Genomic DNA, 55,194 nt, shown 5'->3' with positions numbered 1-55,194 from the left:
GCGCCGACAAGCCGGATCCCGGCTTCCGGCTGAACGGCAAATTCTCGCTCGACCACCAGAAGCTCGGTGTCGACGAATTTCGTTTCGAAACGGGTCCGCTCGACAACCCTTACACCGCCGACGGCAAGGCTTCGGTGGATCTCGGCCAGAGGCCGAGCTTCGCCATCGAGGCCAACGGCGCGCAGGTGCAGTTCGACGAGGCGGTGGGCGCCCAGGCCGGCGCCGGCCTGACGCTGGACCAGCGCATTGCCGGGCTGGAGCAGGCGCTGCTCGAACTGCCGAAGCCGACCATACCCGGCACCGTCGAGGTCAGGCTGCCCGCGGTGGTGGCCGGCGACACGACCGTGCGTGACGTCCATCTCTCCGCCGAACCCGTCGAAGGCGGCTGGTCGGTCAAATCGCTTGCCGCGACCTTGCCCGGCCGCACCACGCTGGAAGCCGACGGCATGCTCAGCGTCGAGGACCATTTCGGCTTCACCGGTTCGCTCCTGCTGGCCGTCGCCCAACCTTCCGGCTTTGCCGCCTGGCTGTCGAAGGACGTCGACGAGGCGATCCGCCGTCTACCGGCCGCCGGCTTCAAGGCCAAGGTCGATCTCTCGGAGAAGCGCCAGGCCTTCAGCGATCTCGAGCTGATCCTGGGCAAGGCGAAGTTTTCCGGACGCATCGATTCCAGCCAGCCCGACGACGCCAGGCCTTCGGTGCTGATGCGGCTCGAGGGCGGAGAGCTCGATGTCGATGGGCTGGCGGCCTTCGCCTCGATCTTCGTCAGCGACAAGGGCGCCAACCGCTTTGCCGATCGCGATCTCGATTTTCAGATCAAGGCCGGGCCGGTCAGCGCCGGCGGGTTGACCGCCGACACGGTCGACACGGCGCTCAGGCTGCGCGACGGGTTGCTTGAAGTCGACCGGCTCTCGGTTGGCGGGCTGGCCGGCGCCTCGATCAGCGCCACCGGCCGGATCAAGGATTTTGCGGCAAGCCCGACCGGCAAGCTCGATGCCTCGGTTGTCGCCGTCGACCTGAAGCCGCTGATCGACGTTGCCGCGCAGCATTATCCGGGCAATGCGGTGCTGAAGGGACTGGCGAGCCGCGCCGCTGCCTATCCCGAACTTTTCCAGGACGCCCGCGTCGACCTTGTGGCGAGTGCCGCCGACAATGGCGACGGCACAACGGGGCTGGCGGTAAGCGGGCAAGGCAAGGCCGGTGGTTCGGCTTTTTCCGCATCGCTGTCGGGGAAGGGGGCGCCCGACAAACTGCTCGAAGCGCCGGTGACGCTGACCTTCAACGCCAAAAATCCCGATGCCACAACGCTGTTGGCGCTCTACGGCCTGCCGGCGCTGCCGCTCGGCATGTTGGGCGAGGCAAGCACGGATATCCAGGCCAAGGGCACATTTGGCGGCGGCCTGGCGACGAGTTTCAATCTCGCCGGCAATGACTTCAGGGCCGGCTTCGAAGGAACTGTCGCGGCGACCCCGCAGGGACCCACGGCAAAGGGCAAGATCAGCCTTGATGCCGCCGACATCGAACCCTGGCTGATGACCACAGGCATCGGTCTGCCGGGCATGGGGGCTGGCATGTCGACGTCGCTTGCGGCGCAGGGCGATTATGGCAACGGCCTGTTGGTGCTCGACAATGTCAATGGTGCCATCAACGAAGCGGCGGTCTCCGGCGACGTCAATATCGATATCAAGGACGGCGCGCCGCATCTGGCCGGCGCGCTGGTGCTCGATGAACTCGACCTCGATCCGTTGGCGGTGGCGCTGTTCGGTGATTCCGCTTTCCTTGCCGACAAGAATGGGGCCGACAAGAGCGTGAACGACAAGGGCGGCGTGTGGCCGGCCGCGCCGTTCAGCCAGAAATCCAGCCTCCCTTTCAGCGCCGACCTCGACCTGACGACGGCGGCATTGGCAGCCGGCCCGTTAGCCACCGCCTATGGCGCCGCCTTTTCACTAAAGCTCGACAAGGAAGGCATCCGTGTCTCCGACCTCAAGGCGAAATACCTGGGCGGCGCGCTGACCGGCCTGTTCGAGTTGAAGAACAATGACGGCACCGGGCTTTTCACCGGCCAGATGAAGCTGACGGGCGCCGATCTGGCAAACGTGTTGCCGGACGCCGGCATCAGCGGCAATGGCGATTTCTCGACGACGCTGTCGACCAGCGGCAAGTCGGTGGATGCGATGGTCGCCGCCCTGTCGGGTTCCGGCACGGCGACACTGAGGAGGCTGCAGGTCGCCGGCGTCAATCCCGATGCGTTCAGCGCGTTCCTTGCCAAGGCGGATGCCATTGGGCGCGATATCGACGCGGCCAAGACCGCCGCCTTTGCGCCAGACATTGCCGCCGATGGCAGCTTTGCCGCCAAGGATGCCGACATCGCCTTCACAATTGCCGGTGGCATGCTGAGGGCGCCGCCGATCAGTCTCAAGAATCCGGCGGCGACCCTGTCGGCCGACGTCACCGCCGATTTCAACGCCAGCACGGTTTCCGCCAAGGGCGCGATCGCCTATCGGCCCGGCGACGAGGCGCTGGTCGGCTCCGAGCCGGTCATGAATTTTACCGCCGAGGGTCCGTTCGGCGCCGTGAAGCGGCAGTTCGACAGCGAGCCGCTGGCACAGTTCCTGACCCAGCGCGCGCTGGAAAAGGAGCAGCAGCGCGTCGAAGCGATGCAGGCGGCGCTGCTGGAAGAGCAGCGCCTGCGGCGCGAGGTGCGTTATTACGCGGCGCTGCAGGACGCGCGCGACAAGGCCGCCGAGGAACTGCGCCAGCAGGAGGAAGCGGCCCGCCTGAAAGCCGAGGCGGACGCCAAGGCGAAAGCGGAGGCTGACGCGCAGGCCCAGGCTGAAGCGGATGCGAAGGCGAAAGCCGACGCGGAAGCGAAGGCCAAGGCTGATGCCGACGCCAAGGCAAAGGCCGACGCAGAAGCGCAAGCCGCCGCGGAACAGCAGGCAGCGGACGAGGCCGCCAAGGCGCAGGCTGAGCAGGAACGCCAGAAGGCGGAAGAGGCGATGCGTATCGCCTCGCAGGAAAAGGCCAGGCAAGAAGCCGAGCGCAAGGCCGCGGAACAGGCGTCCAAGGTCCAGCGTGCGCCGTTGCCCGAGGCCAACGACAACCCTCCGGCCAAGCCAAAGGCCAACCCGTTCACGATCGACAATCTGCTGAAGTCGCTGCAGTAGGGCAGTAGGGCAGTAGGGCAGTAGGGCAGTAGGGCAGTAGGGCTGCCGCCTCCCCCGCTCCCGCCGAAAGATCAGCGCCGCCGACAACCGGGATTCAACGATGCGACGCGTCTGCGCGCACCGTTGGAGATCAGTCCTTCAGGGTGTTCTGGAAGGACTTGAAGGCGGTCGCCGCGGGCTTGGCGGTGAGCTGTTCCTGGAACTTGGCGAAATCGGCGACTTCCCAGTGCTCCGCGAGTTTGCCATCGGCGATCCGGTAGAACTGGAAGGCGGCGAAATCGACGCGGTTCCCGGTGGCCTTGATGTCTCCGAAATCATTCACCTGGGTGCCGCTGACGCGGTTCATCACCGCCACCCGATCGCCTTCGCCGATAATCTGCTCAATGGTCCAGGTGAAGTCCGGGAAGCTGGCCTTCAGCCCCTTGAGGTAGCTCCGGACGACTTCGATTCCCGAGGTCTGCCCCTCGAGCTTGTCGCCATAGTCCTCCGAGACAATGTCGGCGAGCTGGCTGAGGTCGCCGGAATTGAACATCTCGAAATAGCGATGCACGATGGCTTTGTTGGCTTCGGAGTCGGACATCAGCGGATCCTTCTTGCAACGGTCTAGGCGTCTTGCGGATGCAGGATATGTTTTGCCGAGGCATCGCCGGCGGCGACTGTCTCATAGGCCTTCACGGCATCATCGAGCGGCCAGGTCTTGAGCGGCGACGGTCGCAACGCGCCGCTCTCGAAACCCGGGCGAAGCGCGTTCAGGATCGCCGCGATTTCGACGCCTGTGAGCTTGGCGGTATCAACGCCGATCAAACGTTGACGGTTGTTGATAGAAATCCATCAGATCGAATTCGACGCGGCGCGAACCGACGCTTGTGATCGCCACCTGGCGGCCGTCCAGACCCATCGACTTCATCGCCAGCTCGAAGACCGGCCCGCCGACAGCGTCCAGCACAAGATTCACGCCTTTGTTCTCGGTCAGCGCCGCCACCATGGTGGGCAGGTCCTTGGTTTTCGTGTTGATGAAGATATCCGCTTCGGAATCCCGGTTCATGTTGATGTCGGCGCCGATCACGCGAGCCTTCTTCCAGTGCGCAATCTGGATCGCGGCGCGGCCGACGGCGCCGGACGCGCCGGTGATGAGCACCGTTTCGCCGGCCCGGATATCTCCCGCCACCACAAGCGCGGACCATGCCGTGACAAAGGGGACGCCGACGGTGGCGGCCTGTTCCATCGACAGGTTCGCCGGCATCTCCGAAAGCCAATCTTCCGGTATGGCAACGAATTGGGCATGGGAGCCGTCGCGGTTGATGCCGAAACCGGCGCCGTTGCCCCATACGGACTTGCCCGCCCAACGGCTCGAAGCTGCGACGACCGTCCCGGCATAGTCGCGGCCAGGTGTGCGCGGCAACGTTGGGTTAAACACGCCGGAGACAAACTTCACGTCGCTGGGATTGATCGCCGAAGCAGCCACCTTCACCAACGCCTCGCCAGCTTGCGGGACGGGCTTTGCGATGGTCTGAACGCCCAGGACCGAGGGCGGACCAAAGGCCGAAAAGCGAACGGCGCGCATCGTCGTCATCGCCAGTCTCCAGACATGAGAACCTTCACCGAGCTACGCCCCGACGCGGATTGAAGAGCGATCGAAAGCCGAACTTCTAACCCGCCGATCGCTACAAGCCGAAGGGAGGTTGTGCGGCAGTAACCATGAGGTCCAGAAGGCGAAACCCGCGGCAGCCTGGCAGCGGGCTTTGCCATGCGTCAGGCTCCGCCGTGCGAGCCGAGGAGTTGCCACTCCCATGCCAGACTGGTGCCGGTCGCTCCACCATGGTCCAGGAGGACCTGCGCCAGCGCCGGAACGGTGGATTCCCGCGCCCAATCGCGCTGGAGTTCCGATGCGAACACTATCCAGGTCAGCGGCACGCCGCCGGCCTGGATCATCCGTTGAACGCCGCGATCATGGGCTTCCGTGCTGACGCCGCCGGAAGCGTCGGTCACAAAATAGACTTCCCAGCCTTCGCCAAGCGCCTGGATGACCGGGAAAGCGAGGCATATTTCGGTCCAGAGGCCAGCGATGACAACCTTCTTTCGACCGGTCTTCTTCACCCAGTCGACGCAGGCCTTGTCCTCCCAGGTGTTGATAGTGGTCCGGTCGATCGGAACCTGATCGGGAAACACGTCCTGGATCGCCTTGAGAAGCTCTCCACCGCGATCCTTGATCACCGTCGTCAGAAGTGTCGGCACATTGAACGCTTTGGCCACCTTTGCGAGAGCAACCGTGTTGTTGATCATGATTTGCGGGTCGATGTTTCGAACACCCGCAACCTGGAAGGCCTGATGGTCGATAAGCACAAGGACGCAATTCTCGGGCGTCAACATCGCCTCGAGACCAACCTTGGGGAATACTGCAGCGGCCATGTAATTTCCTTTTGTCGTTTTCGCAGACGGGCCTGCGCCCATCCGCATGGTGGTTCAATCTTCAATTCAAGTGATCGAATAGCTGGTTCGTACGGGATCAGATTTGACCGCAGTTGCATCAGGCGAACAGTCAGATACGGTCGAGCGTGACGTTCGATGCCATCGACAAGCCGTTACGAGGCGTGTGGATCATCGAACCAAATTGACTGTCTTGCGGCGAGGCCGACGCTACGCGCCGACTGGAGTCACCGGCGCTCCAAGCGCGTCGCGTCTCAACGGATTCAGGCGACCCGTCTCTGGTCTTTGTCTATGCCTGTCGTGTTGCCAAAACCGAAGTCACTTTTGGGTGACATGCATTCGCTCGCTATTCCCATTTGCTCAATTCGACGTCTGCTGCTCGGGCGACATTGCGCGCTTCCGAAAGCAGCGCTTTCCCGTCGTCAGTGAGCCGGGCCGGCTGGTGGAATCTCGTTCGAAAGCGTGACGCCAAGCTACGCTTCCAGATTGGTGATCGTGTAGCTGATAACCGAAGTGGCTCGGTTGAGCTGGCGCGCCGCGCGCGCGAAACTTCCAACGTCGATCACGGTCAGAAACACTCGCAATTGATCAGACGTTGGCGTGCCGGGATCAGACATGACGATTTTCTCGAATAGAAGACTCGAAATTTTACAAGTTTCGTACCCTTGGTCAGGGGCGCTACCATTCGCGACAGACGAATCCACCGACTTCAGAGGACCTAGCAAATGACCTATGCGATAATCGGATCTGGTGCCATCGGCCATGCCATCGCCACGCAATTCGCGCGCCAAGGCATCGATGTGATGGTGGCCAACAGCCGGGGACCGTCGTCGCTCACCGACATGGCACGCGCACTCGGTCCCAACATCAAGCCTGCCACCACCGGTGACGTGGTCCACGCCGATGTGGTGATCCTGGCGATTCCGTTTGGTGCCATTCAGGCGTTCGCCGGGAGCGCGGGTGCCGATTGGAACAACCGTCTGGTGATCGACGCGAGCAACGCGGTCGATTTTCCAGCGTTCAAGCCCGCCGATCTGGGCGGCCGCCTCTCAACCGAAATCGTCGCGGAGGCTTTTCCCGGCGCCCGTGTCGTGAAGGCCTTCAATACGGTCCCGGCGGCAAAACTGGAAGCGCCGCCAGCGCAGGCGGGCGGGCGGCGCGTTGTGGTGTTGTCCGGTGATGATGGCAGCGCGAGGTCCCAGGTTGCCGCTCTCATCGAGCGACTCGGCTATGCGGCGCTTGACCTCGGCACGCTGCGGCAGGCCAGCCATCTGCAGCAGTTTGGCGGCACGCTGGTGGCTCAGGACCTGATCAAGCTGGCCTGATCTTGCCATGCACCGAGACAGCGCCGTTGGCAGCAACGGGGACAGCCATTGATTTCACGGCATCGCTGCTTTGGCTGTCCTGCGTCCAAGACCCTGCGGCGAAGCCAAGGGATTCGGGTGCCGGGAAATAATCAGTATCGTTCCACCCAAGACCCGAGACGTCACTCGCGGTCCCGATCGAGCAGGCGCCTCAGCACGGGTTCGATGCGCGAGAGCTCGTCGAGATGCGCCGCCGACAGCTCGGCCAGGCAATCGTCGGCGCGCTCCGTCAGCCGCAGCAGCACACGGCGATGGTCGTCCGTGTCCTGATCCCGCACGACCAGTCCCGCCTCGCTAAGGCGGTTGACCAGTTCGACGGCGCTGTGGTGGCGGATGCGCAGGCGCTCCGCCAGATCGCCGACCGTCACCGGTCCGCCGCCCGGATATCCCTTGATCGCCAGCAGCGCCTGATGCTGGCGTGGTGTCAGGCCGGCGTCTTCCGCCTGCAGCTGGCTGAATTCGAGAAAGCGGCGGATCAGATAGCGAAACTCGGACAGCCGCTGGTAGTCGGTCTGTTTGATGGCGGGGCGAGGTTTTGCGGGCTGCGTCATGCCAGACATTTGTTCGTTTTCCGGCGAAAGCTCAAACGGATTTCAGGCGAAACCGGCTTGAATAATTATATCGTGTTACGATACATAGCCAGCCGACAATCCGGCTGGCCGTTTCGACCGTGCCGCATATCCCAGACACGGCCCGCCGCCAGGAAGCAAACCACGATGAAGACCCATCAACCCAACCCCGGTCATCTCAGGGATTTCACCACCGATGCACGAGTGCTGTTCATCGCGGCAATAGCCGTTGTGGTCGCCACGGCGGGGCTGTTTGCCGGCATCGCGCTGCTGAAGCTGATCCGGCTCGCCACCAATATCGCCTATTTCGGCCAGTTCTCACTCGCCGAGCTAAAGCTGCAGGACACGCCGCTTGGGCTTGCCGCCGTCATCGTCCCGGTCATCGGTGCGCTGATCATCGGCCTGATGGCGCGCTATGGCAGCGAGAAGATCCGAGGCCATGGCATTCCCGAGGCCATCGAGGCGATCCTGCTCGGACGTTCAAAGCTCGATGCCAAGGTGGCGATCTTGAAGCCGCTGTCGTCGGCGATCTCGATTGGCTCCGGCGGGCCGTTCGGCGCCGAGGGGCCGATCATCATGACCGGCGGCGCCATCGGCTCATTGATCGCGCAGATGCTGCCGGTCAGCGACAATGAGCGCAAGACATTGCTGGTGGCGGGGGCGGCGGCGGGCATGACCACCGTGTTCGGCACGCCGATCGCCGCGATCATGCTCGCGGTGGAGCTGCTTCTGTTCGAATGGACGCCGCGCAGCTTCATTCCGGTGGCGGTTGCCGCGATCATCGCCGAGGTCGAGCGCACTCTGCTGCATCTGCCTGGGCCGATTTTCCCGTTCCAGGGCGGCATGGCGGTCTCCTTCCTTGGGCTTGGCGGCTGGGTTCTGGTCGGTATCTGCGCCGGCCTGCTGTCAGGGCTTTTGACGCGGATGGTCTATGCCTGCGAGGACGGCTTCCAGAAGCTGCCCATCCACTGGATGTGGTGGCCGATGCTCGGCGGCTTGGTGGTCGGCATCGGCGGGCTGATCGAACCGCAGGCGCTTGGTGTCGGCTACGACAATATCGCCGACATGCTCGATGGCCGCACGCTCGCCACCGCGGCACTGCTCCTGCTCGTGGTCAAGGCCATCATCTGGTCGGTGGCGCTCGGTTCGGGAACATCCGGAGGCGTGCTCGCGCCGCTTCTGATCATGGGCGGGGCGATGGGGGCGGTGCTTGCCGGAATTCTGCCTCCGGCGGACCCGGGTTTCTGGACGCTGTTGGCCATGGCCGCCACAATGGGCGGCACGATGCGCGCGCCGCTGACGGCGACTTTCTTCGCCGTGGAGTTGACCGGCAACACGCATGTGCTGGTGCCGCTGATCACGGCTTGTGCGGCGGCGCACGCCGTGACGGTGCTGCTGATGAAACGTTCGATCCTGACCGAGAAGATCGCCAGAAGAGGACATCATCTGGTTCGTGAATATCGTGTCGATCCCTTCGCGCTGACCAGGGTACGCGAGGTGATGACCTCGCAGGTCGAGAGCGTGCCGGCCACCATGACGCTGCATGGCGCGGCGGCTTTCCTGACCGCACCGGAAACGCGGCATCCGAGCTTTCCTGTGGTCGACGAGAACAGGCAGGTGCTCGGCCTCATCGATCCGCCGGCAATTCTGCGCTGGCGCCGTGCCGGCAAGCACAGGACGACGACGCTCGGCGACTTGCTCGCCGGAAGCAAGGTGACGCTCGCCTATCCCGACGAATATCTGGAAGGCCTTTCCGACAAGCTGCTGATGGCCAACGTGTCCCATCTGCCCGTGGTCAATCCCGAAAGCCTGCAACTGGTCGGCTATGTCGGCTGGAAGGATCTGATGCGCGTGCGGTCTCGGAAACAGGCCGAAGAACGCGACCGCTCGACTTTGCTCGGCTTCAGCACCCGCCGCGGGAAACAACAAGGCGTGGCTTGACGAAGCCCGATTGCCGATCCGATGCCGGTCGCCAGCAGTCGGCTGCTGACGGCCGGCCATGGCGGTTGGAACGTCTAACGTTTTGTGAGGATATCGGACTTAACATGCGTGCCCGAAGGGGTGCTGCCTTGGATACGACCGGTGACGATTTTTCCGAATATCACGTGCCGCCGCGGCGCATCCTCATGCATCATCCGCGCCACGGCTTGTCGCTGGAGCGTTTGAGCAGGGAACGGCTGGTGGAGCTCAATTTCCTTGAATTGCCACATACTCCCGAGCTCTACACCGAATACGACGCCTTTGTCGCTTTGCTGGGAACGCATGTCGAGACGCTTTATCTCGATGATGTGATTGGCGACCACGAGCCGTTTCATGCCGAGGCGGCAAGCAATCCCAACCTCATTTTCATGCGCGACAGTTCGGTGACGTTACCCTGGGCGCCCGACAAATTCATCCCGACCCGCCCGGCCTTGCCAAGCCGCGCCCGCGAAGCGGTCGTGGTCAGCGCCGCGCTGCAAAGACTTGGCATGAGCCCGCTCACGCAGTTCGATCACGACGAATACCTGGAAGGCGGTGACGTGCTTCCGGTGACCTTCAACGACAAGCGCGTCCTGCTCGTCGGGTTCGGGGTACGCACGACCAAGGCGGCCGCGATAAAACTGGCGCTCGATCTGATCCCGCAGCATGTCGACTATATCATCGGCCTCTCGCACGATCCTGAGCTGCTTCATCTGGATACCGGGTTCACCGTCCTACCTGAAAAGGTGATCCTGGCCGCGGCCGGAATGTTCGGCGCCGGGTTCCTTATCGATGAGGAACGCAGGCTGAGCGCCGTCAATCCGCTGGCCTATGCCGAGGCGTTGGGCTGCTCGATCATTCGCTGCAACAAGGCCGATGCGATCGCCCACGAGCGGTGCAATCTGCTGCCGCTTGGCAACCGTCGCTACCTCGCCTTCGATCTTCCCGGCGAGTTGAAGGCTGTTCTCGAAAAGGCAGCCGGCATCCGCATCGATGTCGTCAAGGGCACCGAGATCGCCAAGGCGACCGGCGGGGTTCACTGCCTTACCCGGCCGCTCTATATCTAGGAATATCCAGAACTTGCCGAGACTGCTTGAACGGGCGCCTCAGAGTTTGTCGTAGGTTATTTTGGAAGCGACGTATTCATTCTTGAGCCGCCGCTGGCCACCTTCGAATGGTCCGGTGTTGAAGGCATATATTTTGAGCTCCGGCATGTTTTCAGCGGTCGCCGTGCGTTTCCAGGCATTCAGGAAATCGCCGTTCATTGCTGCCAGTTTGGTGAAGACCGTATCTTGCAGCGTCTCAACAGGATGGGCGAAGACAGCGGCGTCGACGAGCTCGATGGCGACCTCCATGCGCTTGTTGTGCGCTGCATCCTCATAAGAGATCAGCCGGAAGGTGCTCAGCACCGGTGCCAGAATATCGAGGCCGAACAGGATTTCTCGAAGGCTGTCGGGGGTAACCTTGGCGCCGTAGTATTCGATGGACATGTCCGAGCGGCCATAGATGAACAGCAGCGGCAGGTCGAGATTGCGGTTGCTTGCCTTCAGGATATCCTCGCGGCCAAGTCTTTTGAGAATGCGCCTGAGGTCCCCGAAGCGAAGCACATGCCCCCGATCGTGGATATTGTAACGGATCTTGGGTGAGATGTTGTAGGGCCGCGAGATCGTCGCCACCAATTCGCCCTTGGCGTTTTCCTCCAGATGATAGGCAAGCGGATTGTACTGGAAGATCATCGGTGTGACGCCGTAGCCAACCCGGATAATGGCTTCGCGCAACCGCTCATCCGTCAGAAGCGCGCGCCGCAGATTGATGGTGAGTTCGCTCTCGAGCGCCATGTTGACCTCAAGGTCGGAGGCGCCGTAGCTGCCAACCACGCGCTGGAATTTCTTGAGCAGATAGCCGCGCAGGCTCTCCGACACGCCTTCGCCGCCGAAGGCCGCATCGATGGTAAATTTGGACCAGTCAAGTCGCGGATCGTCGGCGAGCGTCTTGAGGAAAGGCGGATAGCCCATGACCACGTAACGAAAACGAGGGCCGAATTCGTGGATCGTGTTGATGATCTTATCGAGATTGGGACCCGTCGATTTGAGGATCGTGGTGTCGCTGAGCGAAATCGCGACGTTCATCCCGGTTGCCCATGCGCCGAGCGCGAAGGCGTTGAGGATGAAGATGGTTTCGCCCTCGCCGGTGATGCGATGGAACGTCATCTGCATCATACGCGTGGTGATCCGTCGCTCGGTCCTGCCGCGAACCCAGCTTGTCGGCGTGCCGCTGCTGCCGGAGGATTCATCGACGGTGACACCCGTAGACGGCAAGATGCCCCCCAGGACCCGCTCTTCCTGGCTGTACTTGCGGACGTAGGATTCCTTGTCCATCTCGGGGATCGACGTGAGGTCGGGCTTGGTGACGTGATCGAGCAGAATCTCAGGCTTGCCGCCGAGAGAATCGATATAGGCGCGGTAGGCCGGCACCCGATCGTAGGCGTGGTAGAAATTGGCCCAGGCGCGCCAGGCGCCCAAACCCCAGCGCACGCGCTCGAAGCCCGGAACGAGCAGGAGCCTGTAGGCGTGGCGCGATGACGCAAAGGCGCCTTCAACCAGATTGACCACTGCAACCAGGAACAGGAAGAACGGCCGTGCCATATGTTTCATCAACCGCATAGCGCGATGTCCTCGAAGGGTAGCCTGTTGCTGATCGGCGGGGCCTCGCTCTTGCCCAGTCGCAGCAGCAACCAGACCATGTCGGTTCCGCCTTTTTCATCGGGCATGCCGAAATAGCGGATCATGTTGAGGCGCGCCTCGTCCGATGTGATCACCGAGCCATATGGCTGCCAGTAGTAGCCGTGGCGGGCCACAATCAACCACAGACGGATCATAGTGATGCCGGCGCGATACCAGTCGTCGATGCCGACATAGGGACCCCGCAGCCAGCCGATGGTGCCGACGCCCTTCATGCTGCGTGCGTAGAGAAAACTGACCAGGCTGCGTATGCCCGGCATGGTCCAGAACCGCGGCCTGCTGAAGAAGCTGTGCAACAGCGGACCCGAGAAGCCGAGACAGCGTGCCGACAGTCCGTCGCCGGTGATGTCTTCCTCGCGGCTACTGAAGCGCAGCCAGCGCACCAACTCCAGGCGGATCGGGTCGTTCAGCATGTCGTGGAACAGGGCCTGACGGTTGAGCTCGATGACCCAGTCGATGGCTTCATGGTCGCTGCGCGATTCGAAACTGTGGCCGGTACGTCGCGCTTCCGTTCGCAGGTCGGCCAGCAATTGCTCGGAGATCGGGTGCCCATCGTAAGGCAATCGTGAAGTGTGCCGGTCGAGGATCAGCGCAGGATCAAAATCCGCGATGGGCCCGGAAGCTCGCCGAAGGGTCAAGCGGGCGATCGTCTGAGGTGTTTCGGTGTCGTTGTCGGGATACATCGGCGAGAAGTGAGTTTCCCGATTGAGCTCAAATCCCAAGCCGTGCGCCGCGATCGAACAGATTTCGACGAAGATGCCGGCCGTGAGCCAGGTAAAGCGGCCATGTGGATCGGCGACCCAGAGCCCGCGGCGCGGGAGAAAGATGACGTCTGCCTCGCTGTCGCTGCGGATGCGAAGCCGGAATGGCTGGGTGTTGTGGGGGCTTGGGCAACTGACTGCATAGCGGGCGATGTCCAGCCATGCCGCGCCCGTAGGCGCTTTGATCGGTTTCAAGACTACCCCCAGTTACCAAGTAAACTCGGGGTACCGTAGCGAAGAATTGATACCGAAATGTGAGCGGCGGTGGCTAACAAATCCTATCCGCGATCGGAAACTTAAGGCGGGCGACATCATTGTGTTGCCACGCCCGGCATTCAACGCGGTTCCATTGATGTATTTCTTGTTGGCGTGCTGGCTGTGCCGTGCTTCGCCCACGCCAGTACATGGAGCCTGAGCGCCGAGGACAGGTTGGTGTCGCGAGGCCGGGCCTCGTCGACTTCAGCGACAAGCGCGGCGAGTGTCAGCTTTCTCTCCGCGGCAATGGCGACGAGATCGTCATAGAAGGGTTTTTCGAGGGAATAGCTGGTGCGGTGGCCGCGAATGGTCACCGAGCGCTTTTCGACGACGCTCACGGCCAAAGGCTCATTGTTCGTCCTTGCCGGAGGGGTCGAGGCGATGGCCGGCGACAAATTTCTCGGCCTTGTCGGCAATCAGCCGGTCGCGCTGCCTGTCCGCCTTGGACCGGCCGTGCAGCGCCCGGTTCTGTTCAGCAACGCGCGCCTTATCGTCCCGCGCCTTCTGCTTGCGAGCCTGGCGGAGATTGACGATGTCGGCCATGGCCCGCGAGACTATTTCTTGCGGAAGGCGTCGAGCGAAACCACTTCGGCGCCCTTGGTGCCGGCGTCAGCGGCGGCGGGTTTCTTCTCCGGTTCGGCCGCGGCCTTCTTCTCGGCTTTCGGCTTCTTCTCCGTGACGATGGTCAGCGGTTCGGGGGAAGGTTGGACCGGCTCCTCGTCGGCCTGCGCGTCGGTTTTGACGTCGAATTCCAGCTCGAAATTGACCGAGGGATCATAGAAGCCGCGCACGGCCGAGAACGGGATCTCGAGCTTCTCCGGCACGTCGGAGAACGACAGGCCGACCTCGAAGCCGGTGTCGGTCACCTTCAGGTCCCAGTACTGGAACTGGATGACGATGGTCATCTGCTCGGGGTAGCGCTCGCGCAGGCGCGACGACACGCGCACGCCAGGCGCGCCAGTCAGGAAGGTGATGAAGAAGTGGTGATTGCCGGGGAGGCCGGTGCGCGCGACTTCGGCCAGGACCTTGCGCATGACGCCGCGCAACGCCTCCTGGGCCAGAATGTCGTAGCGGATGTGGTCGTCGGCCATGTGGTGGTCGGGTTCCGTTGAATCGTCCGTATAGCTGTAATCAAGCTTGAGCGCGGCGTAAACCGCATATAGACCGCAGCCGCGTCGAAGCGAGGACTATTGGCGACGATTTGATCGGCGAAGCCGGCTTCATCAATCGCAAATGTTATGCGTTAGCCAGCGCGCTTTGCTTTTTGACGCTGCTCGGGGAAGGGCGCTTGCCGAAAGCACGCAGGAAAGTGCGCACGCCATTGGTCGCCGATTGCACCACCTCGTCCTCGCGCGGCGTGCCGCCGAGCATGAAGGTGGTCTGCAGTTCGGCATTGACCAGGCCGAGGAACTGGCGCGCCGCGACATCGGGGTCCTCGATCGCGAGATAGCCGCCATGAGCGAGGCGGGCGAAGCGGGCGGCGATGGCCGGCCATGTCCTGCCCGGACCCTGTTCGCGCCACTCGGCAAACAATTCGGGATAGCGCTCGCCTTCGGTCTGGATCAGCTTGCGCAGGAATTTTCCGTCGCGGTTGCAGATGCAGTTCTGGTTCAAACGGACGGCAAAGCCGATCAGGTCGGCTTCGAGATCTCCGGGCTGATCGGGGAAGGTGGCAATGGTGGCGAAGATGCCGGCGTTGCAGCGCTCGGTAAGGTCGCGCACCACGGCCATGAAGAGCTTCTCCTTGTCGCCATGGTGATTGTAGACAGTCTGGCGCGACACGCCTGCCTCGGCGGCGATCAGGTCGATATTGGCGCCGGCGAAGCCCTCGCGGCAGAATACGCCGGCCGCGGCTCCAACGATCGACAGCCTCTTGGCCTCGTGGCCGCGTGGCGGGAAAGTGTCAGGAGAAACGCCCAATCTCATCAAAATCTATATAGAGGTGATTGACGATTTGGACAAGCCCGTCTAAATTTCTGGGCATAAGATAAAAGGGATTTCATCCCGAAGCGGATATTTTCGTGCTTGGGGAGTCGGAATCCTACGGGATGGAACGTCCTAGGGTTACGCGCTGCTTCGGCGCGGCAACCAGATTCGAAAGAAGCCAATATCATGAGTCCCAAATTCCTCCGCATCGCGGTCGTGCTCGGCCTGTTGTCCGCCATCGGCCCGTTCGCGATCGACATGTATCTTCCCGCTTTGCCGTCGATCGGCGAGGATCTGCATGCCAGCACCGCCGCCGTGCAGATGAGCCTGCTGATCTTCTTCCTGTCGATGGGGTTTGGCCAGATCGTCGTCGGGCCGATCTCCGACATGGTCGGCCGCAAGCTGCCGCTCTATGGCGGTTTGGCGTTGTTCATGGTCGGTGGCATCGGCTCGGCAATGAGCCCGACCATCGAGTGGTTGATCGCCTTCCGCTTCCTGCAAGGGCTTGGCGCCAGTGCCGGCATGGCCGTGCCGCGCGCCATCGTGCGCGATCTGCACACCGGCAACGAGGCCGCCAAGCTGATGTCCTTGCTGATGCTGGTGTTTTCGGTGTCGCCGATCCTGGCGCCGCTGACCGGCAGCCAGATCATCGAGAATTTCGGCTGGCGCGCCGTCTTCTGGACGGTGACCGGCGCGGCGGCCCTTGCCACTATTTTGCTCGCGACCTCGCTCAAGGAGACGCGGCCGGCGGAAGAACGCCTTGGCTCCTCCTTTGGCACCGCCCTTGCCGGCTACCGCTTCCTGATGGGCGACCGCAACTTCCTTGGCCTGGTGGCGATCGCCGGCTTCGGCATTGCGAGCTTCTTCGTCTATCTGTCGAGCTCATCCTTCATCCTGATCGACCATTACGGGCTGTCGCCTTCGGTCTACAGCGTGTTCTTCTCGATCAACGCCGTCGCCTTCATCGGCATGTCGCAGCTGACGGGACTGCTGGCCGAGCGCTTCGGGCTGCGGCGCGTGGTGCGCGTCGCGGTGACGGGCTATGCGACCACGATGGTGGTGCTGCTGGCGGTGATGGCGACGGGTGTCGACCGGCTCGACGTGATGGCAGCCCTGCTGTTCGTCGGTTACGGCTTTCTCGGCCTGGTCATCCCGACCACTTCGGTGCTGGCCATGGAAGAGCATGGAGAGATCGCCGGCACGGCTTCGGCGCTGATGGGCACGCTGCACTTCGCCATCGGCGCGCTGGCGATGGGCGTTGCCGGGGTGTTCTTCGACGGCACGCCGCTGCCGATGGTCGCCGGCATCACGCTCTGCGCGGTGATTTCCTTCACGCTGGCCAAAGTCACGCTCGGCCGCTCGCGCGAAGCGGTCGAAGCGCCTGCGGAATAAGCAGCCGCAAACGCATGTCCGCTTTCATGTCTGGAGCCCCGCCTCTTCAAGGATGAAGCGAACACGCTCGTCGACCGGCACAAGCGGCAGGGGCACCAGTTCGTAGCCGAGTTCGGCGTAGACGCCAGCCACCGAGTCATGGGTGCGTCTGGCCTCGTCCAGCGTCTGCTTGCGTTCTTCATCCTGCGCGAAGATTTCCGGCCAGGGCGGCGCGACGAAGACACGGCGCGCATAACGGAATTTCTCTGCCGCATTGACGAGGTGATCCGGCACCGGCAGGCCGCAAAGCCTGAGGTAGCCGATCGTGTCCGGCACGCCGCGATCGAAGAAGACCGGACCGGACCCGGTGTGCGCGGCATGCCAGGAACGCAGTTCCCACGACAGCATCAGCTCGGCAAAGAGGGCGCGGTCGTGCCAGGGCAGGGCGGGACCGCCGATCGTCATCTGGTCGCGAATGATGCCGCGCCCGGCTTCCGGCGCCGTCGCAAACCCACCCTGTCTCAGCGCCTCGATCAAAGTGGTCTTGCCGGAGCCCGGGCCGCCGGTCAGCACGAGGAATCGATCGGAATCGTTCTGCATCTTTTTGTCCATGAGAAGGCACGCGACGCGGCGGCTTCGCGGCCAGCAGGTCGAGCGAAGTCCGGACAGCAAGAGCCTTGCCGTCGTGCGTGACGCATATTGAAGGAGGGGAGAAGTGGAGGTTTCTGTTGCCAGGTACCTCCGAACCCCGCCTAGAAGTGCGAACCCCTAGGGCTTGATTTGAAGCTATCGCACTGCATTAAGCAGCGAGACGTGCTTCCGCATAGTTGTCGTTGGCAACTATAAGTTTAGCCCGATAACGGTGGTACAATGCCGGGCAAAAGTACGATCTTTACACCTTCGTCGATCCTATTTCGCCCCCAGCAAAAACCGCTCTGTCGTCAACAGCGGCTTTTGGTGGAGGCGCCGGGTACCGCCCCCGGGTCCGAACGGCTTATTTCATCGCCTGTTTATCGCCATAGTCGGTCAAGCCGACAAAACGAATATAGGGGGCGTTTCGCGGAAATGAAAGGCCGCAATGGGGCTTTGTCCCTGTGTCAAATTGCGACGGCAAGGGTTGACTTGGGCACGGTCTCAACCGAAGCTTTGCGGGCGGTGAGGAGTTACCGACCTAGCGCACAAGTTGCGAAGCGCCACAGCCCTCATCGATCGGATCCGTGGCGCCGACGAGGGGAATTTTGATGGCCGACTATCTTGCGGATGTGAAGAAATACGACGCGGGCGCCAGCGCCGACGCCGTCGAAAAGATCGTCAAGCATCTGGGCATTGCGCTGAGGAACCGCGACTCCTCGCTGGTGTCCTGCACCGACCCGAAAGAGCTCGAGCGCGTCAAGGAGAGCTGGGTAGCCAAGAAGCTAGGGGTTAGCGACGGGGCGAAAGCCGACGCCGCGATCGAGAAAACCTGCAAGGCAATGCATGCGGACCACAGCAAGGGCCGGGTGACCTTCTATTATCTGGTGGCCAAAGAACTGGGCAAGCTCGGCTCGCTTTGACTGTCGCGTCGGTTCGCCAAACCGGTGCGGCAGGACAGGTTTGTTTTTCACTTCACCACGCGCCAGCGCTGCCCCTCATCTGGCTGCCGCCATCTTCTCCCCGTATAGTGACGGGGAGAAGGACGCTGCGATTGCCGGTTTTGCCAATTGCCAGCATTGCGAAGAGCGCGGTGTTGCAACTAGCCTCTTTCTCCCCGTCACTTTACGGGGAGAAATGCCCGGCAGGGCAATGAGGGGCGGCGCCGACGCTGGGAGGAGTGGTGGTGCCAGCAACGCTGACATCGTTTTGAGTGTTCGGCCGCCTGTCTGGCAGCTATAATGCCTGAACTTTCGAATCGAGCCGGAACCGATGCGCCAGTATCTCGACCTCCTGCAGCATGTGCTGGAAAACGGCGCCGATCGCGGCGACCGCACCGGCACCGGCACGCGCTCCGTCTTCGGCCACCAGATGCGGTTCGACCTCTCGCGCGGCTTTCCCGTCACCACCACCAAGAAGCTGCATTTGAAGTCGATCATCCATGAACTCCTGTGGTTCCTGGCCGGCGACACCAACATCAAATACCTGACCGACCACGGCGTTACGATCTGGGACGAATGGGCGGATGAGAATGGCGATCTCGGCCCGGTCTACGGCAAGCAGTGGCGCTCCTGGCCGGATGGCCATGGTGGTTCGATCGACCAGATCGCGGGCCTTCTGAAGGAGATACGCCGCAATCCTCAATCGCGGCGACTGATCGTTTCGGCCTGGAATCCGGCCGAGGTGGAGGCGATGGCGCTGCCGCCCTGCCACTGCCTGTTCCAGTTCTACGTGTCCGAAGGCCGGCTTTCCTGCCAGCTTTACCAGCGTTCGGCCGATATCTTCCTCGGGGTGCCGTTCAACATCGCGTCCTATGCGCTGCTGACCATGATGGTGGCGCAGGTGACCGGGCTGAAGCCGGGCGATTTCGTCCACACGCTGGGCGACGCGCATCTCTACTCCAATCATTTCGAGCAGGCGCGCGAACAATTACGGCGTACTCCGAGAGCGCTGCCGACGATGTGGATCAACCCGGAGGTGAAGGACCTGTTCGCCTTCCGCTTCGAGGATTTCCGCCTGGAAAACTACATCGCCGATGCGTCGATCAAGGCGCCGATCGCGGTGTGAGCCACCAGGCTCAATCGATCCCCACCATGACGTCCGAAGCCTTGATGACAGCGTAAGCCGGCTTGCCCGCCTGGAGCTTGAGGTCGGCCGCGGCTTCGTTGGTGATCGAGGCCGTCACGATGGCGTCGCCGCCAATGTCGACATGCGAGGTGGTGGCTCCCTTGACGATCTCGATGATCGTTCCCTTGGGAATGTTGCGCGCGCTGGTCTTCATGCGGTCAACTCTTTTGCTTTTCGCTGTATCCAAACCAGCCCTATCGTAGGTCGGCCCGAGGCCCGCGTGCAATGCCGCCGTCGGGTGAAACGTCTTCCCTTGTTATGTTCAAACGGATATATCGATCGGCAGGCCAAGAGCCGATCGGATTTCAAACCAGGGAGAGTTTTCGATGACGCGCGAAGGTTTCGGATCGAGGGCGATCGCCATTGGCGGTTTTGCGGCGGCACTGATGGCCGCGGTGCCGGCGGCACACGCGCAAGACAAGGTCGTGGTGTTCGCAGCGGCCAGCCTCAAGGATGCGCTCGACGCGGTGAACAAGGCCTGCGAGGCCGATGTCGGCGAGGTCGCGACGGTGTCCTACGCCGCGAGTTCGGCGCTGGCCAAGCAGATCGAGGGCGGGGCGCCGGCTGATGTGTTCATCTCGGCCGACCTCGACTGGATGAAGTATCTCTCCGACAAGAAGCTGACCAGGCCCGACACCGAAGTGAAGCTGCTCGGCAATGAGATCGTGCTGGTGGCACCAAGCGATTCGACGGTGGAGGCCAAGATCGAGAAGGGTTTCGACCTGGCCAGGCTGATTGGCGATGGCAAGCTCGCCATGGGTGATTTCAAGGCGGTGCCTGCCGGCAAATACGGCAAGGCCGCGCTGGAATCGCTCGGCGTCTGGTCCTCTGTCGAGGGCAAGGTGGCGCAGGCCGAGAATGTCCGCGCAGCCCTGAAGCTGGTTTCGACCGGCGAAGCGGCGCTGGGCATCGTCTACGCCACCGACGCGCATGCCGAAAAAGGCGTCAGGGTGATCGGCACCTTCCCGGAGAATTCGCATGCGCCGATCATCTATCCGGTTGCCCAGACCGCCGATTCGAAGGACAAGGACACGCCGGCCTTCCTGAAGTGCCTGCAGTCGGCCAAGGCCGGCGCGCTCTTCAAGGAGCAGGGCTTCACGGTGCTCACCCCGAGCAACTGAGTTTCGAAAAGGACCTGATGCCTCGACATGACCTGGCTGCTGGACCTCACTCCCGACGAATGGAATGCGGTCCGGCTGTCCATCAAGGTGGCGACTGTCGCGATGCTCGCCAGCCTGCCGCCCGGTATAGCGATCGCGCTGCTGCTTGCCCGGAGCCAGTTCTGGGGCAAGACGCTGCTCAATGGCGTGGTTCACCTGCCGCTGATCCTGCCGCCTGTCGTGACCGGCTATCTCTTGCTTTTGACTTTCGGCAAGCGCGGCCCGGCCGGAGCCTTCCTGGCCGACCATTTCGGCCTCGTCTTTTCGTTCCGCTGGACAGGTGCGGCACTCGCCTGCGGTGTCATGGGCTTTCCGCTGATGGTGCGGGCGATCCGGCTGTCGATCGAGGCGGTGGACCGCAAGATGGAAGCGGCGGCGGGAACACTCGGCGCCAATCCTTTGTGGGTGTTCGGCACCATCACGCTGCCGCTGATCTTGCCCGGGCTGATCGCCGGCGCCATCCTGGCCTTCGCCAAGGCGATGGGCGAGTTCGGTGCGACCATCACCTTCGTCTCCAACATCCCCGGCGAGACGCAGACGCTGCCGTCGGCGATCTACACTTTCACGCAGGTGCCGGGCGGCGATGAGGGCGCGCTGCGGCTGACGCTGATTTCGATTGTCATTTCGATGGCGGCACTGGTCGCCTCGGAAGTGCTGGCGCGGCGGGTCGGCCGGCGGATGGATATCGAATGAGCGTCCTCGTCGATATCCGCCATCGGCTCGGCGATTTCGCCATCGACGTCCGCTTCGAAAGCGCCGGGCGGCTGACGGCGCTGTTCGGGCCGTCCGGTTCGGGCAAGACGACGCTGATCAACATGATCGCCGGGTTGATCCGGGCCGACAAGGGGCGCATCGAGGTCGAGCACCGGGTGCTGGTCGACACGGATGCCGGCATTTTCGTGCCGAAGCACAAACGCCGTATCGGCATGGTGTTTCAGGACGCACGCCTGTTTCCGCATATGAGCGTGATGAGCAATCTGTGCTACGGTCGCTGGTTCACGCCGGCAAAGGAGCGCTACGCCGACCTGGAGGCCATTGTCGATCTGCTCGGCATCGGCCCGCTGCTGGACAGGCGCCCGGCAAAGCTCTCAGGTGGCGAGAAGCAGCGGGTGGCGATCGGGCGGGCGCTGCTGGCCAGCCCCAGATTGCTGCTCATGGACGAGCCGCTGGCTTCGCTCGACGAGGCGCGCAAGGCCGAGATCCTGCCCTATATCGAGCGGCTGCGCGACGAGACGAAGATCCCGATCGTCTATGTCAGCCATTCGGTCGCCGAAGTGGCGCGGTTGGCCAGCGATGTTGTGATGCTGGCGCAGGGCAAGGTCGTTGCCTCGGGTCCGATCGAGGCTGTCATGCAAAGGCTCGACCTGTTACCGGCCGAAGAGCGCGGCGAGGGCGGTGCGGTTCTGGATACTAAAGTGCTGCGTCACGACGAGGCTTTCGGCATGACCGTGCTCGGCTCGGCCGCCGGGGAGATCCGCGTGCCGCGCCTTGCAATGAAGCCCGGAGCGTCTGTGCGTATCCGCATTCGTGCTCGCGATGTGATGATCGCGACGGAGGAACCAACGGGCCTCAGCGCGCTCAACATTCTGCCCGGCATGATCGTGGCGATCAATCCGGGCGAGGGGCCGACAGTCGAGATCGGCATCGATTGCCATGGCGCGACCGTGCTGGCCCGGATCACCGAACAGTCGCGGCAGGCGCTGAGGCTGCGGCTTGGCGGCAAGGTTTTCGCGGTGGTCAAGACAGTGAGTTTCGATCGCGCCAACACCAGCGCCGGCTTGCCGCTCGAGGCGCATGGCTGACAGGGGCGGCGAGCGCCGCTATATTGTTTTGGAATAACGATATCACCCAAGCAGTTCCGACAGGCTGGCGTGATCGCGGAGAAGCAAAAATGCCGTCGCTGAGCTTGCGGATAAATCTCGATCCCGACGGGCGAATCGGTCCGGGCAAGATCGAACTCCTGGAGCAGATTGCCGCTTTCGGCTCGATTTCGGCCGCCGCGCGCGGCATGGAGATGTCCTACAAGCATGCCTGGGATCTGGTCGAGGACATGAACCGGGTGTTCGGTAAGCCGCTGGTTTCGGCGCAGACCGGTGGCCGCAAGGGCGGCGGTGCGCAACTGACGTCCGTTGGCCTTGCGGTGGTCAGCCGTTTTCGAGCCATCGAACGCGCGGCGACCGCCGCGGCGGTCACGCATATGGAGGCATTGCAGGCGGAGATTGATGCGGGGTAGCAATAAGAGAGTAGGCATTAGGCAGTAGGCAGTAGGCAGTAGGCAGTAGGGTGGCAGCACCGTTCTCGACGGTCGGAGCTTTTTGTTCGAACAGATGACTTACTTCACTTCGGGAATATCATTCCCTACTGCCTACTGCCTACTGCCTACTGCCTACTGCCTACTGCCTCATTCCGGCTTGCGCAGAAGATAGGTGTCCATGATCCAGCCCTTTTCCTTGCGGACCTCTTCGCGACGCTTTTCGATCTCGGCGCCGACATCGCGGAGACGGCCGGAGATGATGATCTCGTCCGGCGTGCCGAGATAGGCGCCCCACTGGATGACGACATCCTGGTCGGCCAGCGTGTTGAAGGCGCATTTGCCATCAAGCATGACGACGGTGCTGCCGGCATTTTCGGGCAGCCCCTCCTCGGTAAGCCTGCGGCCGGTGGTGATCAGGATGGAATCGCCGATCCGGTTCAGCGCCGTCTTGTGGCTGGCGGCAAGCGCCTGGATGGCTGTGATGCCGGGGATGACGTCCTGTTCGAAGGCGACATTGCCTCGCAGGCGCACCCGCTCGAGGATGCGCAGCGCGCTGTCGTAGAGCGAGGGATCGCCCCAGATCAGGAATGCGCCGCAGCCGTCGTCGCCGAGCTCGTCGCCGATCAAGCCTTCATAGATGGCGGCGATGGCTTCGTGCCAGTCGTCGACTGTCGAGCGGTAGGAGGACGTCGGCTCGGCGCGCACCGGCACGTCGAACTCGACCCGGCGTGACTTGGGGTTGGTGACGAAGCGGTCGCATATCTCGCGCCGCAGCTCGGCCAGGTCGTTCTTGTCAGCCCCTTTGTCGGGGATGAACAGCACGTCGGCTCGGTTCAGACCTGATATGGCCTGCACGGTCAGGTGGTCGGGATTGCCGGCGCCGATGCCGATGACGAGAAGTTTGCGCATGGAGCGAACTCCTGCCCGATCGGAACCTGATAGTCCAGACCGGCGTGCCTCGGATGCGGAAGGGCTTTGAAACGCCACGTCGAAACGGCTAGGGTCATCCCAGGCATTCCAGCCGAGGGGGCTTCGATCTTGCGATATGTTCTGGCCGTAGCGTTGGCGTTTTCAATCGCGCCTGCCTTTGCCAACGACTCGATCGCCGAACTCGGCACTGGCGGCCTGATCCTGTCGCGCAGCGACGCCGTGGCGATGCAAAGCGAGGACCTCTTCATCTCGCCGGAAAAGGTGGCAGTCGACTACGTCTTCCACAACAACACCGACAAGGACGTTGACGCGATCGTCGCCTTCCCGATGCCCGACATCTCGGGCGATCCGGAGGAGATGCCGGCGATCCCCGAAAACCAGAGCGACAATTTCCTCGGCTTCGAGGTGACGATCGACGGTGCCGCGGCAAAACCGCAGCTCGAGCAGAAGGTATTTGCGCTCGGCATCGACATCAGTGCCGACCTCAAGGCGCAGAATGTGCCGTTCAATCCGTTCGGCGACGCGGCCAAAGCGGCACTGGCGAAGCTGCCGCAGGCGGTTGCTCGGGACTGGGAGAGCCGCGGCATCATCATCGAGGATCCAGAGGCGGACAGCGGCCCGGGCGCCACCCCAGCCTATACACCCTTCTGGCAGTTGCGATCGACCTATTGGTGGCGCTCGACCTTTCCGGCGAACAAGGACCTTCACGTCTCGCACCGCTACAAGCCCAGCGTCGGCGGTACGTCTTCGGTCAGTTTCTTCTACGACGGCAAGTTCCAGGGGCAGTACGGGGCCTACAAGACCCGCTACTGCATGGACGACACCTTCGAAAATGCGCTGCGAAAGGCCGCCAAGGACAATGCGGACGGTTATCCCCGGTATTACGAGCGCCGTATCGCCTATATCCTGACCACCGGCGGCAACTGGGCGGCGGACAGTATCGGCAAGTTCAAGCTGACCGTCGACAAGGGCAATCCGAAAGCGCTGGTTTCGTTCTGTGGCGACAACGTCAAAAAGATCGGGCTGACGACCTTCGAGATGGCGGCGGACGATTTTTATCCCGAGCACGATATCAATATCCTGCTGCTCGAACCGTCGGACAGCAATGGCGGGGATGCGAACTGATGCACGTCGCGATCTACGTTGCCATCGCAGAGAACGGCGTGATCGGCCGGGACGGTGGATTGCCCTGGCGGCTCTCCACCGATCTCAAGCGTTTCAAGGCAGACACGATGGGCAAGCCCATCATCATGGGCCGCAAGACCTATGAAGGTATAGGCAGGCCATTGCCGGGCCGGCTGAACATCGTCGTCACGCGCGACAAGGCCTGGCGCGCCGAAGGCGCCGAGGTGGCGCATACGCTGGAAGCCGCGATTCAGCTGGCAACGGTGCGCGGACGCTGCATGGCTGGCGTGGACGAGGTCTGCGTTGTCGGCGGCGGCGAGATCTATGCCCAGGCGCTGCCGCTGGCGGACCGGCTGCACGTCACCCATGTGCTGGCCGCCGTCGACGGCGATGCGCATTTCCCGCCGATCGATCCGAAATCCTGGCGCGTGGTGAGCACGCAGGATGTTCCGGCCGGCGAAAAGGACAGCCATGCAACACGCTATACGGTTTACGAGCGCGGCAGCGAGATACTTTGAAAGACAAAAACGGTATTGAGGACGACAAAGGGTCGCTATCGGCGCAAAACGGATGAAGTCGGCGGCGCATCGCGTTGAAAGCGTGCGGTGGCGTCCCTATAGAAGAACAACTGGATTTGCGCCGCAACGCCGGCGCTTGAGGGAATTCCAAGCGAAAGGACATTCATGCCCTGGAACGACAAGAGTGGCGGAGGCGGCGGTCCGTGGGGGGGCGGCGGCAACAATCAGGGACCCTGGGGGCAGGGGCCAAAGGGACCGAGCGGCCCGCAGGGCTCGCCTCCCGATCTTGAAGACATCATCCGCCGCGGCCAGGACCGGCTACGGCGCGCGCTGCCCGGCGGCGGTGGCGCGAGTCCGGCCGTGTTCGGGCTGATCGCCGCGGTGCTGGTCGTTCTGTGGGCGTTCCAAGCGGTCTATACCGTGCAGCCCGACGAGGTCGCGGTCGAACTGCGTTTTGGCAAGCCGAAGGCCCAACTGTCGCAGCCCGGCCTGCATTTCCATTGGTGGCCGCTTGAAACCGTCGAGACGGCCAAGATTTCCGAGCAGCTCGTCGATATCGGCGGCGGCAACACCAGCGGCAACGGCCTGATGTTGTCGGGCGACCAGAACATCGTCAACGTGCAGTTTTCGGTGGCCTATCAGGTCTCCGATCCCCGGGCCTATCTGTTCGACGTCTCCGATCCGGACGGCATGCTGCGGCAGGTCGCCGAAAGCGCCATGCGCGAAGCCGTCGGCCGCAGGCCGGCGCAGGATATCTTCCGCGACGACCGCCAGGGCATTGCGGCCTCGGTGCGCGAGATCATCCAGACGACGCTGGACGGCTACAAGGCCGGTCTGCAGGTCAACGCCATCTCGATCGAGGACGCGGCACCGCCGCGCGAAGTGGCTGACGCCTTCGACGAGGTGCAGCGCGCCGAACAAGACGAGGACAAGTTCGTCGAGCAGGCCAACCAGTATTCCAACCAGAAGCTGGGTCAGGCGCGCGGCGAGGCCGCACAGATCCGCGAAGACGCGGCCGCCTACAAGAACAGGGTGGTGCAGGAAGCCGAAGGTGAGGCGCAGCGCTTTATCTCCGTCTACGACGAATACGCCAAGGCGCCCGACGTGACGCGCAAGCGCCTCTATCTCGAAACCATGGAGAGGGTTCTGAAGGACTCCGGCAAGGTCATCGTCGAGCAGGGCAACGGGCAAGGGGTCGTTCCCTATCTGCCGCTGCCGGCATTGCAGCAGAAAGCGCCTGCATCAGCCGCGCCTGGCGCGAACACGGGAGGTAACCGGTGATGGGCAACCGTCTTCCCGTCTTCGTCGTTATCGCGGCGGTTATCCTGTTCCTGATCTATTCGTCGGTTTTCGTGGTCAATGCGCGCCAGCAGGCGCTGGTGCTGCGCTTCGGCGAAATCGTCGACGTCAAGACCGAACCCGGCATCTACTTCAAGGCGCCGTTCTCGTTCTTTGACGCCGACACGGTGCAACTGATCGAGAACCGGGTGCTGCGTTTCGACCTCGACAACATCCGCGTCCAGGTTTCGGGCGGCAAGTTCTACGAGGTCGATGCCTTCATCGCCTACCGCATTTCGGATCCGCGTGTGTTCCGTGCTGCCGTGTCCGGCCAGATCGAACTGGCCGAAGCCCGGCTGAGGACCCGTCTCGACGCCGCCTTGCGCCGCGTCTACGGTCTGCGCGACTTCGAGGCCGCCCTCTCCGAAGAGCGCGCGGTAATGATGCGCGAAGTGCGCGATCAGCTCCGGCCCGACGCCACCTCGCTCGGTCTGCAGATCGAGGATGTCCGCATCCGCCGCACCGACCTCACGGCCGAGGTCTCGCAACAGACCTACGATCGCATGAAGGCCGAACGTCTGGCCGAGGCCGAAAGACTCAGGGCACGCGGCAACGAGGCGGCGCAGCGCATCCGCGCTCGCGCCGACCGCGAGGTCGTCGAGATTATCGCCGAAGCGCAGAAGGAGTCCGAGATCCTGCGCGGTGAGGGCGAGGCCCAACGCAGCGCCACCTTCGCCGACGCTTACAAGCGCGATCCGGCCTTCTTCGATTTCTATCGGTCGATGAACGCCTACGGCACGGCGCTGGACAATACCGGGACGACCATGGTGCTGTCGCCGAGTTCGGAGTTCTTCCGCTACTTCCGCGACCCCGATGGCGAGGAAGGGCCGGCGAAACCAGCGCCGGCACCTGCCGCGCCTGCCGCGCCGACGACACAACCCAGCACGGGCCAGTAACGGCCGGTGCAGGATTTCTTCGCGGCGATAGGCCTGGTCCTCGTCATAGAGGGCCTGGTCTATGGCGGCTTTCCCGCCTTCGCGAGGAAGCTCGCGGGCGAGGTGCTGTCGATGCCGGAGAATGCGTTGCGGATCGCCGGGCTGGCCGCGGTCGCCATCGGTGTCGGCATCGTCTGGCTGGTGCGAGGCGGGTGAGGCGGCCGGTTTTCGTCTTGGCGCTAACGGAGGATTTATCCTCCGCGGATAGTCCTAGCCGCAAACGTGCCGTATTTTTTGCCAACATGGCGCAGCACGGTGTTTTCGCCGTTGCGCTTTCTTTCTCAGAATACCGGGAGGCCTCTCGATGACATCCACACTGCTTTTGCGCACGGTACGGCGGACGTTCATCGCTGGCACGGCAGCGCTTCTTGTCGGCACCGTCGCCATCCCGTCCTTCGTGACGCCGACATTCGCCAATGACGGGCCTGCTTCGGTGGCCGACCTCGCGGCAGGCCTGCTCGGCGCGGTGGTCAACATCTCGACCTCGCAGACGGTGAAGGGCACGGAGGGTCCGGGTGCCGTGCCGATGCCGCAGCTTCCCGAAGGCTCGCCGTTCCAGGACTTCTTCGACGATTTCTTCAAGAATCGCGGCGGCGGCAAGGACAATAGCGCGCAGAAGGTGCAGTCGCTGGGCTCGGGGTTCGTCATCGACGCCGAACAAGGCATCGTCGTCACCAACAACCACGTGATCGCCGATGCCGACGACATCGAGGTCAATTTCTCGGATGGGGTGACGCTGAAGGCGACGCTGGTCGGCACCGACACCAAGACCGACGTCGCGGTGCTGAAGGTCGATCCGAAAGGCCACAAGCTCACCGCAGTGAAATTCGGCGATTCCACCAAGATGCGCGTCGGCGACTGGGTGATGGCGGTCGGCAATCCGTTCGGCCTTGGCGGCACGGTCACGGTCGGCATCGTCTCGGCGCGCAACCGCGACATCAACTCCGGTCCTTATGACGACTTCATCCAGACCGACGCCGCGATCAATCGCGGCAATTCGGGCGGACCGCTGTTCAACAGCGCCGGTGAGGTTATCGGCATCAACACGGCGATCATTTCGCCGTCCGGCGGCTCGATCGGCATCGGTTTTTCCATCCCCTCGCAGCTCGCCTCGGGTGTTGTCGACCAGTTGCGCCAGTATGGCGAGACGCGGCGCGGCTGGCTCGGCGTGCGCATCCAGCCGGTGACGGACGACATCGCCGAAAGCCTCGGCATGACCACGGCCAAGGGCGCGTTGGTCGCCGGCGTCATCAAGGGCGGTCCCGTCGACAACGGCACCATCCAGGCCGGTGACGTCATCATCAAGTTCGACGGCAAGGACATCCATGAAATGCGCGACCTGCCGCGCGTGGTCGCCGAAAGCCCCGTCGGCAAGGCCGTCGACGTGCTGATCGTGCGCAAGGGTGTCGAGCAGACCGTGAAGGTGACGCTCGGCCGGCTTGAGGATGGCGAGAAGCTCGCAAGCGGCGAGCCGGGCAATACCAATCAGGACAAGGGCGGCGACAAGGCTCCGGCCGTCTCGACCGCCTCGGTGCTTGGCATGACCGTTGGCGAGCTCAACGACGAGACGCGCAAGAAGTTCAGCATCGCCGCCGATGTCTCCGGCGTCGTCATCACCGACGTGGCAAAGGACTCGGCCGCCGCCGAGCGCGGCATCCAGCCGGGCGAGGTGATCACCGAGATCGCGCAGGAATCGGTCGCCACGCCCAAGGATGTCATGGACCGGATCGGTGCGCTGAAGGAGCAGGGCCGAAAGAACGCGCTGCTGATGCTGGCATCGAAGACCGGTGAGTTGCGCTTCGTGACGATCCGGATGGATTGAGCTTTCAATCGAGCGACTTCTAAAAGGCGGCTAACCGGCCGCCTTTTTTCGCGCCTGCCACTCGGCGCGCGAGAGCCGATAGAGCACATGCCGCTTGAGCGCGGAGTGGCTGTCGGGGATGCCGGGATGATCGAAATCGGCCGACGGGTCGGTCGTCATGCCGAGGCGTTTCATGACGGCGGTCGAGCGGTGGTTTTCCGCAACGGCGAAGGACACTATCTCGTCGAGGCCAAGCGTCTCGAACCCATAGGCGAGCCATGCCTCGGCGGCCTCGGTGACATAGCCCTTGCCCCAGAATTCGGGCGCCAGCCGCCAGCCGATCTCGATCGTGCCAGCCGGCAGGACGTCCATATCCTCGGTTCCTGAGAGCCCGACAAAGCCGATGCACTGACCGGTGGCGGCAATCTCGGCAGCGGCGAAGCCATAGCCGTCCGCATCGACCCAGGCACGGACCTGGTCCATCTTGGCGTCGGCGGCGGCGCGGTCGCGGCGGAACGGGAAGAACTCCATGACGCGGTCATCGGAGTTGATGCGATGGAAGAGCTCACGATCGCGCTCTTCCCAGTTGCGCAGGACGAGGCGCTCGGTGCGCATGGGTTTCATTGCACAAACTCTTCCTGACGATAGCCTTGGACATAGAGCAACGCGGTGAGGTCGCCATGGTCGATGCGAACCCTGGCCTGCGCCGCCACGGCTGGCTTGGCATGAAGCGCCACACCGGTGCCGGCGAGGCGGATCATGTCGAGATCGTTGGCGCCGTCGCCAACGGCAATGGCGTCGGCCGGTGTCAATTCCAGGCGCGCCGCGATTTCGAGCAGCGCCTCGGCCTTGGCGGCGCGGCCGAGGATCGGCTCGCCAACCAGCCCGGTGAAGCGTCCGTCCTGTTCGAGCAGGCGGTTGGCGCGGTTTTCCTGAAAGCCGAGCATATCGGCGATGCGCGTGGTGAAGACCTCGAAGCCACCCGAGATGAGCGCTGTCCAGGCGCCGTTGGCGCGCATGGTCCGGACCAGCGCCCGGCCGCCCGAGGCCAATGTCAGGCGGTTGGCGACGATGCGGTCGACGACGGCGGCATCGAGGCCCCTGAGCAGCGCCACGCGTTCGCGCAGCGCCGGCTCGAAGGCGATCTCACCGTTCATCGATCGCGCGGTGATCGAGGCGACGTGCTCCTTGACGCCGATCTCGTCGGCCAGTTCGTCGATGCATTCCTGATCGATCATGGTCGAATCCATGTCGGCGAGGAGGATTTTCTTGCGACGCGTTTCGGCCTGCTGGACGATCACATCGACCGGTTCGGCGGCCAGTGCGGTGCGCAGCGTAGCGGTGATATCGGCGGTGTCGACCGCCTGCGGCAAAGCGAGATCGCAGGCAATTCCTTCTGCCAGCCAGACGACAGTGCTTGCGCCCACCGAGCGCGAGGCCATATTCGCAAGCGACGGCGACAGGGCGCGGTCGGCGGGACGGGAAACAAGCGTGGCAATGAGCGGCATCGAAAATTCCGGCACGGATGCGGGCGAAGGCCGCGTGAAGAACGCGATCCTGATAGCCGGGCCGACCGCCAGCGGCAAGTCAGCACTGGCGCTCGATCTGGCCGAGCGCGCAGGCGGCGTCATCGTCAATACCGATTCCATGCAAGGCTATTCTGTTCTCGACGTGTTGACCGCGAGGCCGGAGGCGGCCGAGCTTGCACGCGTGCCGCATTTTCTCTACGGGCACGTCCATCCCGGCAGCGCCTATTCGACCGGCGCCTGGCTGCGCGACGTGATGAAACTCATCGACGACGGAACGCTCTCGCGGCGGCCGATCTTCGTCGGCGGCACCGGCCTTTATTTTCGCGCGCTTGCCGAAGGCATTTCGGAAATGCCCGATATTCCGCAGCCGATCCGCGACCGTTGGCGCTATGAGCTGAAGGAGCAAGGCGCGGTCAAGCTGCACGCCCTGCTGCTGCGCGAGGATTCGAGAGCCGCCATGCAGCTGAAGCCAACCGACAGCCAGCGCATCGTACGGGCGCTGGAGGTTCTCGACGCCTCCGGCCGATCGATCCTGGACTGGCAGGCCGCGCGCGGTCGCCCTCTCATCGACAGGCAGACGGCCGGTTTCCTGGTCATCGAGCCGGACCGGGCGGCGCTGGTTGATCGCATCGAAAGGCGCTTCGACCAGATGCTGGACAAGGGTGCGCTGGAGGAGGTCAGGCAATTAGTGGCCCTTCGCCTCGATCCGGATCTGCCGGCGATGAAGGCGATCGGCGTTCGCGAACTGCAGGCCGCGATGGCCGGACAATCCAGTTTTCCCGAGGCGATCGAACGCGCCAAGATCGCAACACGGCAATATGCCAAGCGGCAGGCGACCTGGTTTCGACATCAGCTGGGGCCTGAATGGCAAAGACTGTGCCCGGGTGACGATCTCGAAACCAAGATTTCAACGCTGGTTGCTAATGCAACTTAAAAAGTCGACATCGAGGGAAGGGTTCCCGCCGAAGTTGTTGGAATTAACGCTCCGTAAGTCGGTCCGTGCCATAAGGTCGATGGGTACTTTTCCATCGGGGAGCAGATGCGTTTCCATAAGGCGGAATCCGCTTTCTTCGTCTTTATCTTCGTGATCCTGGCCGCCGGCCTGGTGACGCTGCACGCTTATGGGCTCTTGCAATCCTTCGCCACCGAACTCCATACGGCCTCGGGCCTGGACAAGGTCATCTACCTCAACAAGCTGTTGTTCGCGACGGGCGTGCTGCTTGCGACCGCGCTGTTTTTCGGCATCTTCTTCATCTATCCGCTGATCCGCAAACAGGCGACGGAAGAAGGCAAGCTGCGCGCCATGACTGTTTCACTCAGCGCCCGCTCCGAAACGCTCGAGCACGCCGCCCTGACAGACGGCCTGACCGGCATGCAGAACCGGCGCTATTTCGATGATGCGCTGAAGGAATATCTCGAGGAGTTCCGGCGCATCGAAAAGCCGGTCGGGCTGATGATCCTCGATCTCGACCATTTCAAGCAGGTCAACGACACCCATGGCCACGATGTCGGCGACGAGGTGCTCAGGGCTGTCGCCAACTGCCTCAAGGACATGACACGCTACCACGATGTGGTGGCACGGCTGGGCGGCGAGGAGTTCGCCGTGGTCACGCCCAATATGGAGGCGGAACTGCTGGCCAAATTCGCCGAGCGCATCCGCAGGGCGGTCGCCAACATGTCGATCCTTTCGGGCAATGTCCGGCTCAAGATCACGACAAGCGTGGGCCTTGCCGTCTGGGACCGCAAGGAGACCGCCGAGGAATTCTATCGCCGGGCTGACCGCCAGCTCTATGAAGCGAAGAGGCAAGGCCGCAACCGCGTCTGCGCCTAAAATCCCATCATTGAATTCGTGAGGCTGGCCGTCTGCCGCTGTTTTCTGCGCTTCCGGTGCTCACGGACTGAATGTCCGCTCCGCTCCGGTTCTCGAAAACAGCACCACCCGGACTCAGCCTGACGAATTCCCTGACGGGATTTAACCAAGGTGGCCTACGAAGTCCGCAAGCTGCAGGTTCAATCGTTCTGGGGACGCAGGCCGAAGGTGGCGGGCTTGAGGCCATAGCGCGTGTCGAAATCGTCGTCCGACTGGACGCGAGCGGTTGCCGGCTTGCGATAATCAGGATCACCGGCCTGCCGGCCGGAATCGACCACCTCGGCGAAGGCCATCGCCTGCTGCTGTGGTTTTGGCACGTTGCGCAGTCGCTCGACGATCGCCACCAGGTCGACATCGTCGCCGCTCTTCGGCGACGCGGTTTCTTCGCGCCTGGACGTGCCGGGGATCAAATGCGCCGGCAGTCTTTCGAATTTCAGCCGCATCGTCGTCGCCACGCCTTCGCCGAAGGCGATGGCTTCGCGCTGGCCCATGGACGACAGGAAGGCAAGCGTGGAGGCGGACGAGTCGGCGATGGCCGAGCGGATGATCGCCTGGTCCTGCTCGTTGGCGAGCCGCATGGCGAAGAAGGTCGAGCACTGTGACAGGATGGTCGGGTCGAGCTCGCCCGGACGCTGGGTGACGACGCCGAGATAGCAGCCATATTTGCGGCCTTCCTTGGCGATGCGCGACAGCGCGTGGCGTGTCGGCGCAAAGCCGAGGCGCGCATCGGCCGGCATGTAGCGGTGGGCTTCCTCGCACAGCAACAGGAGTTGCAGCTTGCCCTCGCTCCACAGAGCGAGGTCGAAGGCCAGGCGCGCCAGCACCGAACAGACGGAGTTGACCACTTCGGAGGGCATGCCGGCCATCTCGAAGCAGGTTACCGGGCGGCCGTGATGCGGCACGCGGAAAATGTTGCCGATTGTCTCGTGGATGGTGTCCTCGATCAGGCGCGAGCTGAACATGAAGCGGTAGCGCGGATCGGCGGCCGCCGATTCGATCCGCGTCTTCAGCGATTTGAGCGTCGGGCGGTCGTTCTTGCTTTCGAGCATGCCCATGCGCTCGTCGATCTGCTTGAGCAGGTCGGCGATGCGGTAAGGCACAGGCGTATCGGCGGTCAGCGCATCGTTGCCGCGCCTGAGATAGGTGCCCGAGCTCGGGTTGCGGTAGAGATTCTTGGCGAGCGGAATGAGATCGCGCAAAGCGTCGATTTCTTCCGGGACCGTTTCACGGCCCCGAAACAGCACTTCGGCGAATTCCTCCAGCCGGAACATCCAGAACGGCAGGTCGAGCGTCTTGGAATCGACCTTGACGCAATATTCGGGCAGCGAGGCCGCGAACTCGTTATGCGGGTCGAGGATCAGGATGCGCAGGTCGGGTCGCGCCGTGATCGATTTGCGCAGCAGCAGCGAGACGGCGGTGGACTTGCCGACGCCGGTGGTGCCGACGATGGCGAAATGGCGCGCCAGCGTGTCGTCGATGGCGATGTTGGCGGCGATCGCGTCGTCCTGCGACAGCGAGCCGATGGTGATGGAATGCCGCCCGGCCAGGTCGTAGACGGCCTGGAGATCGCGGCTGCGGATGCGGTGCGCGATGGCGCCAATGTGCGGATAGGTGGTGATGCCGCGGTCGAAGATCGGCTTGGCGCCGGGTTCGGCCGCGTCGCGGACTTCGCCGATCAGCTCGATGCTGACCTCGATAGCGTTCTGGCCCTCATTGCTCCAGGCGCGGTCCGATTTGCCGATGGCATAGACCAGGCCGACGGTTCGCGTCGTGCCCAGATTGATGGAGATCATCTTGCCGACCGTCCACAGGCCGGTGACGGCGCCATCAATGTCGTCGGCATAGGCGCTGATGGTGGCGCGCGCGCCGTCGCATTGCACGACATTGCCCAGGATGCGCCGGTCGTTCTGCTCTGCGTTGCGGCGCTCCTGCGATGTCGGTTCTCCGACGGAAGCTTCGCGTTCGACATACATGGACAGGCCAATCCCTATTTTCCTTGGAGCATGGACCCTAGCGGGATGGGGTTAAGGTCGGATGAGGCTGGATGGTGTAAGGAGGATTAAGCGCCTGTTGAAAATTGTCGCAAATGGCTCTTCTGCATCGTCTGAGTTTCGCTATAATGTACGAATGAATAATATAGCGAACGATATTTCCTTGGGCATCGGCAGCCGAATCCACACCGAACGGACCATGCGGGACTGGTCATTGGCCGAGCTCGCCGAGCGGTCCGGCGTTTCCAAGGCGATGCTGAGCACGATCGAGCGCGGCATGACCAGCCCGACGGCGACCCTTCTGGTGCGCATCGCGGCGGCCTTCGGGATGACGCTGTCGACCCTCATCGCACGGGCGGAATTGCAAGGGGGCGGGGTGCTGCGCGAGGCCGACCAGCCGGTGTGGCGCGATCCTGCCACGGGCTATGTCAGGCGGCATTTGTCGCCGGCCAGCGACATGCCGCTCGAACTGATCAAGGTGCATTTGCCGGCGGGCGCCAAGGTGAGCTTGCCCGCGGCCTCCTATGCCTTCATCAAGCAGCAGATCTGGCTGGTTTCCGGGCGGCTCGAATTCACCGAGGGCGATGTGGTGCACCGGCTCGAATCTGGTGACTGCCTGGCACTCGGCGCGCCGTCGGACTGCACCTTTCATGCCCTGGAGGCGGACGCCGACTATCTCGTGGCGCTGGTCAGGGGCTGACCTCATGGCAAGACGGCCAAAGCGCTCCCACAATGGGGGGCCGCCGCTTGACGACTACAAGGGGCCGCCATGGGGCAGGGGCGACCCCTACATCTTCCTGGCCTGGCAGGCCGCGCACGCAAAGGCATGGAAGGCGCCGAGCCACGAGGTCATGCTGATGCGCACGGACAAGGCCGAACGGCTGGGCCTGACCTATGAGGAATACACGCTCGAGATCCTGGAGCGCGGACAGCATCTCAGGGAAGACGACACCGAGCGCATCAGTGCCATCAAAGCCGCTCGCAAGCGACGGCGCGTGCGCCATCTCGGCTGACGGCCTCGAGCCCACGTCGCGTCATCTCCAGAGGACCAGGCATGAATTCCATCGAAATCGGAACGCTGAGCGCCAATGCTGAAACGCTGGCGATGCTGACTGACCTGCTTGTCGAAACGGTTGCCGCCGGCGGTTCGGTCAGCTTCATGCATCCGCTCGCGCCGGAGGCGGCAAACGCATTCTGGGAGAGGTCGCTGGCCGCGGCGGCACGAGGCGAGAGGGTGGTGCTTGGCGCGTGGGATGGCAGGGCACTGGTCGGCACCGTCACCTTGCTGCTCGATTGCCCGCCCAACCAGCCGCACCGGGCCGAGATCGCCAAGCTGATGACATCGGCCGAACACCGGGGCAGGGGCATCGGAACGCGCCTTATGAAGGCGGCCGAGCGTCTCGCCGCCGAGAGGGGGCGCACGCTGCTGGTCCTGGACACGGCGACCGAGGAAGGTGCTTCGGGCCTCTACGAAAAACTCGGCTTCACCCTGACCGGCGAAATACCGGACTATGCGCTGAAGCCGCATGGTGGGCTGACAGGCACGCTGATCTACTGGAAGCGTATCGCCTCATCGTCCCGGTAGTTCCGCGCCGTCAGGCCGAAGCCGCACTGGAGAGGCGGCTCAGCAACCAGCGGCGGAAATCCTGCTCGGCACTGGTCAGGCGCACGGTCGGTGCCCTGGTCAGAAAATGGCCCGAGGTGCTGGAGAGCTCGAAGTCGGAAAGCGGCACCATGGTCCTGTTTTCGAGTGCCGCGTCGACGAGCGGCCGCGACCCCAGAAGCACGCCGGCGCCGGCACTCGCCGCTTCCATCGCGGCGACGAAACTGTCGAAGCGGTGGGATCGCTGGGGGTGGCCGGCCAATCCGGCCCCCGCGAACCATTCCGCCCACATCTCGCGCGCGCCGGCGACCAGAAGCAGCGGCAGGGATGCCCAGTCGGCGGCGCCGGCCAGGGCCGGGCTGGCCACCGGCACAAGCCGCTCGGCCGTCAGCCTGTCGGCTTCGCGTCCTGGAAAGGATCCGTTGCCGAAACGGATGTCGAGCGCGGAGCCCGGCAGGTCGTAGTCGGTCGGGCGATGGATCGTCACAAGATCGAGTTGGATGCGCGGCAGCGCCTCGGCAAGATCGGGCAACGCCGGGACCAGCACCAGCAGGGCGAAGGAGATCGGCACCCGGATCTGGACGGCGCGGGGTTCGAACAGTTCCGTTGTGCTGCTGGAGATGGTGGCGAAGGCCGACTGGATGTGCGGCAGATAGGCGGCGCCCTCCGGCGACAGCGCGACACCACGCGCCAGTCGTGAGAACAGGCGCGTCTTCAATCGTTCCTCGAGCAGCCGGATATGCTGGCTGACGGCTGCCTGTGTCAGGCCGAGTTCGGCCGCGGCCGCCGTGAAGTTCGACAGCCGTGCCGAGGCCTCGAAACTGCGCAGCCAGTCGAGTGGGGGCAGGGAGGGAATGGATTTTCGAGCCATTAGCTATTTGCGGTCATTGGCCAAAAAACGATAATTTGAGTTATGCCGTTCGCGCGGTCAACATGCATTCGAAACCCACGGATCGGCCCGTGGGCCGTAACGGACAGGAACAGTATTTCCATGTTGACCCACGCGCTGGTTGGCGACGACGGCAGAACAATCGAACTTGGCTGGCAGGACGGGAGGCACACCCGCTTTCATGCCATGTGGCTGCGCGACAATGCGCTGGACGACAAGACGCGCAGCGCCGGCAACGGCCAGCGCCTGATCACCATCCTGGACATTCCGGCCGACACGAAGATCGGTGCGGCCGCGATCATGGGCGATGCCCTCGAGATCAGCTTCGTGCCGGAGCAGAAGACCGTCAGCTTTCCGGCTGCCTGGTTGAGCGCCAATGCCTACGATCGCGATACGGCGCGCGGGGCTGGCTGGACCGGAGAGGATATTGTGCGCTGGACCAAGGCCAGCGTGCAGAACTCGGTTCCACGCGCCGGCTACGCTGCTGCCAGCCATGACCGTACCGTCCTGCGCGAGTGGCTTTCGGCGGTGAGGACCTATGGCTTTGCCGTGATGGACGGCCTGCCAGCGGAATCCGGGGCATTGTGCAAGGTCTCCGATCTGTTCGGCTATATCAGGGAGACCAATTACGGCCGCTGGTTCGAAGTGCGCGCCGAGGTCAATCCCAACAATCTCGCCTACACCAATCTCGGCCTCCAGGCGCATACGGATAACCCCTATCGCGATCCCGTGCCGACCCTGCAGATCCTTTCCTGCATCGAGAATACAGTGGAGGGTGGGGAATCCAGCGTTGTCGACGGTTTTGCCGTCGCGGCGGCGCTGCAGACCGAGAACCCTGAAGGCTTCCGGCTGTTGAGTTCCTGTCCGGCGCGCTTCGAATATGCCGGCTCATCCGGCGTGCGGCTGCAATCCAAGCGTCCGATGATCGAGCTTGGACCGGATGGCGAGTTGATCTGCATCCGCTTCAACAACCGTTCGCTGGCGCCTGTCGTCGACGTGCCGTTCGCCGACATGGACGCCTACTATGGCGCCTATCGCCGGTTCGCCGAGCTGATCGAGGATCCGTCCTTCGAAGTGACCTTCAAGCTGGAAGCGGGCCAGGCGTTCATCGTCGACAACACACGGGTCATGCATGCGCGCAAGGCGTTTTCCGGCACAGGCAAGCGCTGGCTGCAGGGATGCTACGCCGACAAGGACGGCCTGTTGTCGACGCTGGCGGCGATCGAGCACGGCTTCAAGGAGGCCGCGGAATGAGCGGCCAGGATCTGAACGCGGGCAATATCGTCGAATTCATCGCCGACATTTTCGAGCGCCGGGGTGCGGAATCCTATCTCGGCGAGCCGGTGACAATGTCCGAACACATGCTGCAGGGCGCCTGGCTGGCGGAGCAGGATGGAGCGCCCGAGGTGCTGGTGGCCGCCGCCCTGCTGCACGACATCGGCCACTACACCAGCGAGTTCGGCGCCTATTCACCCGACGATGTCGAGGACAAGCATCATGACGAGGCCGGCGGCGAGGTGCTGGCGCCGTTCTTCCCGCCTGTCGTCGTCGAGTGCGTGAGGCTGCACGTCGCGGCCAAGCGTTATCTCTGCGCCACCGACCCGACCTATTTCTCCAAGCTGTCGCCGGCTTCGGTGCATACGCTGTCTCTGCAGGGCGGACCGATGAGTGCCGAGGAGGTGGCCGAGTTCCGCAGCAACCCGTTCCATGAGGAAGCGGTGAGGGTTCGCATCTGGGACGAGGGCGGCAAGATCGCCAATATGAAGACGCGGGCGTTTCGCGACTATGTGCCTTTGCTGCAGCGCGTCGTGGAAAAGTTCGCGTCCCAAGGGGCGACATAAGGACGAAGCCCGACTCAACCGGGCTTCCGTCCCACTCCACCTCTTTGCTTCAGCCCTTGTGGTGGACTTCCTGCAACCCGTAGACCGGCGTCGGCACACCGACTTGCCTGGCTTTCAGCTGCAGCGACAGGAACTGCGAATAGTGCCGTGACTGGTGCAGATTGCCGCCGTGGAACCACAGCGCCTCTTGCTGGGTCGGCTTCCACATGTTGCGCAGTTCGCCTTCCCACGGGCCGGGGTCCTTGGTGGTGTTCGAACCGAGGCCCCAGCATTTGCCGACCCTGTCGGCGGTTTCACGCGAGATCAGGTCGGCCGCCCAGCCGTTCATCGAACCATAGCCGGTCGCGTACACGATGAGATCGGCGGGCAGTTCCGTGCCATCGCCAAGCAGCACCGAATGCTCCTTGATCTCCTTCACGTCGACACCGCTCTTCAGCTTGATCGACCCGTCGATGATCAACTGCGAGGCGCCGACGTCTATATAGTAGCCGGAGCCGCGCCTGAGGTACTTCATGAACAGGCCAGACTCGTCATCGCCCCAGTCGAGCATGAAGCCGGCCTTGTCGAGCCCCTCGTAAAAGGCCGCGTCGCGTTTCTTCATCTCGGCATAGGCCGGGATCTGGAATTCATGCAGGATCTTGTAGGGCAGGGAGGCGAAGATCAGGTCGGCTTTGGCGGTGGTGATGCCGTTTTGCACCGCTTGTTCCGAATAGAGGGAACCCAGCCCGATTTCCATCAGCGTGTCGGACCTGGAGATATGGGTGCTCGAGCGCTGCACCATGGTCACGTCAGCGCCCGCTTCCCAAAGTGCCGCTGATATGTCGTGGGCGGAATTGTTCGAACCGATAACCACCGCCTTCTTGCCGGCATAGGCATCGGCACCGGGATGTTGCGAGGAGTGGTGCTGGTCGCCCTTGAAATTTTCCATACCCTTGAATTTGGGCAGGTTTGCTTTGCCGGCCTGCCCGGTGGCCAGCACCAACTGCTTCGGTTTCAAGGTGATGTCCTTGCCGTCGCGGTGCACCACGACAGTCCATTCCTTTTCCTTGTCGTCGTAGGACGCACTCTTGGCCTCTGTCGACGACCAGTAATTCAGCTCCATCACCTTGGTGTACATTTCCAGCCAGTCGCCGATCTTGTCCTTGGGCGAGAACACCGGCCAGTTTCTGGGGAAATCGATATAGGGCAGATGGTCGTACCAGACCGGATCGTGCAGGCAGAGCGACTTGTAGCGCTTGCGCCAGCTGTCGCCGGCGCGTTCGTTCTTCTCGATGATGATGGTCGGCACGCCGAGCTGCCGCAGGCGCGCACCAAGCGCGATGCCGCCCTGGCCGCCGCCGATGATCACCGTGTAGGGCTGTGTCTTGAAGCCGAGTTCCGCCGCTTCCTTCTCGCGTTCTTCCTTCCAGGTTGGGCGGTTCTTGCCGGAGCCATGCTTGGCGCCCATCGGCCGCGCGAAACCCGCCGGCTCCTCATGGCCTTTCAGTTCGACCATGGTGGTCAGCAGCGTCCAGATCTTGCCGTCCTTCAGCCTGATATGGCCAAAACCGCGCGCAACCTCGGTCTCGAAGCTGATCCAGCCGTCGATCACTCCACCGCTCTCGGTCGCATCCTCGCCCTCGGCGAGGGCGAAGTGCGAGGGTTTCGTCCTCGACAACTGGCTATTCAGCATGTCGCGGACCTGGTCACGGCCTTCCATGGTCTTGATGTTCCAGGTGAAGGTGACGAGGTCGCGCCAATAGCAGTCTTCCTGGAAACAGCCGACCGCCTTGTCTATGTCGCCGGCGGCAAGAGCGCCACCGAACGCATCAAGCAGGTCGGAAAGCTTTTTGTTGGGGGCTTTGTCGAGCATGAATTTCCTCCGGATTCGAAACGCTTCTTGGTCGAGCTATTGTGGCCGGGTGGGGCGGTCCAACATGGACAAAGTATCCCGTCAAAAGCTTCGCTGCGTCACGCCCTCCAATAGTTTGGCATGTTTTCAATGGTTTACCGAAACCCGACCGGGTATTTGTCTCGTGACGACTGATCACGCCGTCCGACCGTAAGCCCGCCGCTCATTCGCGTTCATGCCATTCACATTCGCCGTTGACAGCGGCGTGGAACCAATCCTATTGTCCGCCACCATGAAAAAGGCACTCATTCTCGTAGGAAGGCGCGTGGGCAAGGCGGTGTAACCGCCGGGCGAAAACCTCCCATGCGCAACACACAGGCTCCCTCGGGGGCCTTTTTTATTGCCTGAAACACGACTAAACGACCAGCAAACGCCAGATGGCGGACAGTACGGGACCAGACCGATGAGCAATGGACAGAACGGGCGACGTGAAATGACGGGCGCCGAAATGGTGGTGCAGGCGCTGAAGGACAATGGCGTCAAGCATGTCTTCGGTTATCCCGGCGGCGCGGTCCTTCCGATCTACGACGAGATTTTCCAGCAGGACGAGGTCGAGCACATTCTGGTCAGGCACGAACAGGGTGCCGGCCACGCCGCCGAGGGCTATGCCCGTTCGACCGGAAAGGCCGGCGTGATGCTGGTGACCTCCGGGCCCGGCGCCACCAATGCGGTGACGCCGCTGCAGGACGCGCTGATGGATTCGATTCCGCTGGTCTGCCTGACGGGGCAGGTGCCGACCTCCTTGATCGGCTCCGATGCGTTCCAGGAGTGCGACACGGTCGGCATCACGCGCCCCTGCACCAAGCACAACTGGCTGGTGAAGGACGTCAATGACCTCGCCGCGACCATCCACGAGGCCTTCCATGTCGCCACGACCGGCCGTCCCGGTCCTGTGGTGGTCGACATTCCGAAGGACGTGCAGTTCGCCAAGGGGTTTTATGTCCCGCCGCAGATCGCGCCGCGCACCAGCTACCAGCCGAAGGTCCAGGGTGACCTGGAGAAGATCAAGGCGGCGGTCGAACTGATGGCCGGTGCCAAGAAGCCGATCATCTATTCGGGCGGCGGTGTCGTCAATTCCGGCCCGGAAGCGAGCCACCTGCTGCGCGAACTGGTCGACCTCACCGGCTTCCCGATCACCTCGACGCTGATGGGGCTCGGCGCCTATCCGGCATCGGGCAAGAACTGGGTCGGCATGCTGGGCATGCACGGCACCTACGAGGCCAATATGGCCATGCACGACTGCGACGTGATGGTCTGTATCGGCGCCCGTTTCGACGACCGCATCACCGGGCGGCTCAACGCGTTTTCGCCGAACTCGAAAAAGATCCACATCGACATCGATCCGTCGTCAATCAACAAGAACGTTCATGCCGATGTTCCTGTTATCGGCGATGTCGGCCGCGTGCTGGAGGACATGGTGCGGCTGTGGCGGGCGACCGCCAAGACCGACAAGAAGGCGCTTTATCCCTGGTGGGAGCAGATCGCCAAATGGCGCGGGCGCGACTCGCTGGCGTTCAAGATGAACCACGACGTGATCATGCCGCAATACGCCATCCAGCGGCTCTACGAACTGACCAAGGACAGGGACACCTACATCACCACCGAGGTCGGCCAGCATCAGATGTGGGCGGCGCAGCACTATCATTTCGAGAAGCCGAACCGCTGGATGACGTCCGGCGGACTGGGCACGATGGGTTACGGCCTGCCTGCCGCACTCGGCGTGCAGATCGCGCATCCCGACGCGCTGGTGATCGACATCGCCGGCGACGCCTCGGTGCAGATGACGATGCAGGAGATGAGTGCGGCGGTGCAGTATGACGCGCCGATCAAGATCTTCATCCTCAACAACCAATATATGGGCATGGTGCGCCAGTGGCAGCAGCTGCTGCACGGCAACCGGCTGTCGCATTCCTATACCGAGGCGATGCCGGACTTCGTCAAGCTGGCCGAAGCCTATGGCGGCCACGGCATCCGCTGCGAGAAGCCGGACGAGCTGGATGACGCCATCAAGGAAATGATTTCGGTCAGGAAGCCGGTGCTGTTCGACTGCCGCGTGGCGAACCTCGCCAATTGCTTCCCGATGATCCCCTCGGGCAAAGCTCATAACGAGATGCTGCTGCCGGACGAGGCGACCGACGAGGCCGTGGCCAACGCCATCGATGCCAAGGGCAGGGAACTGGTGTAGACGACGAGCCAGGGCAGGGCTTGTCGAAAGAGGCCGTGCGCAAACAAATAATTAGATCAAGAATTTGAGATCCAGGTCATGAACGCACAGCACCTTCAACCCACCGGTTCCGCCTACTTCATCGCCAAGGAGACGGAGCGGCCGGAAAACCACACGCTTTCCGTGCTGGTCGACAATGAACCAGGCGTTCTTGCCCGGGTCATCGGCCTGTTTTCCGGGCGCGGCTACAACATCGAGAGCCTGACCGTCTCCGAGACCGAGCATGAGAAGCATCTGTCGCGCATCACCATCGTGACGCGCGGCACGCCGCATGTGCTGGAGCAGATCAAGCACCAGCTCGAGCGCATCGTGCCGGTCCACCGCGTGGTCGATCTCACCGTGCGGTCGCACGAATTCGGCCAGGAGCGGCCGCTGGAGCGGGAACTGGCGCTGGTCAAGGTTGCCGGCACCGGCGAGGCCCGCGTCGAGGCTCTGCGGCTGGCCGACGCCTTCCGCGCCAGCGTCATCGACGCCAACACCGAGCATTTCATCTTTGAGATCACCGGCAAAGGCTCCAAGCTCGACCAGTTCATCGCCATCATGAAGCCGCTCGGCCTGGTCGAAATCTGCCGCACCGGCGTGGCGGCGATGAATCGCGGCCCGCAAGGCATGTAGGGCGCGCGGTAGCCGGAAACGCCTTTGCTGAAAAGCATGGCTTGCCACCGCCCGGCGGCTGGCCTTTGCGAGGCAGCCGACAAGAGTAAACATTGCAGACCTTGTGATCCCGATGTCCCTCGACGCATTCCTCGCTCTGCTGGTCTACGCCTTCGTGACCTCGATCACGCCGGGGCCGAACAATCTCATGTTGCTGGCTTCGGGCGTGAATTTCGGCCTGGTCAGGAGCGTGCCGCATATGCTTGGCATCAGCATCGGCTTTCTTGTCCTGCTGCTTGCCGTGGGCCTTGGTCTTGGCGCGCTGCTGACGGCGTTTCCCGCACTGCACACCGCGCTGAAGATCGCGGGCGCCGTCTATCTGCTCTACCTTGCCTGGAAGATTGCCATGTCGCGTTCGCTCAGCGGCAAGGGAGAGGCAAAGGGGCAGCCGATGCGTTTCATCGATGCGGCGGCGTTCCAGTGGGTCAATCCCAAGGCCTGGGTGATGGCGATCACCGCCATGGCCGTCTACAGCAATCCGGAGCACCCATTCCTGTCTGTGGTGCTGATCTCTGTAGCCTTCACCATCGTCAATCTGCCGAGCGTCTCGGTGTGGGCAGGCTTCGGTACGGCGTTGCGCGGTTTCCTGTCGGATCCGGCGCGGCTGAAATGGTTCAACATCGCCATGGGCGTGCTGCTGGCGGCGACGCTGTGGCTGATGCTGCGGTAGCACAATCCGGGGGTCGATAGACCCTGATCCGCGGATGCGGCAGCCTGCACAGCGATTGTGCAGTGCACATTAAATCTTCGTAATGCCGTGTTTTGGCCCTTTTCCGCCCAACGCGTGTCCTATCTATTCAGCGAAATTGCGGCAGGGTGCCGTGAAATGAGCTAGAATACGACCACCTGGCTATGGCGTGTCGGACGGAGCGGACCCTTGACGATGCGTGGAAAAGTCATTCTTTCATTGCTGGCAGCCGCCTGTGCAGGCGCGGCCTGGCTCTATGTGTCTCCCGATACGCTGGGCAAGGTCGAGCAGTTCATCGGCGCAAAGCAGGCCGCGGTAGCGGACAAGGCGGCAACCGGCACGCAGACAGCCGACAAGACAGCAGCCGACAAGACAGCAGCAGACAAGGGGGCAACGGACAAACAGGCGGCCGGCGGCAATGGCGCCCGCTCGGCCTCGATCGTTTCTGCGACCGCGACGACGGCTGATTTCCCGATCCGGCGTTATGCCATCGGCTTCGTCTCCTCTCCCGCCGTGGTCAACATAAACGCGCGCGTCTCCAGCCAGATCGTGTCGATCGAGGTCAAGGACGGGCAGATGGTGAAGGCCGGCGACGTCCTGTTTTCGCTCGACGACCGGGCGCTGAAGGCGCAGCTTGCCAAGGACCAGGCGACGCTCGCCAAGGACCAGGCCATGCTGACCAGCGCCACGGCCGATCTCTCGCGCGCCAAGGATCTCGTGGCCAAGCAGGCCGGCACGCAGCAGACCTATGACCAGGCGCTGGCGGCGCAGAAAGCGGCGACCGCAACCATCGATGCCGACAAGGCAACGATCGACGCCGATACCGTCCAACTGAGCTATGCCACGATCACGGCGCCGATCGCCGGCAGGCTGGGCGCGGTCAACGTCGCCGTCGGCGATCTCGTCACCGTCAGCAATGGCAACAGCAGCACGGCGACCCCGCTCGTCACCATCACCCAGATCGACCCGCTGCAAGTGAACTTCAATCTGCCGGAAAGCAATCTGGCACTGCTGCACAAGGCGCTCGCTGATCCGCAGCAAGGGGCGGTGACCCTGACCAAGGACGACGACCCGAAGCCGATCGGCAAGGGCACGCTCGACTTCGTCGATTCCAGCGTCGATACCGCGTCTGGCACGATCGCCACGCGGGCCAGCATTCCAAACGCCGATCTTTCACTGTGGCCCGGCCAGTATGTAAATGTCGTCCTGGAAGCCGGCATCATGCCGCACATGACATCCGTTCCGACCGTCGCGGTACAGCCCAGCCAGAAGGGACCGTTCGTCTATGTGGTCAAGCCGGACAACACGGTCGAGATGCGACCGGTGCAGGTGGCGCTGACCGTTGGCCAGAGCAGCGCCATCAGCGATGGTGTGAAAAGCGGCGAGAAGGTCGTTGTCGAAGGCCAGACGCGATTGAAGAATGGTGCCGCGGTGCATGAAGGCAAGGCGGCGGCCGGGTCCGGCGACCAGGCCTCAGCCAAGGTCGCGCAAGCCGGCAAGGCCGGCGAGGCGGCCCAATGATTTCCGAATTCTGCATCCGCAGGCCCGTCGCCACCCTTCTGATGTCGTTCGCCCTCATTCTGGGCGGACTGTTTGCCTACAAGTTCCTGCCTGTGGCGGCGCTGCCCAGCGCCGAATTCCCGGTGGTCAACGTCTCGGCCCAATTGCCCGGCGCCTCACCGGAAACCATGGCGACATCGGTGGCGACGCCGCTGATCAAGCAGTTCGCGACCATCGCCGGCATCGATTCCATTTCGACCACGAACTCGCTCGGCCAGACCTCGATCGCCATCCAGTTCGTGCTCAACCGCAACATCGACGCGGCCGCGGCGGACGTTCAGGCGGCGATCGCGCGCACGCAGAAATCATTGCCGCCGCAGATGACCTCGCCGCCGAGCTATCGCAAGGTCAATCCAGCCGACGCGCCGATCCTCTTGATGTCGCTGGTCAGCGACACGGTTCCGCTGACCGATCTCGACGCTTTCGCGGAAAACGTCATCTCACCATCGCTGTCGACCATCGACGGGGTGGCGCAGGTCTCGATCTTCGGCCAGCAGAAATATGCCGTGCGCATCCAGATCGATCCGATCGCGCTCGCCGCGCGCGGCATCTCGATCGACCAGCTGCAGGCGGCGATCTCGTCGGCCAACAGCAACACGCCGCTCGGCGTGCTGCAGAACAACAAGCAGCAGCTCACCATCACCGCAAACACGCAGCTGACCAACGCAGCGGGATTTTCCAACCTCATCATCGCCACCAAGAACGGTCACCCGGTGCGGCTGGGGGAGGTGACGCGCGTCGTCGATTCGGTGCAGACCACGACGACGGCAAGCTGGTACGATGGTACCCGCGCGATCATCATGGCGGTGCAGCGCCAGCCCGACGCCAACACGGTCGACGTCGTCGACAGAGTCAAGGCTATGTTGCCGTCCTTCCAGGACCAGCTGCCGGCCGCCGCCAACATCAAATTGCTCAATGACCGTTCGACCTCGATCCGCCAGGCCGTCAACGACGTCCAGTTCACACTGCTGTTGACCATCGCGCTGGTGGTCATGGTGATCTTCGTGTTCCTGCGCCGGGTGACGGCCACCATCATCCCGGCCGTGGCGGTGCCGATCTCGCTGATCGCCACGCTCGGCGCGATGTTCCTGTTCGGCTTTTCCATCGACAACATATCGCTGATGGGCCTGACGCTCGCCGTCGGCCTTGTCGTCGACGATGCCATCGTGATGCTGGAAAATATCTTCCGCCACATGGAAGAGGATGGGCTGTCGGCCTTCGACGCGTCGCTGAAGGGCGCGCGCGAAATCGGCTTCACCATCATCTCGATCTCGATCTCGCTGGTGGCGGTGTTCATTCCCGTGCTTCTCATGGGCGGCGTGATCGGGCGCATCTTCAACGAGTTCGCCGTCGTGGTGACGGTCGCCATCCTGGCGTCGATGTTCGTGTCGCTGACGCTGACGCCGATGCTGTGTTCGCGGTTGCTGTCGGTGACCAAGGCCGATCGCGAGGCGCACAGCGCTGGCCACAGGCGCGATCTCGTCACACGCAGCTACGACTGGCTCTTGAGCTTCTGCCTGCGGCACACCTTCCTGGTATTCCTCATCTTCATCGGCACCGCGGCGGCGTCGGTATGGCTGGTCCAGATCTCGCCGAAAGGCTTCTTCCCGCAGGAGGACATCGGCCAGATATCGGTGACGACCATCGCGCGCCAGGACATCTCGTTCGATGCCATGGCCAAGCTGCAAGGGCAGGTGGCCAGCGTCTTCTCGCATTCGCCCTATGTCGACCATGTGGCGTGGTCGGCCGGCAGCGGCAACAATGCGCTCAACCAGGGGCAGCTTTTCGTCCAGCTCAAGGGCAAGGACCAGCGGCCGAACATTGAAAAGGTGCTTTCGGATCTGCGCAAGCAGCTGGCCGGCGTGGCAGGTATCGAGACCTACATGCAGCCGGTGCAGAACCTGAGGCTCGGTTCGCGCTCGTCGGCCAGCGCTTATCAGCTTGTGGTTCAGGGCCTCGATACCGGCCAGACCGATATCTGGGCGCAGAAACTGAATGACGCGATGGCGGCCGACCACACGACCTTCACCGACGTAACCAGCGACCTGCAGAACAATGCGCTGCAGGCGTCCCTGGTGGTGGATCGCGACAAGGCCGCCCAGCTCGGCATCGATACCGACACCCTGCGCTCCGCCCTCTATGGCGGGTTCGGCACCGACCAGGTTTCGACGATCTTCGGCTCGGCCGACAGCTACGAAGTCATCACCGAGCTCGATCCCAAGATCGAATGGTCGCCCGAGCGCATGCTCGCCATCCAGATGAGGACGGCCAGCGGCTCTCTGGTGCCGCTTGGCGCCTTCGCCCGGGTGGACCGCACGGCCGGTGCGTTGACGGTCAACCAGCTCGGCCAGCTTCCGGCCGTGACGATTTCCTACAACCTGCCGCAAGGCGTGGCGCTCGGCGACAGCGTGACGCGCATCAACGCGCTCAAAGAGCAGATCGGGATGCCGACGGCGATCTCGACCACCTTTGCCGGAACGGCCAAGACCTTCCAGGATTCACTTGCCAACCAAGGCCTGCTGATCGGCGGCGCGATCCTGACCATCTACATCGTGCTCGGCATTCTGTACGAAAGCTTCATCCACCCGCTCACCATTCTCACCGGCCTGCCATCAGCGGTGCTGGGAGCGCTCGTTGCGTTGCGCTTCGCCGGCATGGACCTATCTGTCATCGCGGTGATCGGCATCCTGATGCTGATCGGCATCGTCAAGAAGAACGGCATCATGATGGTCGACGTGGCGCTGGAGCTTCGACGTGAAGGCATGTCAGCCAGGGATTCCATCCACAAGGCCTGTCTTATGCGTTTCAGGCCGATCATGATGACGACGCTGGCAGCACTTATGGGCACGTTCCCGATCGCGCTTGGCACCGGCGCCAGCGCCGAATTGCGCCAGCCGCTGGGCGTTGCGGTTGTCGGCGGCCTGCTTGCTTCGCAGGCGCTGACGCTGTTCGTGACACCCGTGATCTACGTCTACATGGAGAATTTCTCGGGCTGGCTGCTCGGGCTCATGCCGAAGCGCAAGGCCGAGTTGCGCCTGGTCGAATCAGGGGATCAGCCCTCGCTGTTCGACGCCGACGACGAGACGCAAGGCGAGCCGCAAAAGGCGGCCGCGGAATAAAGAGTTCGCTCCGTACCCGCTGGCCCAAGCCGTCTTGCTTGCGGCCGGCGGACCGGAGCCGTAATTTGTCGCCATGTCCCATGATCATGACCACGACAACGAACTCGATCCGTTTGCTGCCCGGGTTCGGGCGCTGGAAACCATCCTGACCCGCAAGGGTCTGATCGGCCCCGCCGCGATCGACGTCATCGTCGACACCTACGAGACCAAGATCGGTCCGCGCAACGGCGCCAGGGTGGTGGCCAGGGCCTGGACCGACCCTGAGTTCGCCGCCTGGCTGAAAAGCGACGCAACCGCGGCGATCGCATCGCTCTCCTACACCGGGCGGCAAGGCGAACACATGCAGGCTGTCTTCAATACGGAGGACACCCACAACCTCGTCGTCTGCACGCTGTGCTCCTGCTATCCCTGGTCGGTGCTCGGCCTGCCGCCGGTCTGGTACAAGGCGCCGCCCTATCGGTCGCGCGCGGTGATCGATCCGCGCGGCGTGCTCGAGGAATTCGGGCTGACGTTGCCATCCGCAACAAAGATACGCGTCTGGGATTCGACCGCGGAGCTGCGCTATCTCGTGGTGCCGATGCGGCCGGACGGCACCGAAGGCTGGAGCGAGAAACAGCTCGCCGAGCTGGTGAGCCGGGATGCGATGATCGGCACGGCGCAGGCGAGGGAGCCCGCATGAACGGGCCGCAGGATCTCGGCGGACAAATGGGGTTCGGGCCGGTGGCGCCCGAAAAGGATGAGCCGTATTTCCATGCCGATTGGGAAAGGCGGGCGCTCGGCGTGACGCTCTGCGCCGGCGCCATGGGCGCGTGGAACATCGACGAGAGCCGGCACGCGCGGGAATCGCTGCACCCGGCCGATTATTATGCTTCAAGCTACTATCAGATCTGGATCAAGGCGCTGGAGACCCTGCTCAAGCGACACGGGTTCATCAGTGACCGCGACCTCAGGGCGGGCGAGGCGCTCGATGCGGCGGCAACCCCGAAAAAGGTGCTGAAGGCAGCCGATGTGCCTGCCGTGCTGGCCAAGGGCGGGCCTTGCAACCGCGCGGTCGCGGTAGCGCCGCGCTTCAAGGCCGGCGATGTCGTGCGGACGAAGAATTTCAATCCGGCCGGCCACACCAGGCTGCCGCGCTATGCGCGTGACAAACAGGGCTTCGTGGAGGCGGTGCATGACGGCTTCGTCTTCCCCGACACCAACGCGCATGGGCAGGGCGAGAATCCGCAATGGGTCTATACGGTGGTTTTCGAAGGTGGGGAGATCTGGGGCGAGGGCGCCGACCCGACCCTGACTGTCTCCATCGACGCCTGGGAGAGCTATCTTGAGCCGGCCTGAGGCGACCATGCCGGCCAACGATCTGCCCGCCGGTTTCGACGCGCCCGTTTTCGCCGAACCCTGGCAGGCCGAGGCCTTCGCCATGACGGTGGCGCTGCACGACAAGGGCCTGTTTTCGTGGGGCGAGTGGGCACAGGCGCTGTCGGCCGAGGTGAAGAAGCCGGGCGCGGCGGCGGACGGCCATGACTATTACGAGCATTGGCTGGCGGCGCTGGAAAGCCTGCTTGCGTCCAAGGGACTGGCCGCCAAGCCCGATGTCGATGCGATGGCGGCAGCCTGGGAACGCGCCGCGCATGCCACACCGCATGGCAAGCCGATCCTGCTGGAGAACGATCCGCACGCTTCCAGGTGATCACGCGGAGCGTGTTCCCTTTACGTTCTCAATTGTGGCTGATAGGCTGGCCATGGGGAGCTCGCCGCCGATAATAGCGATGGTGTGGCGGCTATCTTGTCTTGCCTCGCGAATCCGGTCACACGATCCGATGGAATTTTCACCGCAACAGGATGAGGCGCTGCAAGCGGTCGCCCGCTGGCTCAAGGCCGGCCAGCCGCAGCTGTTCCGGCTGTTCGGCTACGCCGGCACCGGCAAGACGACGCTGGCGCGCTATTTTGCCGAACATGTCGACGGACAGGTGCAGTTCGCCGCCTTCACCGGCAAGGCCGCGCAGGTGCTGCGTTCCAAGGGAGCGGTCAACGCCCGCACCATCCATTCGCTGATCTACAGGCCCAAGGGCGAGGAGTCGGTCGAGGACGAAGTCACTGGCAAGACCTCGATGTCACCGACCTTTTCGCTCAACCGGCAAAGTCCGATCTCGCGCGCCAAGCTGGTCATCATCGACGAGTGCTCGATGGTCGATGAGCAGCTTGGCCGTGACCTGATGAGTTTCGGCACGCCTATCCTGGTGCTGGGTGACCCGGGCCAGTTGCCGCCGATCTCGGGCGGCGGCTTCTTCACCGATCACGAGCCGGACTTCCTGCTCACCGAAATCCACCGGCAGGCGCGCGACAATCCGATCCTGCGGCTGGCGCTCGACGTGCGCGAGGGGCGCGAATTCATGCGCGGCGACTATGGCACGGCGCAGGTGATCGGCAAGGAAGACGTCAACCAGGAACTGGTGCTGAAGGCCGACCAGGTGCTGGTCGGCACCAACCGGACGCGCCGCCGCTACAACCAGCGTCTGCGTGAACTCAAGGGGTTCAACGCCGATTATCCGCAGGCTGGCGACAAGCTGGTGTGCCTGCGCAACGATCCCGCCAAGGGGCTGCTCAACGGGTCGCTTTGGAAAGTGATGACTTCATCGCGCGAGACGGTGAAGCCCGGCATCAATCTTCTGGTGTCGCCGGAAGAGGACGATCCGGACCGCGGCGTCGCCAAGATCAAGCTGCTCAAGGCGGCGTTCGAGGATCCGGACGCCGACATCCCCTGGCAGCAGAAGAAGCGCTTCGACGATTTCGACTATGGTTATGCGCTGACGGTGCACAAGGCGCAGGGCTCGCAGTGGAACGAGATCGTGCTGTTCGACGAAAGCTGGGCCTTCAAGGAAACGCGCCAGCGCTGGCTTTATACGGCGATTACACGGGCCGCCGAACGGCTGACCATTGTCAGGTAGAGGGGGTTGGCGGGTAGCCGGGAGAACCGTTTCATCCTCTTTCTGGAGCGGCGGTCGCCGCCTCACTCGTCGGCCGCGCCCCGAGCCACTCCCAGGCAGCGGCTTCGTCCTCGAGCTCGAAGTGCTTGAATTCGACGGGCGATGAAGCAGGCAAGGCGTGTCGTGCGTTCGGCGTCCAGTCAGGGGCGCCGATCGCAGCGCAACGGCCAATATGTTCCAATGCGTGGACGGCACCCTTCTTGATGGTCTCATCGGAGATATCGGCCCAATCGACGCCCTCGTGATCGACTATGCGCACGGCCACGTCGATCCGCGGATGGAGCAAATAGGCCGCCTCCAGCAGGCCGAACAGGTTCTCGGCATCGGCGGCCGAGACATGGCCGACCACATCGATGGCAAAGAGGTCGTCGCGGCTGGTCTCGATGCGGCGGATCGCCGGCACGGATTGGAGGAAATTCAAGGTGGTGCCTCCGTTTCGTGGAGTATTTGGTCTTCTGGAACACCGGAAAGGCCCTATCTGTTCCCGTCAAAGACGCTATAGATGCGCCGTCTCAATGCGCCGTGCCGGAACGAATGAGCGTGGCGCGCCTCGATCGCCTGTTTCACGGACGCCAAACCATGCCCGCCAAGCTTTCTGTCAACCTCAACGCCATCGCCATGCTGCGCAACCGGCGCGACCTGCCATGGCCTGATATGATCGGGCTTGGCCGCATCGCGCTTGCGGCTGGAGCCCATGGGCTGACCGTCCATCCGCGTCCCGACGAGCGTCACACGCGGCGTTCCGACCTGCCCAAGATCAGGGCACTGATCGACGATGAGCTCCCCAAGGCGGAATTCAACATCGAGGGCCATCCAACCGAGGATTTCCTGGCGCTTGTGGAAATGCACCAACCCGAGCAGGTGACGCTGGTTCCCGACGATCCGGCGCAGGCAACCTCCGACCATGGCTGGAACTTCGTCGCCGACGCCGCGTTCCTGTCACCGATCGTCAAGCGTCTGAAGAAGGGCGGTTTCAGGGTGTCGCTGTTTTCCGATGCCGATCCCGCCGGCATTGCGGCCGCGCGTGATACGGGTGCCGACCGGATCGAACTCTATACCGGTCCCTATGGCAGTTACCATTCCGATTCCGCAAAGGCGGCCAAGGAGCTGGAAAGATTGGGGAAAACAGCCGACACGGCATTTGCCGCCGGCCTTCAGGTCAATGCCGGGCACGACCTGACGGTAGGCAATCTGCCTGACCTTGTCCGACGCATACCGGCATTGGCCGAAGTGTCGATAGGACATGGGTTGACAGCCGACGCGTTGGAGTATGGCATGGCCGGTACGGTGGGTCGGTTCCTGAAGGCCTGCGGGTGGTAGGGGTAGCTTCGCTTTGCGGATATTGGCGGCCATGGCGTGCAATTGATATCGTATCGCAGCATGCATGAAGCGCCCCGAGCTTGTCAGGGAGTGGTCGATGGACCTTGCCAATCGCGGTAGCGAGGCTGAACCCGTCGAGCAATCGAGTCATTCCGGGGTTGAGCAGCACAGCACCAAGGTTCTGATGCTGGGCGCGCTCGGCGTCGTCTATGGCGATATCGGCACGAGCCCGATTTACGCCTTCCGCGAGGCGCTCCATGCTTCGCCAGGCATCGATACACGGGTTCACGTGCTTGGCGTGCTGTCGCTGATCGTCTGGGCGCTGACGATCATCGTGACCATAAAATATGTCGCCTTCGTGCTTCGTGCCGATAACAAGGGCGAAGGCGGCACGCTCTCGCTGATGTCCTTGGCGCGCAGCGCCTATCCCAAAGGCGCGCGACTGATCCTCGCTATCGGCCTTTGCGGGGCGGCGCTGTTCTTCGGTGATTCGATCATAACGCCAGCCATCTCGGTGCTGTCCGCGGTCGAAGGCCTCGAAGTGGTGACTCCGACATTAGATGCCTATGTCGTGCCGATCACGCTTCTCATCCTGGCCGTCCTGTTCTCCGTGCAACGCTTCGGCACCGGAAAGGTGGCGGCGGTGTTCGGGCCGGTGACGGCGTTGTGGTTCCTGGCCATCGGTGTTGCGGGGCTCTATCACCTGATGGATGATCCATCGATCCTCCTGGCCATCAATCCCTATTACGCGGTTGCTTATCTCGTCAGCACACCCACAGCTGCCTTCGTCACTGTCGGCGCGGTGTTCCTGGCGGTGACCGGGGCCGAGGCGCTCTATGTCGATCTTGGCCATTTTGGTCGCAAGCCGATCGTGCTGGCATGGTTTTCCGTGGTGTTCCCCTGCCTGCTGCTCAACTATTTCGGGCAGGGCGCGTTTGTGCTCGCCAATAACGGTAAACCGACCAATCCATTCTTCCAGATGCTGCCTGACTGGGCACTGATGCCGATGGTGGGGCTGGCCACGGCCGCGACGGTCATTGCCAGTCAGGCGGTCATTTCGGGTGCCTTTTCGCTGACCCGCCAGGCGGTGCAGCTCAACCTTCTGCCACGCATCGAGGTGCAGCATACCTCCGAAATGCAGCTTGGGCAGATTTATATGCCCCGCGTCAACCTGCTCATCGCGTTGGGGGTGATGCTGCTGGTGGTCGGCTTCGGCAGTTCGAGCTCGCTGGCCTCCGCCTATGGCATCTCGGTGACCGGCGAAATGCTGATGACGACGATCCTGCTGTTCGTGGTGATGCGCAAGATGTGGAAATGGAAGCTGGCGCTCGCTTTGGCGCTGACCTTGCTGTTCGGCGTCATCGACAGCGGCTTCTTACTGGCCAATGTCGTCAAGATCCTCGAAGGCGGCTGGGTTTCGATCACCGTTGCCTGCCTCATGGGGCTGATCATGTGGACGTGGATACGCGGCAGCCGTTATCTCTTCGACAAGACGCGTCGCAACGAGATCCCACTCGATTTCCTCGCCGGCAATCTGTTGAAAAAGAAGCCGCATCTGGTGTCCGGCACGGCCGTATTCCTGACCAGCGATCCGCTCAGCGCGCCGACCGCGCTGATGCACAGCCTGAAGCACTACAAGGTGCTGCACGAGCAGAATGTCATCCTTTCGGTGG

At 63.0% G+C, this 55,194-nt stretch carries 56 protein-coding genes and 1 other RNA gene (1 of these 57 only partly in view); 35 read left to right on the top strand and 22 right to left on the bottom strand.

The genetic code is table 11. The features are described 5' to 3' along the window. Positions 1-3,167 carry the 3' portion of an AsmA-like C-terminal region-containing protein gene (locus tag FJ934_RS06545; protein WP_140607954.1) on the top strand. Its footprint begins 787 nt before the window's first position, so 3,167 of the gene's 3,954 nt are visible here — the last part of the coding sequence; its start codon lies off the left edge, out of view; the stop codon is at positions 3,165-3,167. 130 nt (positions 3,168-3,297) lie between these two features. Here the strand turns inward: FJ934_RS06545 and FJ934_RS06540 are convergent, their stop codons facing one another. The 5 genes from FJ934_RS06540 to FJ934_RS28300 all read right to left on the bottom strand — a co-directional run bounded on the left by FJ934_RS06540 (position 3,298) and on the right by FJ934_RS28300 (position 6,211). Further along, entirely contained in the window at positions 3,298-3,747 is a 450-nt protein-coding gene (locus FJ934_RS06540; RefSeq protein WP_140607952.1) for an ester cyclase, read from the bottom strand. A 23-nt stretch (positions 3,748-3,770) separates the two neighbouring features. Further along, positions 3,771-3,971, bottom strand: a complete 201-nt coding sequence (locus FJ934_RS06535; protein WP_140607950.1) for a hypothetical protein — start codon at positions 3,969-3,971, stop codon at positions 3,771-3,773. Next, positions 3,958-4,740, bottom strand: coding sequence for a zinc-binding alcohol dehydrogenase family protein (locus FJ934_RS06530; RefSeq protein WP_140607948.1), 783 nt, complete (start codon positions 4,738-4,740; stop codon positions 3,958-3,960). Before FJ934_RS06530 ends, FJ934_RS06535 begins: the two co-directional genes overlap by 14 nt. Positions 4,741-4,919: 179 nt before the next feature. Continuing rightward, on the bottom strand, positions 4,920-5,576 hold the full coding sequence (locus tag FJ934_RS06525) for a hydrolase (RefSeq protein WP_140607946.1): 657 nt from the start codon (positions 5,574-5,576) through the stop codon (positions 4,920-4,922). Between the two features lie 491 nt (positions 5,577-6,067). Continuing rightward, a complete protein-coding gene (locus FJ934_RS28300) occupies positions 6,068-6,211 on the bottom strand; it encodes a LysR family transcriptional regulator (protein WP_246671443.1) in 144 nt (47 codons plus the stop codon). Between the two features lie 108 nt (positions 6,212-6,319). Here FJ934_RS28300 and FJ934_RS06515 point away from each other — a divergent pair, with 108 nt between their 5' ends. Then, complete coding sequence (locus tag FJ934_RS06515) at positions 6,320-6,919, top strand: NADPH-dependent F420 reductase (RefSeq protein ID WP_140607944.1); 600 nt, start codon at positions 6,320-6,322, stop codon at positions 6,917-6,919. Between the two features lie 161 nt (positions 6,920-7,080). On the opposite strand, the gene FJ934_RS06510 is transcribed toward FJ934_RS06515, so the two are convergent. Beyond that, positions 7,081-7,518: a helix-turn-helix domain-containing protein gene (locus FJ934_RS06510; protein ID WP_140607942.1), complete on the bottom strand. Its 438-nt coding sequence runs from the start codon at positions 7,516-7,518 to the stop codon at positions 7,081-7,083. Between the two features lie 156 nt (positions 7,519-7,674). On the opposite strand from FJ934_RS06510, the gene FJ934_RS06505 reads away from it, so the two are divergent. Both FJ934_RS06505 and FJ934_RS06500 read left to right on the top strand, forming a co-directional pair. Next, entirely contained in the window at positions 7,675-9,468 is a 1,794-nt protein-coding gene (locus FJ934_RS06505) for a chloride channel protein (RefSeq protein ID WP_140607940.1), read from the top strand. A 128-nt stretch (positions 9,469-9,596) separates the two neighbouring features. Next, positions 9,597-10,553: an arginine deiminase family protein gene (locus FJ934_RS06500; RefSeq protein ID WP_181165537.1), complete on the top strand. Its 957-nt coding sequence runs from the start codon at positions 9,597-9,599 to the stop codon at positions 10,551-10,553. 39 nt (positions 10,554-10,592) lie between these two features. On the opposite strand, the gene FJ934_RS06495 is transcribed toward FJ934_RS06500, so the two are convergent. From FJ934_RS06495 to FJ934_RS06470, 6 genes are all read right to left on the bottom strand, one after another. After that, positions 10,593-12,149 (bottom strand): CoF synthetase, encoded by a 1,557-nt coding sequence (locus tag FJ934_RS06495; protein ID WP_140607936.1) that lies wholly within the window; start codon positions 12,147-12,149, stop codon positions 10,593-10,595. Next, the gene (locus tag FJ934_RS06490; protein WP_140607934.1) at positions 12,140-13,183 is read right to left on the bottom strand and encodes a hypothetical protein; all 1,044 of its coding nucleotides are present in this window, start codon (positions 13,181-13,183) and stop codon (positions 12,140-12,142) included. The genes FJ934_RS06495 and FJ934_RS06490 overlap by 10 nt, the downstream gene beginning before the upstream one ends. Positions 13,184-13,323: 140 nt before the next feature. Continuing rightward, positions 13,324-13,581, bottom strand: a complete 258-nt coding sequence (locus FJ934_RS06485; RefSeq protein ID WP_140607932.1) for a ribbon-helix-helix domain-containing protein — start codon at positions 13,579-13,581, stop codon at positions 13,324-13,326. A gap of 10 nt (positions 13,582-13,591) precedes the next feature. Then, complete coding sequence (locus tag FJ934_RS06480; RefSeq protein ID WP_140607930.1) at positions 13,592-13,786, bottom strand: DUF4169 family protein; 195 nt, start codon at positions 13,784-13,786, stop codon at positions 13,592-13,594. A gap of 11 nt (positions 13,787-13,797) precedes the next feature. Continuing rightward, a complete protein-coding gene (locus tag FJ934_RS06475) occupies positions 13,798-14,334 on the bottom strand; it encodes an SspB family protein (protein ID WP_140607928.1) in 537 nt (178 codons plus the stop codon). A 145-nt stretch (positions 14,335-14,479) separates the two neighbouring features. Then, positions 14,480-15,169, bottom strand: a complete 690-nt coding sequence (locus FJ934_RS06470) for a TetR/AcrR family transcriptional regulator (RefSeq protein WP_140607926.1) — start codon at positions 15,167-15,169, stop codon at positions 14,480-14,482. Between the two features lie 186 nt (positions 15,170-15,355). On the opposite strand from FJ934_RS06470, the gene FJ934_RS06465 reads away from it, so the two are divergent. Further along, a complete protein-coding gene (locus FJ934_RS06465) occupies positions 15,356-16,561 on the top strand; it encodes a multidrug effflux MFS transporter (RefSeq protein WP_140607924.1) in 1,206 nt (401 codons plus the stop codon). 24 nt (positions 16,562-16,585) lie between these two features. Here the strand turns inward: FJ934_RS06465 and FJ934_RS06460 are convergent, their stop codons facing one another. Together FJ934_RS06460 and ssrA are read right to left on the bottom strand one after the other, a co-directional pair. Next, on the bottom strand, positions 16,586-17,140 hold the full coding sequence (locus tag FJ934_RS06460) for an AAA family ATPase (protein WP_140607922.1): 555 nt from the start codon (positions 17,138-17,140) through the stop codon (positions 16,586-16,588). 114 nt (positions 17,141-17,254) lie between these two features. After that, positions 17,255-17,615: a transfer-messenger RNA gene (ssrA, locus tag FJ934_RS06455) on the bottom strand. A gap of 166 nt (positions 17,616-17,781) precedes the next feature. Here ssrA and FJ934_RS06450 point away from each other — a divergent pair. Both FJ934_RS06450 and FJ934_RS06440 read left to right on the top strand, forming a co-directional pair. Further along, positions 17,782-18,093, top strand: coding sequence for a DUF2853 family protein (locus tag FJ934_RS06450; protein WP_140607920.1), 312 nt, complete (start codon positions 17,782-17,784; stop codon positions 18,091-18,093). 349 nt (positions 18,094-18,442) lie between these two features. Then, positions 18,443-19,237, top strand: a complete 795-nt coding sequence (locus FJ934_RS06440) for a thymidylate synthase (RefSeq protein ID WP_140607915.1) — start codon at positions 18,443-18,445, stop codon at positions 19,235-19,237. A 10-nt stretch (positions 19,238-19,247) separates the two neighbouring features. On the opposite strand, the gene FJ934_RS06435 is transcribed toward FJ934_RS06440, so the two are convergent. After that, on the bottom strand, positions 19,248-19,451 hold the full coding sequence (locus FJ934_RS06435) for a TOBE domain-containing protein (RefSeq protein WP_140607913.1): 204 nt from the start codon (positions 19,449-19,451) through the stop codon (positions 19,248-19,250). A 172-nt stretch (positions 19,452-19,623) separates the two neighbouring features. On the opposite strand from FJ934_RS06435, the gene modA reads away from it, so the two are divergent. The 4 genes from modA (at position 19,624) to FJ934_RS06415 (ending at position 22,690) form a co-directional block, all read left to right on the top strand. Further along, on the top strand, positions 19,624-20,418 hold the full coding sequence (gene modA, locus FJ934_RS06430; RefSeq protein WP_140607911.1) for a molybdate ABC transporter substrate-binding protein: 795 nt from the start codon (positions 19,624-19,626) through the stop codon (positions 20,416-20,418). Between the two features lie 27 nt (positions 20,419-20,445). Next, the gene (modB, locus tag FJ934_RS06425) at positions 20,446-21,150 is read left to right on the top strand and encodes a molybdate ABC transporter permease subunit (RefSeq protein ID WP_140607909.1); all 705 of its coding nucleotides are present in this window, start codon (positions 20,446-20,448) and stop codon (positions 21,148-21,150) included. After that, complete coding sequence (gene modC, locus FJ934_RS06420) at positions 21,147-22,259, top strand: molybdenum ABC transporter ATP-binding protein (protein ID WP_140607907.1); 1,113 nt, start codon at positions 21,147-21,149, stop codon at positions 22,257-22,259. Before modB ends, modC begins: the two co-directional genes overlap by 4 nt. An 89-nt stretch (positions 22,260-22,348) precedes the next feature. Then, the gene (locus FJ934_RS06415; protein WP_140607905.1) at positions 22,349-22,690 is read left to right on the top strand and encodes a winged helix-turn-helix domain-containing protein; all 342 of its coding nucleotides are present in this window, start codon (positions 22,349-22,351) and stop codon (positions 22,688-22,690) included. A 168-nt stretch (positions 22,691-22,858) separates the two neighbouring features. Here the strand turns inward: FJ934_RS06415 and cobF are convergent, their stop codons facing one another. Then, the gene (cobF, locus tag FJ934_RS06410; RefSeq protein WP_140607902.1) at positions 22,859-23,620 is read right to left on the bottom strand and encodes a precorrin-6A synthase (deacetylating); all 762 of its coding nucleotides are present in this window, start codon (positions 23,618-23,620) and stop codon (positions 22,859-22,861) included. 126 nt (positions 23,621-23,746) lie between these two features. Between cobF and FJ934_RS06405 the strand changes: the two genes are divergently transcribed. The 6 genes from FJ934_RS06405 to FJ934_RS06380 all read left to right on the top strand — a co-directional run bounded on the left by FJ934_RS06405 (position 23,747) and on the right by FJ934_RS06380 (position 29,379). After that, complete coding sequence (locus FJ934_RS06405) at positions 23,747-24,766, top strand: DUF4424 domain-containing protein (protein WP_140608134.1); 1,020 nt, start codon at positions 23,747-23,749, stop codon at positions 24,764-24,766. Then, positions 24,766-25,284, top strand: coding sequence for a dihydrofolate reductase (locus tag FJ934_RS06400; RefSeq protein ID WP_140607900.1), 519 nt, complete (start codon positions 24,766-24,768; stop codon positions 25,282-25,284). The genes FJ934_RS06405 and FJ934_RS06400 overlap by 1 nt, the downstream gene beginning before the upstream one ends. Positions 25,285-25,449: 165 nt before the next feature. Beyond that, entirely contained in the window at positions 25,450-26,565 is a 1,116-nt protein-coding gene (gene hflK, locus FJ934_RS06395; protein ID WP_140607898.1) for an FtsH protease activity modulator HflK, read from the top strand. Then, on the top strand, positions 26,565-27,518 hold the full coding sequence (locus FJ934_RS06390; protein WP_140607896.1) for a protease modulator HflC: 954 nt from the start codon (positions 26,565-26,567) through the stop codon (positions 27,516-27,518). Before hflK ends, FJ934_RS06390 begins: the two co-directional genes overlap by 1 nt. Positions 27,519-27,524: 6 nt before the next feature. Further along, positions 27,525-27,713, top strand: a complete 189-nt coding sequence (locus tag FJ934_RS06385; protein ID WP_140607894.1) for a DUF2065 domain-containing protein — start codon at positions 27,525-27,527, stop codon at positions 27,711-27,713. A gap of 148 nt (positions 27,714-27,861) precedes the next feature. Further along, a complete protein-coding gene (locus tag FJ934_RS06380) occupies positions 27,862-29,379 on the top strand; it encodes a DegQ family serine endoprotease (protein ID WP_140607892.1) in 1,518 nt (505 codons plus the stop codon). A 30-nt stretch (positions 29,380-29,409) separates the two neighbouring features. Here FJ934_RS06380 and FJ934_RS06375 read toward each other — a convergent pair whose 3' ends face one another. Together FJ934_RS06375 and serB are read right to left on the bottom strand one after the other, a co-directional pair. Then, positions 29,410-29,982, bottom strand: coding sequence for a GNAT family N-acetyltransferase (locus FJ934_RS06375; RefSeq protein WP_140607889.1), 573 nt, complete (start codon positions 29,980-29,982; stop codon positions 29,410-29,412). Next, the gene (serB, locus tag FJ934_RS06370; RefSeq protein ID WP_140607887.1) at positions 29,979-30,866 is read right to left on the bottom strand and encodes a phosphoserine phosphatase SerB; all 888 of its coding nucleotides are present in this window, start codon (positions 30,864-30,866) and stop codon (positions 29,979-29,981) included. The genes FJ934_RS06375 and serB overlap by 4 nt, the downstream gene beginning before the upstream one ends. Here serB and miaA point away from each other — a divergent pair. Together miaA and FJ934_RS06360 are read left to right on the top strand one after the other, a co-directional pair. Continuing rightward, entirely contained in the window at positions 30,856-31,821 is a 966-nt protein-coding gene (gene miaA / locus FJ934_RS06365; RefSeq protein ID WP_140607885.1) for a tRNA (adenosine(37)-N6)-dimethylallyltransferase MiaA, read from the top strand. The two genes, serB and miaA, sit on opposite strands and share 11 nt — an antisense overlap. 105 nt (positions 31,822-31,926) lie before the next feature. Beyond that, the gene (locus FJ934_RS06360; protein ID WP_140607883.1) at positions 31,927-32,718 is read left to right on the top strand and encodes a GGDEF domain-containing protein; all 792 of its coding nucleotides are present in this window, start codon (positions 31,927-31,929) and stop codon (positions 32,716-32,718) included. Between the two features lie 179 nt (positions 32,719-32,897). Here the strand turns inward: FJ934_RS06360 and FJ934_RS06355 are convergent, their stop codons facing one another. Then, complete coding sequence (locus tag FJ934_RS06355; RefSeq protein ID WP_140607881.1) at positions 32,898-34,730, bottom strand: ATP-binding protein; 1,833 nt, start codon at positions 34,728-34,730, stop codon at positions 32,898-32,900. Positions 34,731-34,884: 154 nt separating this feature from the next. On the opposite strand from FJ934_RS06355, the gene FJ934_RS06350 reads away from it, so the two are divergent. From FJ934_RS06350 to FJ934_RS06340, 3 genes are read left to right on the top strand one after another with little or no spacing between them, the layout of a single operon-like run. Next, a complete protein-coding gene (locus tag FJ934_RS06350) occupies positions 34,885-35,448 on the top strand; it encodes an XRE family transcriptional regulator (protein WP_140607879.1) in 564 nt (187 codons plus the stop codon). A gap of 4 nt (positions 35,449-35,452) precedes the next feature. Continuing rightward, on the top strand, positions 35,453-35,761 hold the full coding sequence (locus tag FJ934_RS06345) for a hypothetical protein (RefSeq protein WP_140607877.1): 309 nt from the start codon (positions 35,453-35,455) through the stop codon (positions 35,759-35,761). Positions 35,762-35,802: 41 nt separating this feature from the next. Next, complete coding sequence (locus tag FJ934_RS06340) at positions 35,803-36,333, top strand: GNAT family N-acetyltransferase (protein WP_140607875.1); 531 nt, start codon at positions 35,803-35,805, stop codon at positions 36,331-36,333. A gap of 10 nt (positions 36,334-36,343) precedes the next feature. Here FJ934_RS06340 and FJ934_RS06335 read toward each other — a convergent pair whose 3' ends face one another. Beyond that, entirely contained in the window at positions 36,344-37,222 is an 879-nt protein-coding gene (locus FJ934_RS06335; RefSeq protein WP_140607872.1) for a LysR family transcriptional regulator, read from the bottom strand. Positions 37,223-37,342: 120 nt separating this feature from the next. On the opposite strand from FJ934_RS06335, the gene FJ934_RS06330 reads away from it, so the two are divergent. After that, complete coding sequence (locus FJ934_RS06330; protein ID WP_140607870.1) at positions 37,343-38,494, top strand: gamma-butyrobetaine dioxygenase; 1,152 nt, start codon at positions 37,343-37,345, stop codon at positions 38,492-38,494. Beyond that, on the top strand, positions 38,491-39,081 hold the full coding sequence (locus FJ934_RS06325) for an HD domain-containing protein (protein WP_140607869.1): 591 nt from the start codon (positions 38,491-38,493) through the stop codon (positions 39,079-39,081). The genes FJ934_RS06330 and FJ934_RS06325 overlap by 4 nt, the downstream gene beginning before the upstream one ends. Positions 39,082-39,130: 49 nt before the next feature. Here the strand turns inward: FJ934_RS06325 and FJ934_RS06320 are convergent, their stop codons facing one another. Then, positions 39,131-40,933: an NAD(P)/FAD-dependent oxidoreductase gene (locus FJ934_RS06320; protein WP_140607867.1), complete on the bottom strand. Its 1,803-nt coding sequence runs from the start codon at positions 40,931-40,933 to the stop codon at positions 39,131-39,133. Positions 40,934-41,375: 442 nt separating this feature from the next. On the opposite strand from FJ934_RS06320, the gene FJ934_RS06315 reads away from it, so the two are divergent. From FJ934_RS06315 to FJ934_RS06275, 9 genes are all read left to right on the top strand, one after another. Continuing rightward, positions 41,376-43,157, top strand: coding sequence for an acetolactate synthase 3 large subunit (locus FJ934_RS06315; RefSeq protein WP_140607865.1), 1,782 nt, complete (start codon positions 41,376-41,378; stop codon positions 43,155-43,157). A 78-nt stretch (positions 43,158-43,235) separates the two neighbouring features. Continuing rightward, positions 43,236-43,811, top strand: a complete 576-nt coding sequence (gene ilvN, locus FJ934_RS06310; protein WP_013894763.1) for an acetolactate synthase small subunit — start codon at positions 43,236-43,238, stop codon at positions 43,809-43,811. A gap of 112 nt (positions 43,812-43,923) precedes the next feature. Continuing rightward, positions 43,924-44,520, top strand: coding sequence for a LysE family translocator (locus FJ934_RS06305; RefSeq protein WP_140607863.1), 597 nt, complete (start codon positions 43,924-43,926; stop codon positions 44,518-44,520). Positions 44,521-44,733: 213 nt separating this feature from the next. Further along, positions 44,734-46,059 carry an efflux RND transporter periplasmic adaptor subunit gene (locus tag FJ934_RS06300; protein ID WP_140608132.1) on the top strand — a complete coding sequence of 442 codons (1,326 nt, stop codon included), beginning with the start codon at positions 44,734-44,736 and terminating at the stop codon, positions 46,057-46,059. Next, positions 46,056-49,217, top strand: a complete 3,162-nt coding sequence (locus tag FJ934_RS06295; protein WP_140607861.1) for an efflux RND transporter permease subunit — start codon at positions 46,056-46,058, stop codon at positions 49,215-49,217. The genes FJ934_RS06300 and FJ934_RS06295 overlap by 4 nt, the downstream gene beginning before the upstream one ends. Positions 49,218-49,290: 73 nt before the next feature. Then, complete coding sequence (gene nthA / locus FJ934_RS06290) at positions 49,291-49,896, top strand: nitrile hydratase subunit alpha (RefSeq protein WP_140607859.1); 606 nt, start codon at positions 49,291-49,293, stop codon at positions 49,894-49,896. Next, positions 49,893-50,552 (top strand): nitrile hydratase subunit beta, encoded by a 660-nt coding sequence (gene nthB / locus FJ934_RS06285; RefSeq protein ID WP_140607857.1) that lies wholly within the window; start codon positions 49,893-49,895, stop codon positions 50,550-50,552. Before nthA ends, nthB begins: the two co-directional genes overlap by 4 nt. Then, a complete protein-coding gene (locus FJ934_RS06280) occupies positions 50,539-50,904 on the top strand; it encodes a nitrile hydratase accessory protein (RefSeq protein ID WP_246671442.1) in 366 nt (121 codons plus the stop codon). Before nthB ends, FJ934_RS06280 begins: the two co-directional genes overlap by 14 nt. A gap of 130 nt (positions 50,905-51,034) precedes the next feature. Beyond that, complete coding sequence (locus FJ934_RS06275; RefSeq protein ID WP_140607855.1) at positions 51,035-52,162, top strand: ATP-dependent RecD-like DNA helicase; 1,128 nt, start codon at positions 51,035-51,037, stop codon at positions 52,160-52,162. A 31-nt stretch (positions 52,163-52,193) separates the two neighbouring features. On the opposite strand, the gene FJ934_RS06270 is transcribed toward FJ934_RS06275, so the two are convergent. Then, positions 52,194-52,622, bottom strand: a complete 429-nt coding sequence (locus FJ934_RS06270; protein WP_140607853.1) for an STAS/SEC14 domain-containing protein — start codon at positions 52,620-52,622, stop codon at positions 52,194-52,196. Between the two features lie 158 nt (positions 52,623-52,780). Here FJ934_RS06270 and FJ934_RS06265 point away from each other — a divergent pair, with 158 nt between their 5' ends. Both FJ934_RS06265 and FJ934_RS06260 read left to right on the top strand, forming a co-directional pair. Further along, positions 52,781-53,521 (top strand): pyridoxine 5'-phosphate synthase, encoded by a 741-nt coding sequence (locus FJ934_RS06265; protein WP_140607851.1) that lies wholly within the window; start codon positions 52,781-52,783, stop codon positions 53,519-53,521. Positions 53,522-53,618: 97 nt separating this feature from the next. Beyond that, positions 53,619-55,194 (top strand): potassium transporter Kup (locus FJ934_RS06260; RefSeq protein WP_140607849.1); only part of this gene is annotated, 1,576 nt, incomplete at its 3' end.

The organism is Mesorhizobium sp. B2-4-12 (assembly GCF_006441575.1).
Lineage (GTDB): Bacteria > Pseudomonadota > Alphaproteobacteria > Rhizobiales > Rhizobiaceae > Mesorhizobium.
Note: the sequence above shows the minus strand (reverse complement) of the source record. Positions and strands in the feature narration are given on the sequence as shown.

Bases quoted from the DNA above. Each gene is read 5' to 3' on its own strand.
- FJ934_RS06515 (WP_140607944.1), top strand. From the start codon at position 6,320: ATGACCTATGCGATAATCGGATCTGGTGCCATCGGCCATGCCATCGCC.
- FJ934_RS06440 (WP_140607915.1), top strand. From the start codon at position 18,443: ATGCGCCAGTATCTCGACCTCCTGCAGCATGTGCTGGAAAACGGCGCC.
- FJ934_RS06510 (WP_140607942.1), bottom strand. From the start codon at position 7,518: ATGTCTGGCATGACGCAGCCCGCAAAACCTCGCCCCGCCATCAAACAG.
- FJ934_RS06320 (WP_140607867.1), bottom strand. From the start codon at position 40,933: ATGCTCGACAAAGCCCCCAACAAAAAGCTTTCCGACCTGCTTGATGCG.
- modC (WP_140607907.1), top strand. From the start codon at position 21,147: ATGAGCGTCCTCGTCGATATCCGCCATCGGCTCGGCGATTTCGCCATC.
- nthB (WP_140607857.1), top strand. From the start codon at position 49,893: ATGAACGGGCCGCAGGATCTCGGCGGACAAATGGGGTTCGGGCCGGTG.
- FJ934_RS06480 (WP_140607930.1), bottom strand. From the start codon at position 13,786: ATGGCCGACATCGTCAATCTCCGCCAGGCTCGCAAGCAGAAGGCGCGG.
- FJ934_RS06335 (WP_140607872.1), bottom strand. From the start codon at position 37,222: ATGGCTCGAAAATCCATTCCCTCCCTGCCCCCACTCGACTGGCTGCGC.
- FJ934_RS06465 (WP_140607924.1), top strand. From the start codon at position 15,356: ATGAGTCCCAAATTCCTCCGCATCGCGGTCGTGCTCGGCCTGTTGTCC.
- modB (WP_140607909.1), top strand. From the start codon at position 20,446: ATGACCTGGCTGCTGGACCTCACTCCCGACGAATGGAATGCGGTCCGG.
- FJ934_RS28300 (WP_246671443.1), bottom strand. From the start codon at position 6,211: ATGTCTGATCCCGGCACGCCAACGTCTGATCAATTGCGAGTGTTTCTG.
- FJ934_RS06400 (WP_140607900.1), top strand. From the start codon at position 24,766: ATGCACGTCGCGATCTACGTTGCCATCGCAGAGAACGGCGTGATCGGC.
- ilvN (WP_013894763.1), top strand. From the start codon at position 43,236: ATGAACGCACAGCACCTTCAACCCACCGGTTCCGCCTACTTCATCGCC.
- FJ934_RS06315 (WP_140607865.1), top strand. From the start codon at position 41,376: ATGAGCAATGGACAGAACGGGCGACGTGAAATGACGGGCGCCGAAATG.
- FJ934_RS06275 (WP_140607855.1), top strand. From the start codon at position 51,035: ATGGAATTTTCACCGCAACAGGATGAGGCGCTGCAAGCGGTCGCCCGC.
- FJ934_RS06415 (WP_140607905.1), top strand. From the start codon at position 22,349: ATGCCGTCGCTGAGCTTGCGGATAAATCTCGATCCCGACGGGCGAATC.
- FJ934_RS06305 (WP_140607863.1), top strand. From the start codon at position 43,924: ATGTCCCTCGACGCATTCCTCGCTCTGCTGGTCTACGCCTTCGTGACC.
- FJ934_RS06475 (WP_140607928.1), bottom strand. From the start codon at position 14,334: ATGGCCGACGACCACATCCGCTACGACATTCTGGCCCAGGAGGCGTTG.
- hflK (WP_140607898.1), top strand. From the start codon at position 25,450: ATGCCCTGGAACGACAAGAGTGGCGGAGGCGGCGGTCCGTGGGGGGGC.
- FJ934_RS06505 (WP_140607940.1), top strand. From the start codon at position 7,675: ATGAAGACCCATCAACCCAACCCCGGTCATCTCAGGGATTTCACCACC.
- FJ934_RS06265 (WP_140607851.1), top strand. From the start codon at position 52,781: ATGCCCGCCAAGCTTTCTGTCAACCTCAACGCCATCGCCATGCTGCGC.
- miaA (WP_140607885.1), top strand. From the start codon at position 30,856: ATGAGCGGCATCGAAAATTCCGGCACGGATGCGGGCGAAGGCCGCGTG.
- FJ934_RS06380 (WP_140607892.1), top strand. From the start codon at position 27,862: ATGACATCCACACTGCTTTTGCGCACGGTACGGCGGACGTTCATCGCT.
- FJ934_RS06495 (WP_140607936.1), bottom strand. From the start codon at position 12,149: ATGCGGTTGATGAAACATATGGCACGGCCGTTCTTCCTGTTCCTGGTT.
- FJ934_RS06345 (WP_140607877.1), top strand. From the start codon at position 35,453: ATGGCAAGACGGCCAAAGCGCTCCCACAATGGGGGGCCGCCGCTTGAC.
- FJ934_RS06350 (WP_140607879.1), top strand. From the start codon at position 34,885: ATGAATAATATAGCGAACGATATTTCCTTGGGCATCGGCAGCCGAATC.
- FJ934_RS06450 (WP_140607920.1), top strand. From the start codon at position 17,782: ATGGCCGACTATCTTGCGGATGTGAAGAAATACGACGCGGGCGCCAGC.
- FJ934_RS06325 (WP_140607869.1), top strand. From the start codon at position 38,491: ATGAGCGGCCAGGATCTGAACGCGGGCAATATCGTCGAATTCATCGCC.
- FJ934_RS06360 (WP_140607883.1), top strand. From the start codon at position 31,927: ATGCGTTTCCATAAGGCGGAATCCGCTTTCTTCGTCTTTATCTTCGTG.
- FJ934_RS06470 (WP_140607926.1), bottom strand. From the start codon at position 15,169: ATGAGATTGGGCGTTTCTCCTGACACTTTCCCGCCACGCGGCCACGAG.
- FJ934_RS06530 (WP_140607948.1), bottom strand. From the start codon at position 4,740: ATGACGACGATGCGCGCCGTTCGCTTTTCGGCCTTTGGTCCGCCCTCG.
- FJ934_RS06460 (WP_140607922.1), bottom strand. From the start codon at position 17,140: ATGCAGAACGATTCCGATCGATTCCTCGTGCTGACCGGCGGCCCGGGC.
- FJ934_RS06390 (WP_140607896.1), top strand. From the start codon at position 26,565: ATGGGCAACCGTCTTCCCGTCTTCGTCGTTATCGCGGCGGTTATCCTG.
- FJ934_RS06330 (WP_140607870.1), top strand. From the start codon at position 37,343: ATGTTGACCCACGCGCTGGTTGGCGACGACGGCAGAACAATCGAACTT.
- FJ934_RS06540 (WP_140607952.1), bottom strand. From the start codon at position 3,747: ATGTCCGACTCCGAAGCCAACAAAGCCATCGTGCATCGCTATTTCGAG.
- FJ934_RS06295 (WP_140607861.1), top strand. From the start codon at position 46,056: ATGATTTCCGAATTCTGCATCCGCAGGCCCGTCGCCACCCTTCTGATG.
- modA (WP_140607911.1), top strand. From the start codon at position 19,624: ATGACGCGCGAAGGTTTCGGATCGAGGGCGATCGCCATTGGCGGTTTT.
- nthA (WP_140607859.1), top strand. From the start codon at position 49,291: ATGTCCCATGATCATGACCACGACAACGAACTCGATCCGTTTGCTGCC.
- FJ934_RS06525 (WP_140607946.1), bottom strand. From the start codon at position 5,576: ATGGCCGCTGCAGTATTCCCCAAGGTTGGTCTCGAGGCGATGTTGACG.
- cobF (WP_140607902.1), bottom strand. From the start codon at position 23,620: ATGCGCAAACTTCTCGTCATCGGCATCGGCGCCGGCAATCCCGACCAC.
- FJ934_RS06355 (WP_140607881.1), bottom strand. From the start codon at position 34,730: ATGTATGTCGAACGCGAAGCTTCCGTCGGAGAACCGACATCGCAGGAG.
- FJ934_RS06435 (WP_140607913.1), bottom strand. From the start codon at position 19,451: ATGAAGACCAGCGCGCGCAACATTCCCAAGGGAACGATCATCGAGATC.
- FJ934_RS06375 (WP_140607889.1), bottom strand. From the start codon at position 29,982: ATGAAACCCATGCGCACCGAGCGCCTCGTCCTGCGCAACTGGGAAGAG.
- FJ934_RS06300 (WP_140608132.1), top strand. From the start codon at position 44,734: ATGCGTGGAAAAGTCATTCTTTCATTGCTGGCAGCCGCCTGTGCAGGC.
- serB (WP_140607887.1), bottom strand. From the start codon at position 30,866: ATGCCGCTCATTGCCACGCTTGTTTCCCGTCCCGCCGACCGCGCCCTG.
- FJ934_RS06340 (WP_140607875.1), top strand. From the start codon at position 35,803: ATGAATTCCATCGAAATCGGAACGCTGAGCGCCAATGCTGAAACGCTG.